Origin of the sequence: Chryseobacterium carnipullorum, assembly GCF_003815695.1 — a bacterium.
GTDB lineage: Bacteria > Bacteroidota > Bacteroidia > Flavobacteriales > Weeksellaceae > Chryseobacterium > Chryseobacterium carnipullorum.
In genome coordinates this window covers 5,096,058-5,153,728 of record NZ_CP033920.1, presented here as the reverse complement: position 1 = coordinate 5,153,728, position 57,671 = coordinate 5,096,058, and the positions used below count along the sequence as shown (strand labels likewise).

At 38.1% G+C, this 57,671-nt stretch carries 45 protein-coding genes (2 of these 45 cut by a window edge); 30 read left to right on the top strand and 15 right to left on the bottom strand.

What is annotated here, in order from left to right:
• Together EG346_RS23295 and EG346_RS23290 are read left to right on the top strand one after the other, a co-directional pair.
• Positions 1-995: the 3' portion of a THUMP domain-containing class I SAM-dependent RNA methyltransferase gene (locus tag EG346_RS23295; protein ID WP_073336773.1), read on the top strand. 169 nt of this gene lie to the left of the window's left edge; 995 of the gene's 1,164 nt are visible here — the last part of the coding sequence; its start codon lies beyond the left edge, outside the window; it ends in the stop codon at positions 993-995.
• A 66-nt stretch (positions 996-1,061) separates the two neighbouring features.
• Positions 1,062-1,466 (top strand): branched-chain amino acid ABC transporter substrate-binding protein, encoded by a 405-nt coding sequence (locus EG346_RS23290; protein ID WP_123882189.1) that lies wholly within the window; start codon positions 1,062-1,064, stop codon positions 1,464-1,466.
• Between the two features lie 104 nt (positions 1,467-1,570).
• Here EG346_RS23290 and EG346_RS23285 read toward each other — a convergent pair whose 3' ends face one another.
• Positions 1,571-2,494, bottom strand: coding sequence for a phage tail-like protein (locus tag EG346_RS23285; protein WP_073336771.1), 924 nt, complete (start codon positions 2,492-2,494; stop codon positions 1,571-1,573).
• A 202-nt stretch (positions 2,495-2,696) separates the two neighbouring features.
• On the opposite strand from EG346_RS23285, the gene EG346_RS23280 reads away from it, so the two are divergent.
• Positions 2,697-3,701, top strand: coding sequence for a glycosyltransferase family 2 protein (locus EG346_RS23280; protein WP_123882186.1), 1,005 nt, complete (start codon positions 2,697-2,699; stop codon positions 3,699-3,701).
• Between the two features lie 50 nt (positions 3,702-3,751).
• On the opposite strand, the gene EG346_RS23275 is transcribed toward EG346_RS23280, so the two are convergent.
• Positions 3,752-4,978 carry an aminotransferase class I/II-fold pyridoxal phosphate-dependent enzyme gene (locus tag EG346_RS23275; protein WP_073336767.1) on the bottom strand — a complete coding sequence of 409 codons (1,227 nt, stop codon included), beginning with the start codon at positions 4,976-4,978 and terminating at the stop codon, positions 3,752-3,754.
• Positions 4,979-5,135: 157 nt separating this feature from the next.
• Between EG346_RS23275 and EG346_RS23270 the strand changes: the two genes are divergently transcribed.
• Positions 5,136-5,594 (top strand): Lrp/AsnC family transcriptional regulator, encoded by a 459-nt coding sequence (locus tag EG346_RS23270; protein WP_073336765.1) that lies wholly within the window; start codon positions 5,136-5,138, stop codon positions 5,592-5,594.
• 2 nt (positions 5,595-5,596) lie between these two features.
• On the opposite strand, the gene EG346_RS23265 is transcribed toward EG346_RS23270, so the two are convergent.
• On the bottom strand, positions 5,597-6,628 hold the full coding sequence (locus EG346_RS23265) for a bestrophin family protein (RefSeq protein ID WP_073336763.1): 1,032 nt from the start codon (positions 6,626-6,628) through the stop codon (positions 5,597-5,599).
• A gap of 128 nt (positions 6,629-6,756) precedes the next feature.
• Complete coding sequence (locus tag EG346_RS23260; protein WP_123882183.1) at positions 6,757-8,829, bottom strand: alpha-ketoacid dehydrogenase subunit alpha/beta; 2,073 nt, start codon at positions 8,827-8,829, stop codon at positions 6,757-6,759.
• A gap of 217 nt (positions 8,830-9,046) precedes the next feature.
• Here EG346_RS23260 and dnaE point away from each other — a divergent pair, with 217 nt between their 5' ends.
• The 3 genes from dnaE to EG346_RS23245 all read left to right on the top strand — a co-directional run bounded on the left by dnaE (position 9,047) and on the right by EG346_RS23245 (position 19,237).
• Complete coding sequence (gene dnaE, locus EG346_RS23255; protein ID WP_123882180.1) at positions 9,047-13,714, top strand: DNA polymerase III subunit alpha; 4,668 nt, start codon at positions 9,047-9,049, stop codon at positions 13,712-13,714.
• Positions 13,715-14,046: 332 nt separating this feature from the next.
• Positions 14,047-17,403: an NIDO-like domain-containing protein gene (locus EG346_RS23250; RefSeq protein WP_123882177.1), complete on the top strand. Its 3,357-nt coding sequence runs from the start codon at positions 14,047-14,049 to the stop codon at positions 17,401-17,403.
• A gap of 247 nt (positions 17,404-17,650) precedes the next feature.
• Positions 17,651-19,237, top strand: a complete 1,587-nt coding sequence (locus tag EG346_RS23245; RefSeq protein WP_123882174.1) for a GEVED domain-containing protein — start codon at positions 17,651-17,653, stop codon at positions 19,235-19,237.
• A gap of 82 nt (positions 19,238-19,319) precedes the next feature.
• On the opposite strand, the gene EG346_RS24955 is transcribed toward EG346_RS23245, so the two are convergent.
• Both EG346_RS24955 and EG346_RS23240 read right to left on the bottom strand, forming a co-directional pair.
• Positions 19,320-19,478, bottom strand: coding sequence for a hypothetical protein (locus tag EG346_RS24955; RefSeq protein WP_164466279.1), 159 nt, complete (start codon positions 19,476-19,478; stop codon positions 19,320-19,322).
• 45 nt (positions 19,479-19,523) lie between these two features.
• A complete protein-coding gene (locus EG346_RS23240) occupies positions 19,524-20,351 on the bottom strand; it encodes an ion transporter (RefSeq protein WP_073336754.1) in 828 nt (275 codons plus the stop codon).
• Between the two features lie 61 nt (positions 20,352-20,412).
• Between EG346_RS23240 and EG346_RS23235 the strand changes: the two genes are divergently transcribed.
• On the top strand, positions 20,413-21,510 hold the full coding sequence (locus EG346_RS23235; protein WP_123882171.1) for a Nif3-like dinuclear metal center hexameric protein: 1,098 nt from the start codon (positions 20,413-20,415) through the stop codon (positions 21,508-21,510).
• A gap of 3 nt (positions 21,511-21,513) precedes the next feature.
• Entirely contained in the window at positions 21,514-22,290 is a 777-nt protein-coding gene (locus tag EG346_RS23230) for a zinc ribbon domain-containing protein (RefSeq protein WP_123882168.1), read from the top strand.
• Between the two features lie 198 nt (positions 22,291-22,488).
• Here EG346_RS23230 and EG346_RS23225 read toward each other — a convergent pair whose 3' ends face one another.
• Positions 22,489-24,267 carry an AMP-dependent synthetase/ligase gene (locus EG346_RS23225; RefSeq protein WP_123882165.1) on the bottom strand — a complete coding sequence of 593 codons (1,779 nt, stop codon included), beginning with the start codon at positions 24,265-24,267 and terminating at the stop codon, positions 22,489-22,491.
• Positions 24,268-24,510: 243 nt separating this feature from the next.
• Between EG346_RS23225 and EG346_RS23220 the strand changes: the two genes are divergently transcribed.
• Positions 24,511-25,650 carry an acyl-CoA dehydrogenase gene (locus EG346_RS23220; RefSeq protein WP_073336749.1) on the top strand — a complete coding sequence of 380 codons (1,140 nt, stop codon included), beginning with the start codon at positions 24,511-24,513 and terminating at the stop codon, positions 25,648-25,650.
• Between the two features lie 25 nt (positions 25,651-25,675).
• The gene (locus EG346_RS23215; RefSeq protein ID WP_073336748.1) at positions 25,676-26,041 is read left to right on the top strand and encodes a hypothetical protein; all 366 of its coding nucleotides are present in this window, start codon (positions 25,676-25,678) and stop codon (positions 26,039-26,041) included.
• A 93-nt stretch (positions 26,042-26,134) separates the two neighbouring features.
• Here EG346_RS23215 and EG346_RS24950 read toward each other — a convergent pair whose 3' ends face one another.
• Together EG346_RS24950 and EG346_RS23210 are read right to left on the bottom strand one after the other, a co-directional pair.
• Complete coding sequence (locus EG346_RS24950) at positions 26,135-26,311, bottom strand: cupin domain-containing protein (protein WP_164466277.1); 177 nt, start codon at positions 26,309-26,311, stop codon at positions 26,135-26,137.
• A gap of 217 nt (positions 26,312-26,528) precedes the next feature.
• A complete protein-coding gene (locus EG346_RS23210; protein ID WP_123882162.1) occupies positions 26,529-27,488 on the bottom strand; it encodes a DUF4349 domain-containing protein in 960 nt (319 codons plus the stop codon).
• Between the two features lie 505 nt (positions 27,489-27,993).
• Here EG346_RS23210 and EG346_RS23205 point away from each other — a divergent pair.
• Together EG346_RS23205 and EG346_RS23200 are read left to right on the top strand one after the other, a co-directional pair.
• The gene (locus tag EG346_RS23205; protein ID WP_123882159.1) at positions 27,994-28,488 is read left to right on the top strand and encodes a hypothetical protein; all 495 of its coding nucleotides are present in this window, start codon (positions 27,994-27,996) and stop codon (positions 28,486-28,488) included.
• A 17-nt stretch (positions 28,489-28,505) separates the two neighbouring features.
• Positions 28,506-30,830, top strand: a complete 2,325-nt coding sequence (locus EG346_RS23200) for a reprolysin-like metallopeptidase (RefSeq protein WP_083564104.1) — start codon at positions 28,506-28,508, stop codon at positions 30,828-30,830.
• 67 nt (positions 30,831-30,897) lie between these two features.
• Here the strand turns inward: EG346_RS23200 and EG346_RS23195 are convergent, their stop codons facing one another.
• The 3 genes from EG346_RS23195 to EG346_RS23185 form a co-directional block, all read right to left on the bottom strand.
• Positions 30,898-32,493, bottom strand: coding sequence for a peptide chain release factor 3 (locus EG346_RS23195; RefSeq protein WP_073335076.1), 1,596 nt, complete (start codon positions 32,491-32,493; stop codon positions 30,898-30,900).
• 456 nt (positions 32,494-32,949) lie between these two features.
• Positions 32,950-33,462, bottom strand: coding sequence for a hypothetical protein (locus EG346_RS23190; RefSeq protein WP_123882156.1), 513 nt, complete (start codon positions 33,460-33,462; stop codon positions 32,950-32,952).
• A 9-nt stretch (positions 33,463-33,471) separates the two neighbouring features.
• Positions 33,472-34,164, bottom strand: coding sequence for a hypothetical protein (locus tag EG346_RS23185; protein WP_123882153.1), 693 nt, complete (start codon positions 34,162-34,164; stop codon positions 33,472-33,474).
• A 108-nt stretch (positions 34,165-34,272) separates the two neighbouring features.
• On the opposite strand from EG346_RS23185, the gene EG346_RS23180 reads away from it, so the two are divergent.
• The 9 genes from EG346_RS23180 to EG346_RS23145 all read left to right on the top strand — a co-directional run bounded on the left by EG346_RS23180 (position 34,273) and on the right by EG346_RS23145 (position 47,055).
• The gene (locus tag EG346_RS23180; RefSeq protein ID WP_073335092.1) at positions 34,273-35,103 is read left to right on the top strand and encodes a CPBP family intramembrane glutamic endopeptidase; all 831 of its coding nucleotides are present in this window, start codon (positions 34,273-34,275) and stop codon (positions 35,101-35,103) included.
• Positions 35,104-35,176: 73 nt separating this feature from the next.
• The gene (gene rdgB, locus EG346_RS23175; protein ID WP_073335091.1) at positions 35,177-35,752 is read left to right on the top strand and encodes an RdgB/HAM1 family non-canonical purine NTP pyrophosphatase; all 576 of its coding nucleotides are present in this window, start codon (positions 35,177-35,179) and stop codon (positions 35,750-35,752) included.
• A 200-nt stretch (positions 35,753-35,952) separates the two neighbouring features.
• Entirely contained in the window at positions 35,953-36,867 is a 915-nt protein-coding gene (locus EG346_RS23170) for a ribonuclease Z (RefSeq protein ID WP_073335073.1), read from the top strand.
• 7 nt (positions 36,868-36,874) lie between these two features.
• Entirely contained in the window at positions 36,875-37,645 is a 771-nt protein-coding gene (locus tag EG346_RS23165) for a TIGR02757 family protein (protein ID WP_123882147.1), read from the top strand.
• Positions 37,646-37,655: 10 nt separating this feature from the next.
• The gene (locus EG346_RS23160) at positions 37,656-38,204 is read left to right on the top strand and encodes a DUF1003 domain-containing protein (protein WP_123882144.1); all 549 of its coding nucleotides are present in this window, start codon (positions 37,656-37,658) and stop codon (positions 38,202-38,204) included.
• Positions 38,205-38,436: 232 nt separating this feature from the next.
• Positions 38,437-40,800 carry a choice-of-anchor L domain-containing protein gene (locus EG346_RS23155; protein ID WP_123882141.1) on the top strand — a complete coding sequence of 788 codons (2,364 nt, stop codon included), beginning with the start codon at positions 38,437-38,439 and terminating at the stop codon, positions 40,798-40,800.
• A gap of 204 nt (positions 40,801-41,004) precedes the next feature.
• A complete protein-coding gene (locus tag EG346_RS23150; protein WP_228426381.1) occupies positions 41,005-44,565 on the top strand; it encodes a choice-of-anchor L domain-containing protein in 3,561 nt (1,186 codons plus the stop codon).
• Between the two features lie 108 nt (positions 44,566-44,673).
• Positions 44,674-45,057, top strand: a complete 384-nt coding sequence (locus EG346_RS25235) for a hypothetical protein (RefSeq protein WP_228426379.1) — start codon at positions 44,674-44,676, stop codon at positions 45,055-45,057.
• Positions 45,058-45,066: 9 nt separating this feature from the next.
• Positions 45,067-47,055 (top strand): choice-of-anchor L domain-containing protein, encoded by a 1,989-nt coding sequence (locus EG346_RS23145; protein ID WP_228426796.1) that lies wholly within the window; start codon positions 45,067-45,069, stop codon positions 47,053-47,055.
• Positions 47,056-47,122: 67 nt separating this feature from the next.
• On the opposite strand, the gene rsmA is transcribed toward EG346_RS23145, so the two are convergent.
• The gene (gene rsmA / locus EG346_RS23140) at positions 47,123-47,893 is read right to left on the bottom strand and encodes a 16S rRNA (adenine(1518)-N(6)/adenine(1519)-N(6))-dimethyltransferase RsmA (RefSeq protein ID WP_073335067.1); all 771 of its coding nucleotides are present in this window, start codon (positions 47,891-47,893) and stop codon (positions 47,123-47,125) included.
• A 91-nt stretch (positions 47,894-47,984) separates the two neighbouring features.
• Between rsmA and EG346_RS23135 the strand changes: the two genes are divergently transcribed.
• The 7 genes from EG346_RS23135 to EG346_RS23105 all read left to right on the top strand — a co-directional run bounded on the left by EG346_RS23135 (position 47,985) and on the right by EG346_RS23105 (position 53,483).
• Positions 47,985-48,884: a cell division protein FtsX gene (locus tag EG346_RS23135; RefSeq protein ID WP_123882136.1), complete on the top strand. Its 900-nt coding sequence runs from the start codon at positions 47,985-47,987 to the stop codon at positions 48,882-48,884.
• A 2-nt stretch (positions 48,885-48,886) separates the two neighbouring features.
• Positions 48,887-49,183, top strand: a complete 297-nt coding sequence (locus EG346_RS23130) for a DUF3098 domain-containing protein (RefSeq protein ID WP_123882133.1) — start codon at positions 48,887-48,889, stop codon at positions 49,181-49,183.
• A gap of 89 nt (positions 49,184-49,272) precedes the next feature.
• Entirely contained in the window at positions 49,273-50,091 is an 819-nt protein-coding gene (locus EG346_RS23125) for an undecaprenyl-diphosphate phosphatase (RefSeq protein ID WP_073335064.1), read from the top strand.
• A gap of 4 nt (positions 50,092-50,095) precedes the next feature.
• A complete protein-coding gene (locus EG346_RS23120; RefSeq protein WP_123882130.1) occupies positions 50,096-50,545 on the top strand; it encodes a hypothetical protein in 450 nt (149 codons plus the stop codon).
• On the top strand, positions 50,545-51,246 hold the full coding sequence (gene truB, locus EG346_RS23115; RefSeq protein WP_073335062.1) for a tRNA pseudouridine(55) synthase TruB: 702 nt from the start codon (positions 50,545-50,547) through the stop codon (positions 51,244-51,246). The genes EG346_RS23120 and truB overlap by 1 nt, the downstream gene beginning before the upstream one ends.
• Before the next feature lie 60 nt (positions 51,247-51,306).
• Positions 51,307-52,029: a 23S rRNA pseudouridine(2604) synthase RluF gene (gene rluF, locus EG346_RS23110; RefSeq protein WP_073335061.1), complete on the top strand. Its 723-nt coding sequence runs from the start codon at positions 51,307-51,309 to the stop codon at positions 52,027-52,029.
• A gap of 233 nt (positions 52,030-52,262) precedes the next feature.
• Positions 52,263-53,483 carry a YncE family protein gene (locus tag EG346_RS23105; RefSeq protein WP_123882127.1) on the top strand — a complete coding sequence of 407 codons (1,221 nt, stop codon included), beginning with the start codon at positions 52,263-52,265 and terminating at the stop codon, positions 53,481-53,483.
• A gap of 76 nt (positions 53,484-53,559) precedes the next feature.
• On the opposite strand, the gene EG346_RS23100 is transcribed toward EG346_RS23105, so the two are convergent.
• Together EG346_RS23100 and EG346_RS23095 are read right to left on the bottom strand one after the other, a co-directional pair.
• Entirely contained in the window at positions 53,560-54,831 is a 1,272-nt protein-coding gene (locus EG346_RS23100; RefSeq protein WP_164466366.1) for a helix-hairpin-helix domain-containing protein, read from the bottom strand.
• Between the two features lie 202 nt (positions 54,832-55,033).
• Positions 55,034-55,378 (bottom strand): MerR family transcriptional regulator, encoded by a 345-nt coding sequence (locus tag EG346_RS23095; RefSeq protein WP_073335058.1) that lies wholly within the window; start codon positions 55,376-55,378, stop codon positions 55,034-55,036.
• Positions 55,379-55,664: 286 nt separating this feature from the next.
• Between EG346_RS23095 and EG346_RS23090 the strand changes: the two genes are divergently transcribed.
• On the top strand, positions 55,665-57,671 hold the 5' portion of the coding sequence (locus EG346_RS23090; RefSeq protein WP_123882121.1) for a reprolysin-like metallopeptidase. It continues 669 nt past the right edge of the window; 2,007 of the gene's 2,676 nt are visible here — the first part of the coding sequence; the start codon lies at positions 55,665-55,667; the stop codon falls past the right edge of the window.

Sequence of the window (57,671 nt, the reverse complement as noted above, 5' to 3'; positions counted from 1 at the left end):
CAGCATTAAAAATATTAATTCCTGTTTTTGAATTTAAAGCATTTAACCAACATCAGTTTTACAACAAACTTTCTGCCATTGCATGGGAAGATTATATGAGTGTAGATCAGTCTTTCGCCATTGATTCTACTGTAAATTCTGAAACATTCAAGCATTCGCAGTTCGTAACTTTAAAGATGAAGGATGCTATTGTTGATTATTTTCAGGATAAATTTCACAGACGTCCTGATGTAGAAACGAAAAGTCCTGATATCAAATTCCATCTTCATATTGACAGAGAATTAGTGACTATTTCTTTAGATTCTTCCGGAGATCCTCTGTTTAAGAGAGGATATAGAAAAGATCAGGGTGAGGCACCTATCAATGAAGTATTGGCAAGCGGAATGCTTCAGCTGGCTGGCTGGGATGGAAAAGGAAACTTCCTTGATCCGATGTGCGGTTCAGGAACTCTTCTTATTGAGGCTGCTATGATTGCAATGGATCTTCCGGCACAGATTTTCAGAAGAAGATTTGCTTTCCAGAACTGGGCAAATTATGATGCAGATCTTTTTTCAAAAATCAAAGAAGTTAGGATAAACAGAGTAAGAGAATTTACAGGAAAGATCGTTGGGTATGATATTGACAGCGGTATGCTCTATGCTGCCAGAACGAATATCGAAGCGGCAGAAATGGAAGATGTGATCGAATTGAAAACAAAAGATTTCTTTGAATCCAAAAAAGAGCTTTTCCCGCTATTAATGGTTTTCAATCCGCCTTATGATGAGAGAATATCCATTAACGATGAGGATTTTTACAAAAAGATAGGGGATACATTCAAGACCAACTATCCTAATACATTAGCCTGGCTGATCTCCTCTGATCTGGAGGCTGTGAAGAAAATTGGGCTACGTCCTTCAAGAAAGATCAAACTTTTCAACGGAAAGCTGGAAACGAGATTTTTACAGTATGAAATGTACGAGGGCACGAAAAAGCTTCATAAAATCGAAAAAGAATAATTTTCAAATAGAAACCTTCCCGTTACGGAAGGTTTTTTTATTTTTGTTTAAACTCAAATTAAAAATATGGCCTGGGAACTTCTCGAAATTTTAGGAAATGTCTTCAATCTGCTGGATCTTCTTCCCAACGGCTCATCTTCTGCGGACCTGAACTATGGTGACAGAAAAATAAAAAAGAAAAAATCGAAATATTTTACTGAAAAGGTAAGTTTTGCTTTTTTAGCGGTCTCCTCGGTTTTGCTTTTTTTTGTGTTTAAGGACCCATTGCCTGCGGAACATTATACACAGACTTTAGGGGTAGCTTCTCTGATAGGGATAGCCATTTCAGGGGTGCTGTTCTTTCTGCTGTATATTATGGAGCTTTATTATTTTAAAAGCCTTTTCAAGCTTTTGTTTTTCAGTGGATCTGTCATCTTGTTTTTTATTTCTCTCACATTGTGCGTTTACTTTAAATCCGGCTTGTTTATCTAGGAGTAATCGTACACGTCAGTACTTTTGCTTACCATTTTAATTTAAAAATAAAAGCTCCCTTTTAAAGGAGCTTATGAACTTTTTTATATCTTATCACCACAAATCTATAATGTCGTCTTTGTAAACATCTGTACAGACATATATCCTCTTCCCCAATTGAAATTCGGATCTACCGTAGACCACATATTGAATCTTATGGTTGAAGTATCTGCAGTGGGTTCTACATAGCCATTTAAAGCATAAGTTATATTGACTGGTGACGCTGTATTGTTGATAACCGTATCACCTACAGTAGCATTTACAGAAGCCATTCTTGAACTGGCATTAGTCGAAACTGCAGGAACCGTATATTTTCTTGAACCTGCGGGAAGTTCTGTTCCATTCTTTAAAAATCTGATTCCAAAGTATCCGCCGAAATTCGTAGATACGGTTGTTGTACCCATAGGAACACTATAGGTTGTTACCAGTTTTGCCTGTGTGAAAGCGGGAATAGTTATGGTGACACTTAATCCTAAATTAATATTGTTCACCGAAGTTGTCGCTGTTACGACCTGATCGATAGGTGCGGTGGCTGTAACATCAAACACATTGTCGAGTTTCCAGGCGGTCTTGTCCCGTTGCTGATACGTAATCCACTGAGGTGCAGCAGGAGTTCCGTAGTTGGTATAGAAACCTTCTTCCATGTTGGTGGTAACATTGGTGTTATATACAATAAGACCTTTGGCCGGAGATGGAATGGTGGTGCCGTCATTAGGTGCTGTCAGAATGACGCGTGGAATAAGCATTCCTTTGTTGGTAGCATCGATCTGAAATTTGGCAGACGAATCTAAATTGATAGTTCCCAAAGCGGCAGAGCCGGTACTGGTAACAATAAAGTCATTGGCTGTTTGAGCTGCTGTGGGAGAGGCTGCATTATCTTTATTACCGTCTACGTGAAAAGCTCCGTTAGGATTATTGGTTCCTACGCCAACCTGTGCATACGAGAGAAAACTGAAGACTAATGAAATTGCTGCTAAATTTGCTTTCATAGATTGTGAATTTTTATTAAAACTATACGTGTGTTGAATGTTAATCTGTTGATTATATGTCGAAATTACCAAAATTCAGTCAATAATAAGCCCTTATTTGCGCATTTTCTTTAAACTTTTTAGACAAAGAAAATTTTCGATAATCTATCGCAAACCGTTTGCGGGTTCATCAGCGAATAAGTAATTTTGAAAAATTTTCAATTTGAAACCTACTATTTCCATCATTGTTGCTATTTTCAACCGAAAAGATGAACTTTTTGAACTGCTGAATTCGTTGACTTTTCAGACAGATAAAGAGTTTGAAGTTATTATTGTGGATGATGGTTCTCTGATTGATCTTAAGCCGACCATTCAGAATTTTGAGGAAATATTAGATATTGAATATTTCAGAAAAGACAATTCAGGACCTGGATTGAGCCGGAATTATGGTGCCAGGAGAGCCAAGAATGAATGGTTAGTTTTTGTAGACAGCGACGTGATCGTTGAAAAAGATTATATCGAGAATATCAAAAGAGATGTCGGGACCATTCCGTGTGATGCTTTCGGAGGAGCAGATAAAGCTCACAAAGGTTTTAATCTGATGCAGAAAGCCATTTCCTATTCAATGACCTCTGTTTTTACGACAGGTGGTATCAGGGGAAGTAAAAAAGCTGTATCCCGATTTCAGCCGAGAAGTTTTAATATGGGGGTCAATAAAGCTGTTTTTGAAAAGGTGGGTGGTTTTTCAGAAATGAGAATCGGAGAAGATCCGGATTTATCAATGACGCTTTGGGAAAATGGTTTTAACACTGCATTTTTTGATGATATCGCTGTGTATCATAAGAGAAGGGTAGACCTGGGGAAATTTTCTAAGCAGGTGTATCAGTTTGGATGTGCAAGACCGATTCTTAATCAGCGGCATCCCAATTATGTCAAGATCTCATTTGCATTTCCTACCCTGTTTATGTTAGGTTATATTCTTGGTTTTGCCGAATATTTTATTCTGGGAAGAGGAATTATTCTAGCTTTTTACGGATTATATACTTTTATGGTATTATTTCACGCGATGATGGTGACAAAGAATATCAGCATCGCCGGAATGGCAGTGATCTCTACCTACATTCAAATGTTTTCTTACGGGTATGGTTTTCTTAAATCATGGGTTCTTCTGAATATCTTAAGAATGAAACCTGAAGATGCCTTCCCTAAGCATTTCCATAAAAAATAGATTAAAAAATAAAAGCTGTCAGAAATTCCGGCAGCTTTTATAACAATAAATTAGGATATGTATAGAGTTTCATGGTTGAGAACGCCTGTTTTTAGCATACATTCCCGCATTTTTTCATAAGTTCTGGCGATATCATGGTCCAGACCGATTGAGAATCTGATCAATCCATCCGATATGCCCATCGCTTCACGCTCTTCTTCCGGAATCTCCGATGAAGTGGAACTTCCCGAGCATGAAAATAAAGTTTTGTAGAATCCTAAACTTACAGCCAGATACCCTAAGTTTTCACGCTGCATCATTTCCATCAGCTCATTTGCTTTGTCAGTTGTACCTGCATCTACGGTAAGAAGTCCTCCATATCCATATTCCTCATACATCATGCTTTTCATCAGTTCATGGTCCTTGTGGGATTTCAGTCCCGGATAAGAAACTTTAAGACCATCTTTTTCAAACCTTTCAGCAAGATACATCGCATTGTGGCTGTGCTGTTTCATTCGGATGTGAAGTGTTCTCAGGTTCTTTAAAATGCTTGCAGAACGGAAACTGTCCATGGTGGGACCCAGCAGCATACAAGCTCCGTTGTTGACATTCTTCGTATCATTGATGAATTCCTGAGTTCCACAATATACGCCACCTACCGTGTCACTGCTTCCGTTAATGAATTTGGTTAAACTATGAATGACGATATCGGCACCTAATAAGGTCGGTGAAACAGAAAGAGGAGAGAAAGTATTATCTACAATCAGTTTTAAATTATGTTTTTTACAGATTTCAGAAAGTTTTCTAAGGTCTGCCACTTCAAGAAGCGGATTGCTTACACTTTCGCAGTAAATAACTTTAGTATTGGGTGTTATAGCATTTTCTATAGATTCAAAATTGCTTATATCTACAAAAGTAGTGTCAATATGAAAAGGAGGAAGGAAATTTTTAAGAAACGCATAGGTTCCACCATAGATGGTTCTGCTGGAAATAATATGGTCACCACTTTTACATACCTGCATTAAAACAGAGGTAATGGCACCCATACCAGATGCGGTAACATTGGCCGCTTCAGTATTCTCCATTTTGGCCAATGCCTGAGCAAGGTAAAGATTCATCGGTGATGAATGTCTGGAATATAAATAACATCCTTCAGCATTTCCTTCAAAGGTGTCGAACATCGTTTTTGCTGAAAGGAATGTGTACGTAGAACTATCTGAAATCGATGGGTTTACTCCTCCGAATTCACCAAAATATTGCAGATCCTGGATCTCATTAGCCGCATTAAAATTTTCCATAAGCTTAGATTTTATTTATCGGCTTAAATATGATCTGTTTTCATAATTATTACAAGAGATATTTAAATTTACAGAATATAAATCTATATTTGGTTATTCTAATAGAAAATATGTTTGCTATATTTGCTTTTGTTAAACTTTTGCCAAAAAAACATCTATGAATTTTGATGAAACTGATAAAAAACTGCTCCTATTTCTGCAGGAAGACTGCAAACAAACCACTAAAGAACTGTCCTACAAGCTTGGATTGTCGGTAACTGCTGTGTATGAAAGAATAAAAAAGCTTGAAAATCTGGGGGTGATATCAAGATATGTGGCATTGCTTGACCGGCATAAGATCAATCGCGATTTTATAGTTTTATGCCATATCAAACTGACACAGCACAAAAAAGAATTTGTGTTGCAGTTTGAAAGGGAAGTCATGAGCCTGCAGGAAGTTACGGAATGCTTCCATGTAAGCGGTGATTACGACTATATTCTTAAAATTGGAGTGAAAGACATGGAGGACTACCGGAATTTTATGCTGAGTAAATTAACGGCACTTCAGCACATAGCAAGTACTCACAGCTCTTTTATGATCTCTGAAGTGAAAAATACAACGGCTATTGTCCTTTAGATTTATACTAAAACTCCGTTTTTGGATGAAATAGGATCCGGAAGATCTGTTTCTCCTCCCATTTGTAGAAGATCAATTTCTATAGCTCTGCAAATAGAAAGCATCGGGACGTCAAACATTAATCCTCCAAAAGGATTTTCTGAATAATCACCCACCAGTTCCATAATAATATAGATCCATCCGATAATGATACAGAAAGGAATGGAAGTCCAGATTCCCCAATCCCCCAATTTGGCAAATTCATTCACCAAACCCAGCGGAAGTAAAAGAATAAAAAGGATATTGAATACAAATGCTGTACTCGCAAACTGTCTTGGGGAAGGGAATTTTTTAATTCTTTCGGCTTGTCCCTGATAATTGTAGAACTCGTTTAAGGCATTTTGAAGCTGTACCTGATTAAATTCTGAAATGATCTTTTTATTTTTTAATTCATTGATCTCTTTGGCTTGCTTTGAGATCAGATAAGTGGCGAAATTTTTATATTCCGATTGCAGTTCAAGCTCTTCTTCGGAAAGGTATTTATGTAAAAAGATAGGCGTTCTTCCATAATCAGGAAAACCTGCTTTGATCAGTCTGTGACGTTTGAGGTCAATACTTTGAAACTTATCCTCTTCATTGCTGATGTGTTCCCATTCTGCAGGAACCAGAAGCTGTTCACGGAAAGCATAAAGCCATGCGATATGACGGTAAACAATTCTTTTCCTGCGATCTTCCAGTTCAAAAGCTCCCATTTCTTCCTGTTCAGTATCAAAAGCATACACCATGGAAGCAAAAGAACGGCTTGAGTTCACGATTCCACCCCATATTTTTCGGGCTTCCCATAATCTGTCATACGCCTGATTGTTTTTAAAACCCACCAAAAAAGCCTCTGCTGTACCAATCAGCGCGACAGGAACCCACGGAATGATCATCCAGTCCCAGTTAAAAAAATAAAAAAGTGTGGTAATTAAGGTACACCAGATCGAAATCCAGATTAAATGAATACCGGATAAGTTTAAAACCTGTTTGTAGTTGACGTATTTTGTGGTGATCATAATGCTGTGTGAAATTTCGTGTGCATATAAACAAAAGAAATACCAAAATGATATATTCTAATGCTTATTAAATGTAATAAAAAAAACCTCTAAAAAATTAGAGGTTTATATAATATTTTTAAAGCTGATTAATAGTTCAGCATTTCTTCAATTTTTTTGCTTAGTTTTTCAGCATTGGGAAGCATTTCTTTTTCCAGCACTAAATTAATAGGAACAGCCGGAACATCCAGAGATCCCATTGTTTCTACCGAGGCATCCAGATACCTGAAGCAGTTTTTCGAAATACGGTGTGCAAACGCCTCAGCAAATGAATTATTCAGTTGTTCTTCTGTCAGAACGATGCATTTCCCGTGTTCTTTTACCCTTTCAAAAACAAGTTCTTCATCAAGAGGAATCAGCGTTCTCAGATCGATCACTTCCACTCTTCCGTTAAAATTCTTAACTGCCTCCTTTGCCCAGTAAACTCCCATTCCGTACGTGACAACCAGTAGAGTTCTTCCTTTTTCAGTTTCATCTTGGTCAGCTTCAATGATCACCTTGCCTTTTCCAAAAGGAAGGATATAATCTTCTGCTGGTTCAATGGTTTTAGCATCTTCAGTTCCCGGAACTTTACTCCAGTATAAACCTTTGTGCTCAAGCATAATCACAGGGTTCGGATCATAATAGGCGGCCTTTAATAAACCTTTGAAATCGGCAGCGTTGCTAGGGTAAGCAATTTTAATCCCTTTAATATTGGCTAAAATACTTTCCACACTTCCACTGTGGTAAGGTCCTCCACCTCCGTAAGCACCAATTGGTACACGGATGATATTACTTACAGGAAATTTTCCCTGACTTAAATAACTTGATTTTGAGATTTCAGTGATCAGCTGGTTGATTCCAGGATAAATGTAATCGGCAAACTGAACTTCTACGATAGGTTTTAATCCTACAGCACTCATCCCGGCCGTTGACCCAATGATATAGGCCTCCTGAATAGCGGTATTGAAAACTCTCTTGCTTCCGAATTTTTTTCCTAAAGTAACCGTCTCTCTGAAAACACCTCCGATTCTTTCTCCCACATCCTGCCCGTAAAGAAGAGCTTCAGGATGCTTCCACATCAGTTCCTGAACCGCATGGATAGCAGCGTCTACCATGACAATCTTTTCACCACCTGCAGGTTCGCGTGTTCCCGTTTCTTCCGTAATCGGAGTAGGCGCAAAAACATGCTGCATCACAGTTTCTGGTTTTGGATCTTCAGCATTTTGTGCTCTTTCAAAAGCTTCTTCAGCTTCAAGGCGGGCTTTTTTAGTGATCTGTTTTAGCAGATCTTCATCCGTGCCTGATTCCAGCAATTGTTTTCTAAGGATCTCACCCGGATCTTTAGCCCTATGTTTTGTTAAATCTTCTTCGTCTCTATAGAATTCTCTTCTTACCCCTGATGTATGATGACCGATAAGGACCGTTTTAGCACAAACGACTATTGGTTTTCTTTCGTTTCTTACGAAATCTACAGCCTTTTTCATCGCCTCGAAACTTTCTACGAAATCAGTTCCGTCTACACGCATTCTGCTAAGACCTGTAAATCCTGCCACGAAATCATAAGCATCACAGGTTCTTGCTTCTTCTTTGGTTACAGAAATTCCCCATTCATTATCCTGTACAAGAAATAGAATCGGAAGCTGATGAAGAGCAGCAAACTGTAATGCCTCACTTACTTCACCTTCTGTTACAGAGTTGTCTCCAAGACTGCATACCACGACAGGATTATTTTCAAAAGTCTCTAAATTGAAATCCTGAATATATTTTATGCCCTGCGCAACCCCTGTAGTTGGGATGGTCTGCATTCCTGTAGCAGAACTCTGATGGATGATTTTAGGTTTGTTTTCATCACGGCTGGAAGGGTGAGAATAATACGATCTTCCACCTGAAAAAGGATCCTCTGCTTTTGCCAGCAGCTGAAGCATCAATTCATAAGGTTCAAAACCGATACCCAAAAGAATACTTTCGTCTCTGTAGTAAGGAGAAACCCAGTCTTCTTTTTTAAGCTGATAGGCAGTGGCCAGCTGAATGGCTTCGTGACCTCTTGAAGTACTATGAACATATTTACAGATGTTTCTGTTTTCTTCATAGATATCCGCCATCGCTTTAGCCAGCATCATGTGATTGTACGCTTTAAGCAAAATATCCTGAGAAACTTTTTCGTGAAGTGTATTTTCCATAGGAAGCAAATATACACAAAAAAACAAAATACTAACAAGCGTTAGTGTTTTATGAGAAATCTGTTTTCAGTAACGGTTATCTGTTGATAAGTACTAGTAAAATAGTTCTTTTCTTACAGAAGATTAATAAGTGTGCAGAGTTCTCCTTTATAGAGTAATAATCTGAAAAAAATGAAGTAACTTTACATTCTCTTTTTTAAAAAAGTTAGAAACTTATATGTATTTAATTTTTGACACAGAAACAACCGGTTTACCTAAAAATTTCAATGCACCCCTTTCAGACTCAGACAACTGGCCAAGAATGGTTCAGATTGCGTGGCAGGTGCACGATGATGAAGGTAATTTAATTGAAAATCAGGATTATATAATAAAGCCTGAAGGGTATGATATTCCCTTTAATGCGGCAAGAATTCACGGGATTACCACCAAAATAGCCAATGAAGAAGGACGCGATCTTCAGGAGGTTTTAGAAGAATTTTCTAAAGTTCTGGACAGGGTAAGGGTAGTTTCCGGACACAACGTAGAATTTGATTATAATATTGTTGGAGCAGAGCTTTATAGAAAAAATTTAAAAGACAATCTTCAGGATAAACCTAAAGCCGATACCATGGTTTTAGGAACGGACTACTGTAAACTTGGCGGTGGAAGAGGAGGTAGATATAAATCTCCCAAACTGGAAGAGTTGTACGAGAAGCTTTACGGTCACAAATTTGACGAAGCTCACAATGCTGCTGCCGACGTTAATGCAACTGCAAGGGTATTCTTTGAAATGATGAGGATAGGAGTTATTCCTGCCGAAGTACTGAAGATTTCCGAAGATCAGCTGGCCTATTTTAAGACCCTTTATCCTGACCCGATAAAGCCCTTTAATATTGTTATCAGAAGACAGGTTGCGGATTTTAATAACAAGAAAAAACAAGCGGATACCGGGAATATTGACGAAGTTGATATCGGAAAATATTTCAATTTTAACAGTCACAGTGTTTTTTCTACCCTGATGGCGACATCCAGCATTAATGATCTGATCAAAAAAGCTTCCGATGAAAACTTTCCTGCTGTAGGAATGGTGGATATCGGGAATATGATGGGAGCTTTTAAATTCGTTTCGGCAGTGGAATCTGCCAATTCTGACCGCTCAAAAAAGCATAAAGAGTTCCTTGCCAGAAAGCAGGAGGCTGAAGAAAACGGAACGGAGTTTACAGAAGAAGAACCTGTTTCAGAGCCTCTGATTCCGATTGTAGGCTGTGAATTTTACATATCAGAACGTTACGAGCAGAAGCAGTTTACCAAAGATGATCCGGACAGAAGAACTCAGATGGTTCTTTTGGCAAAAGATTTTAACGGATATAAAAATCTGGCAAAACTATCCAGTATAGGATTCTTAAAAGGTTTCTACTTTGGAGTACCAAGGATCAGCAGAGAGCTTATCGCTGAGTATAAAGAAGGTCTTATTGCGGTAACTTCGGGAATTCTTGGAGACATCCCGGATGCTATTCTTAATACGGGGGAGCAAAAAGGGGAAGAACTTTTTAAATGGTGGAAAGACACTTTCGGAGACGATTTTTATGTACAGCTTCAAAACCACAAGTTGCCTGAAGAAGAACACCTGAATGAAGTTTTGCTGTATCTGGCAGATAAATACAATACGAAGATTCTTGCTCAGAATGAAACTTTTTATACCCATAAAGATGACGCCAATATTCAGGATATTGTAAGTTGTATCAAAGATGGTGAAAAATTAACGACCCCTGTCGGCAAAGGTTTTGGAAAACGAAGAGGATTGACGACGGGAGAGTATTATATTAAAAACAGTGATGAGATCAAAGAAGCATTTCTGGCTTATCCGGATGCTTTCGAAGCTTATGAAGAATTTCTGGGCAAATTCAGCCCGTATACATTAAAAAGGGATGTTCTTCTTCCTAAGTTTGATATTCCGGAAGAATTCATTCATGTTGAAGATGCTGAAGATGGAGGCAAAAGAGGCGAGATGGCTTATCTTACTCATCTGACTTATGAAGGGGCCAGAAAACGATATGCAGATACAGGAATTACAGATGAAATTAAAGAACGTCTTGACTTTGAGCTTGATGTAATTGCCAATACCGGTTATCCGGGATATTTCCTTATTGTACAGGATTTCTGTAACGAAGCCCGGAATATGGGCGTTTGGGTAGGGCCTGGAAGGGGTTCCGCTGCAGGTTCTGCGGTAGCCTACTGTATTGGGATTACCAATGTTGACCCTATTAAGTATGATCTCCTTTTTGAGAGATTCCTGAATCCTGAAAGGGTTTCAATGCCCGATATTGATATTGACTTTGATGATGAAGGACGGGACAGGGTGATTAAATGGGTAATCGAAAAGTACGGACAAAGCCAGGTAGCACAGATCATTACATACTCTGTTTTAGGTGGTAAATCTGCCATTAAAGATGCAGGCCGAGTACTGGATCTTCCCATTCCTGATACCAATAATATCGCTAAACTTATTCCTCCCAGTCCGGGAATGAATATTGCCAAAGCTTTGGCTAAATACGATAAACTGAAGCCTGAAGATCAGATGCTTGTGGATGAAATGAGAATGGTGCTGAGTAACCCGGATGATCCTCGTTTCGACGTACTGGCAAGTGCCAAGAAAATGGAAGGATGTATCAGAAATACAGGAATCCATGCCTGTGGGGTAATCATTACGCCTGAGGATGTAAGTAATCTTGTTCCCATAACCATTGCAGCGAAAGATGCCGATATTCTGGTCTCACAGTTTGACAACTCGGTGGCGGAAAGTGCCGGGCTTCTGAAAATGGACTTCCTGGGTCTGCGTACCCTCACCATTATTAAAGATGCCATGAAGCTGGTCAAACAAAGACATAATATAGATCTTGATCCGGATGAAATTCCGCTGGATGATGCGAAAACCTATCAGTTATTTAAAGAGGGGCGGACGATCGGGATTTTCCAGTATGAAAGTCCGGGAATGCAGAAATACATGAGAGAGCTTAAACCTACGGTTTTTGCCGATCTTATTGCCATGAACGCACTATATCGTCCGGGACCCATCAAGTATATCCCGAACTTTATCAACAGAAAGCACGGGATTGAAGAAATTGTTTACGATTTACCGGAGACAGAAGAATACTTAAAAGAGACTTACGGGATTACCGTTTATCAGGAGCAGGTGATGCTTTTGTCCCAGAAGCTGGCCAACTTTACCAAAGGTGAAGCCGATACGCTGAGAAAGGCAATGGGTAAAAAGCAGATTGACGTTCTGAATAAAATGTATCCGAAATTCATCGAAGGAGGACGGAAAAACAATCTTAATGAAGAACGGTTAGAAAAAATATGGAACGACTGGAAAGCCTTTGCAGAATATGCCTTCAATAAATCTCACTCTACATGCTATGCGCTAATTGCTTACCACACGGCATATCTTAAAGCTAATTTTCCGGCAGAATATATGGCGAGTGTAATGAGTAATAACATTAACAATACTGATTCTATCACCCTGTTCATGGAAGATTGTAAAAGTATTGGAGTAGATGTTTTAGGACCGGATGTTAACGAATCTCAGTATAAATTCTCCGTAAACGAAAAAGGACAGATTCGTTTCGGCTTAGGAGCCATTAAAGGAATTGGTGAAGGACCAAGTGAGGCGATTACAAGAGAACGTGCTAATGGAAGATTCAAAAATATCTATGATTTCTTCGAAAGAATACTGCCTTCTCAAATGAATAAAAGAGTAGCGGAAAGTTTAGTTTTGGCTGGTGCTTTCGATGAATTAGGTTCTTATCACAGAGGTCAGTATTTTGATATTGATATGGCTGGAAAAACCAATCTTGAAAGGCTGATCAGATACGGACAGAGTTTTCAGGAAAGTAAAAACGAAATGGAGCACTCGCTCTTTGCTGATTTTGCCGATGAGGTACAGATTGAGCAACCTAAATTGCCACCTTGTCCGGAATGGCCGAATATGCATAAACTTAACAAAGAAAAAGAAATTATTGGATTCTATCTTTCTGCGCATCCGCTGGATGAATTCAAGTATCATTTTCAGTTTATGCAGGGACAATTGTCCAAGAAGTCTGTACTGGAAAAGGACGAAGAGGAAAAGCTGGTGACTGATGAAGTTCCGATTTTAGAAAAGGATTCTCAGGATGAAACGGTAGATCTTATCGAAATTGTTTCTGATGAAATGTCTGTAGGTGAAGAAGAAATCATAGAAGAGGTTACGAAAAAAGCTGAACCGAAAGGGAATTTTATGTTTTTAAATCTCGATGAGGTGGATGCTTATAAAGAGCAGGCTTTTGCCAATAAACAGGAAGAATTGTTTGAAGAAAAAAAGAAAGACTGGAAGACCCTTCAGAAAGAAAGAGAAAATGGGGGAGGCGGAAAAGAATATACCGTGGCCGGACTGATCACTGAATATAGGGTTCAGGATGGTTTCAGAAGTGGGGAGAAAGTAGCTTTCGTTACACTGGAAGATTATTCCGGGTCTTATTCTTTCAGGTTGGGAGACCGTGATTATATGCGGCTGAAAGAAAAACTGGAGGTTCAGAGATTTGTGATCTTCAAAATAAAGTTTGCACAGGTTAAGGACGGAAGAGTCTTTGTGAATGTAAATGACGTTATTGAACTTCAGGAAGCTTTTGAAAGATTCGCAAAAAGCATCTCTCTGGTGATGGATGTCATGGATGTACGCGCCGAAGATCTGGACTTTTTCCGTACTGTTCTGGATCGTAATAAAGGAAACCAAAAACTTAAATTCTTTATTAAAAATATAGAAGATGATTCTCAGATTGAAGTTCAGTCTATGAAACATTCCGTTGATCTCAACGGAGATCTCATTAAAGAAATACAACTCTTAAATAAATATGAATTCTATCTGAATTAAGAATCAGGACATACTAAAGTATAAAAGCGGCATTTTGCCGCTTTTTTTATGTAAATATTAAGTCGTTGTCAAGTGAAAAAATATTATTTTTTTTTATGTTAAATTGAAAATTAATCTATTTTTAGTGACTTTTTATTTCATATTAATGTATTGAATATTAATGCTTTATATATTTTTCTGGTATTGTTGATTTAATATTAAAATTAAACACATATTTGATTTTATGTAAACAATGGATTGTTTTGTGATTTTATTGTTAATATTTTATGATAATTTTTGATTTTCAATAGAATATTTGTTTACTTTTACCCTCTAATTTATTTTTACTACGTATGAAAAAACTTCTACTTTCGTGCTTAGTTTCCATGAGTATGGGAGCTTATGCACAGGTAGGTCCACCACAGGCTACTAATCCAAATACCAATAACGGGTATGGATTTGCGCAGAATAGTGGAACCTATACTCCGCTATCAGCTGGTCGAACTATTTGGCAATCCGGCGCAACATTAGGAACAGATGCTGTGTCTGCAGCGATTAACTTACCATCAGCTTTTAAGTATAATGGTAAATCTTATTCGAGCATTTACATTAGCAATAATGGTTTTATAACACTTGGTACACCTGCTTTGGCAGCTACCTATTCAGGCCTTTCTACGGATACCACCACTCCTTATGAAGGAGCATTTGCTGGTTTTGCAGCGAACCTTAGACATGCAAGTACGACAACGTCTGAAATTTCATATGAAACAGTAGGATCGAAATTTGTTGTTCAGTTTACAGATTTACAAGGTAATACGGCTGCTGCTGCACAGCTTATTAATTTCCAGATACAGCTTGATTTAACATCAAATACCGTTAATATTGTATATGGTAACTGTGTTTCCGGAACTGCTACTTTAACCGGTCAAGTAGGGATCAGAGGGTCTGAAAGTTCAGATATGAATAATAGAACCGGGACTGACTGGACCGCCACAGGGATCGGGACATCAACAACATCCACCTGTACTTTAGGAAGTACTAACGGAGTTACTGTTCCAGCTTCCGGTCTTACCTTTACATTTACTCCCGGAACATGGCTTTCTACAGCTCCTGCTTATGCAACATTACCTTTCACTGAAAGTTTTGGAACATGGGCAAATGGTAACTCAACGGGAGATCTGCCCAATGCAGCTAATTGGAGAACATGGCCTGCAAGAGGCGATAACTCATGGAGAGCAAGTGATATTTCTCTTTCAGGGTTTTCAAGTGCTTCAGGATGGTCTGGCACAGGGGGAAGCAATACCGTTTCAGCGCCTGCTGTAGCAACGACTGCAAGATTTCATTCATACAATACTGTGAATGCATCCGGGTATATGGATTTATATGTTAATTTATCCACTGGTGCAGGAAGCAGAATTTTAAATTTTGATTATATTAATCCAACCGGAACCGATAATCTAAAAATACAAATTTCTACTGATGGAGGAGTTACATTTAACAGTGTAGGATCCACTTACGGAGTTTCTGCTTCATGGTCTACCAAATACGTTGACTTAGGAACCACCAGTGCAACTGCTGTTGTAAGATTCCTTGCGACAGGTGATAATGGAAGTGATGATATCTATGTTGATAATGTAAATATTAATGCACTTACGTGTTTAATGCCGGATACAGTTACGGTGGGTACTTCAACAGCTACAACAGAATCTGTAAGCTGGACGATGGCAAATCCTGCCCCTGCATATGATATTTATTATAGTACAACCAATACAGCTCCTACAAGTGCAAGTACCCCTAATGTAGTGGGTGCTACAGGTACCACTGCTACATTGATAAACCTTGCACCGCTTACCACCTATTATGTGTGGGTAAGATCCCGTTGCAGCAGTTCTGATCAAGGTCTCTGGGTTGCAGGGCCATCATTTACAACGAAAACATTTTGTCCGGTAGTATCTGCTCCTGCTTCTTCAGCAGTTAATGTTCCTGTGACCCCTACGTTTACATGGGCAGCCAATGCGGACGCAACTGGTTATAGAATTACTATAGGAACTACATCCGGAGGAACAGACGTATTAAACAATGCAGATGTTGGTAATGTGACCACTTACACTTTACCTACTCCTCTAAATACCTCGACGACCTATTACTATACTGTAAATTCTTATAATGCTGGGGTAACTTCTTCATCATGTACCGTAAGAAACTTTACAACAGTATGCGGTGTGATAACACCTGGTTATACAAATAATTTTTCGAATCTCCCTGGCACATGTTGGGGACTGGCTAATGGCGGAACACCTGCAACAGGACCGGGTACAGGTACTACAAACTACTGGGTTGCCGATGGATTCTTAAACGTAGGAAGCACCGGTGCTGCTAAAATTAATCTTTATACCACAGGAAGACAAGGATGGTTGAAATCTCCGGCTTTCAATTTATCTGCTGGTGGTTATAGAGTTAAATTTGATTATGGTGTAACTACCTATAATGCGACAACTGCCAGTCCTATGGGTTCTGATGATGTGGTGCAGCTTGTTGTTTCTACAGATGGAGGAACTACATGGAGCGTGTTAAAAACTTGGGATGTCAATAACGCACCTAGCAATACTTCAAACACTTATGTTTTCGATTTAGCGAATTACTTAGGGGCTAATACTATGTTTGCTATCTATGGAAGCGATGGTACAGTTGATGATACTCCTGATTATGAATTCTTTGTTGATAATTTTGTGGTAGAATCTATTCCTGCTTGTGATGCTCCTGTAAATCCAAACATTTCACTGGTTACCGATTCTTCTGCTACAATTTCCTGGACAGCTCCGGCGACTGCTCCAGCAAATGGATATCAGTATTATTTTTCAACAACTAATACAGCTCCTACGTCAGGAACAGCTACTACAGCTACTAGCCAGATTCTGACTCCTCTGCAGCCTCTAACGACTTATTACTATTGGGTAAGATCTATGTGTGCCGGAACACAAAGTGCTTGGGTATCCGGATCTTTCACAACATTGGCTGTTCCGCCTGCAAATGATAACTGTTCTTCTGCTGTAAATCTAGTGGTTGGAGGAACATTTGCTCAAAATGTAGTAAATGGAACAACTGTAGGTTCTACTAATACTCCTGCATTAGCTGCCAGCTGTCTTTTAGCGCCAACAAATGTGGCAGGAAATGTATGGTATAAAGTAGTGGTTCCCGCTTCCGGTAATGTCACTATTGAAACAGATACTGCTACAGGTACAGCTTTAACAGATACCGTACTTTCAGTTTTTGCAGACTGTACAAGTACTACTTCTATCGCTTGTGATGATGATAATGGTAATGATAACTTCTCTAAGGTTTCTTTAACAGGACAGACACCTGGTGCAACTTTATACGCTAGTGTATGGAGATACTCAAGCTCAGGAGGAGGTACAGACGGTACGTTCCGTATTTCAGCTTACGATTCATCACTTCTAGCAACTTCAGAAGTTTCTGCAGCTAAAAATGAGATCAAAGCGTATCCAAATCCTTTTGCAGAAGTCTTGAATATCTCTGATATCTCTAAAGTAAAATCAGTATCAATTGTTGATCTTGCCGGAAGACTTGTAAAAACCATCGATAACCCTTCTTCAACTCTTCAGTTGGGAGATCTTAAACAAGGATTGTATCTGGTAACGCTTAACTTGAAAGACGGATCAAAACAAACGATCAAGGCCATTAAGAAATAAAATTTTATTGACCGTATTATTATATAGAATAGCAGCTGAAAGGCTGCTATTTTTTTTACCCACTGATGATCAGTTTTTAATAATATGAAAAATAAATGCACTTAAAAATACTTTATCACACCCATTGCAAAAAGCAATTAAACCTATTTGATATAGATAACTGGTAGAGAGCCATCTATATTTTAAATAAAAAAATAGTTATTGTGTTTTTTTTATTAAATTAGCTAATACCATAAAATAAATTTATATGAAAAAGTTTTTACTTGCGAACTTACTAATGATTGGCACATGTGCATTTGCTCAGACCTATTGTATACCGGAATTTTCCAGCGGGTGCGATGGCGGCGATATGATTGACAGTTTTACCATTCCTTCAGCTGGATTCAGTCATTTGGATACCGGATGTTCTCAGGGAGCTTACGGAGATTATACAGCGCAGACCATTAATATGAACGCAGGGGTAAATTATGCCTTTTCTGTAGTTCATGATTATTCCAATCAAAACGTACGGATCTGGATTGATTTTGATAACAACGGAACATTTGATGATGCGGCACCGGAGCTTGTTGCAACAGCAAGCAGTACAGGTCCGGATAATAATTCTATTACCAACGGCAGCATCTCTATTCCGGCTACAGTTACACCGGGAACTTACAGAATGAGAGTAGGCGACCGGTATTCCAGCCAACCGGAACCTTGTAATACAGCCGGATATGGAGAAGCGCACGATTATACAGTGATTATAGGAGCAGCTCCAAGCTGTCTGGCACCTAGTAATTTATCTTCAAGTACAGTAACTTCCAATTCAGCATCTATTTCATGGACAGCTTCTACAAGTACCGTTGGAACAGGCTATGAATATTACTATTCTACAACAAACACTGCCCCTGCAAGTACTACTGCAGCTACAGGAAGCGTAGCAGGATCCTCTACATCTGCTCAGCTTTCCACATTATCTTCCGCTACCACGTACTACGTGTGGGTAAGATCTGCCTGCAGTGCTACTGATAAAAGTGCATGGTCTTTAGGAACATCCTTTACAACAGAATGTGCCGTTGTGGTACCCACAGTAACCTATACCAATAATTTTTCAACATTTCCGGGAAATTGCTGGGAGCAGGCTTCAGGAGGTGATGCATCTACAGGACCTACCGATACTGACGAATTATGGTATAGTGGTGACTTCCTGAATTCAGGGGACAATGCTGCCAAAGTAAATCTTTACTACACCGATAATCAAGCGTGGCTGAAGACCGTACCTTTCAATCTGTCGGCAGGAGGATATAAAGTTAAATTTGATTATGGAGTTACAGAGTTTTTAGAAACCACTCCTTCGGCGATGGGATCTGACGATGTGGTTCAGTTTCTGGTTTCAGGTGACGGAGGAAGTACATGGACCGTTCTGCAGACCTGGAATGCTGCCAACGCACCGTCTAATACTTCGACGACCTATTCTTACAACTTGACTTCTTACACAGGAGCCAATACAGTCTTTGCATTTTATGCCTCTGATGGAACAGTGAACGATCCGGAAGACTATGAATTTTTCGTCGATAATTTTATCGTAGAATCTGCATCACTGGCTACATCTGAAGTTTCCAAAGCAAAAGAAGATATTAAAGCCTATCCAAACCCGTTCACTGAGGTGCTGAATATTTCAAAATCAGACCTTGTAAAATCGGTTTCAGTCTCTGATGTTTCCGGAAGATTGGTGAAAACCATTGAAAATCCATCTTCTGCGCTTCATTTAGGAGATCTGAAGCAAGGATTGTATTTTGTGACACTGAATATGAAAGATGGTTCCAAGCAAATGATCAAAGCGATCAAAAAATAAAAATAAAAAGAAAATAATCCCAATTGATAGAAAAAGACGGCAATTTTGCCGTCTTTTTTATGTTACTTATCATTCATCACGATCATTTGTTGGGTACCGGCTGTATATCTCCTGTATTCATATGTTCAAATATGGTAGGGAAAAACATGACTAGTATGAAATAAATAATGATCATTAATACGACTAAAGAGAAAAGGATAATGACCAGACTGTTGGGCTTGTTTTTCTTTTGTGGTTCCATGATTTTTGTGGTATTGGGTTAATAGATTAATATCAATACCAGATACTAAGCTAATTTCTTGCCACACTGTTTGCAGTACCTCGCATCGTCATCAATATCTTCATTGCCGCACTGGTCGCAGATCTTTTCAAGATTCTGTCTTTTGTTCCGCATTTCTGCTGTTACAATTCCTGTTGGAACGGCAATGATCGAATAACCGGCAAGCATTAAAATAACAGCAAAGAATTTACCCATCGGCGTAATAGGGGAGACATCTCCATACCCTACCGTCGTCACAGTAACTACGGCCCAGTAAATGGATTGTGGAATCGTTTCAAATCCGGGTCTTCCGCCCTCTACCATAAACATAAGGGAGCCGACGATCACTGAAAAGATGATCAGGAACAAAAGAAAAATATAGATCTTTCTGGAACTGTGTTTTAAGGCCCGAACGATGAGGTAGCCATCATTCATGAAGTCAAGGAGATTAAAAATTCTGAAAATCCTCAGCATTCTCAGCATCCTGAATATCAGGAAGTATTTTGTAACAGGAAAGAAGAAACTCAGATAAAAAGGAACAAGTGCAAGAAAATCAATGATTCCGAAAAAGCTGAAAATGTAGTTCTTTTTATTCTTTATAACACTGATTCGCATCCAGTATTCAACCGTGAAAAAAATAGAAATAATCCATTCAAGAATCAGAAAAGAGTAGTGAAACCTTTTATCAAGTTGGGGTACACTTTCCATCATGATGATGGCTGTACTGATAAGGATCAGAGATAATAATGTAATGTCAAATAACTTCCCGAGTTTAGTATCGGCACGGTAAATGACCCTGTAAAGAAACCTTTTCCAAAGCTTATCTTCAGGAACAAGATTATGTTCTCTTTCCATTTTTAATGTTTTTTAAAATTAACAAATTATCGTTATTTTCGTAGCAAACATACAGAATAAAATGACAATAAGCGAAGTAATTTCAAAAATAGAGAACCGTATTCCCCTTCAGCAGGCGGAAGATTTTGACAATGTAGGACTTCTTTGCGGAGTTCCCAGCAGAAATGTCAGCGGTATACTTGTCTGCCATGATGCGTTGGAGAATGTCGTGGAGGAGGCTATTCAGAAAAACTGTAACCTGATTGTATGTTTTCATCCTATTATTTTCTCAGGATTAAAATCTCTGACAGGAAAGAACTATGTAGAAAGAGCAGTGCTGAAAGCGATTGAAAATAAAATCGCCATTTATGCCATACACACAGCATTTGATAATGACTTATTCGGTGTTAATCACGGGATATGCAGCCATTTGGGATTAAAAGATCTCAAAATTCTTCAGCCCAAAAAAAATAATCTGAAACAATTGACCGTTTTTGTCCCTAAAGAACATTCTGACAAATTGAAAGAAGTCCTGTTCTCTGCGGGTGCCGGAAATATTGGCTTTTATGATGAGTGCAGTTTCACGCTCAACGGAAACGGGACTTTCAGACCGGTGGAAGGATCCAATCCATTTTCGGGACAACAAAACATCCGTGAAAATGCAGATGAAGACATGATCTCTGTTATTTTTGAAGGCTATAAACAGAATGCTATTATTTCAGCCATGAAGACAGCACATCCCTATGAAGAAGTAGCTCATCAGATCTATCAGCTGGATAATGAAAATCAGCACTCAGGTTTGGGAATGTATGGCGAACTTCAGGAGGAAATGGATGAAAAGGATTTTTTAAGACTTGTACAGGAAAAATTCGGGCTTGAAGTTATCAAACATTCAGATTTTACCCGTAAAAAAATCAGAAGAGTGGGGGTTCTTGGGGGATCCGGAGCGAGTGGAATAAAATCAGCTTTGTCAAAGAAATGTGACGCTTACCTTACCGGAGATATCAAATACCACGATTATTTCATGGCGGAATCCAAAATGCTGATCTGTGACATAGGTCATTATGAATCAGAACAATTTGTAACTCAACAATTATTTGAAATTTTGTCACAAAAATTTAGTACATTTGCAATTTCAAAATCTATTGAAAAAACAAACCCAGTAAATTATTTCATTTAAGATATGGCAAAAACCAACGATATTTCAGTTGAAGAAAAATTAAGAGCTTTATACGATTTACAGATCATTGATTCAAGATTGGATGAAATCCGAAATACCAGAGGAGAATTGCCAATTGAAGTTGAAGATCTTGAAATTGAGATTGAAGGACTTGAAAAAAGAGCTGAAAAATTTCATGCAGATATCAAAGATCAGGACGACCAGATCAAAACAAAGCATGAAGTGATCAACCATGCAAAAACTTTAATTGAAAAATACAAATCTCAGCAGGATACGGTAAGAAACAATAAAGAGTTTGAAGCATTAGGAAAAGAAATGGAATTCCAGGAGTTGGAAATTCAGCTTGCTGATAAAAGAATTAAAGAATTCGGAGTTAAAATTGCTCACAAAAATGAAACTTTAAGCGAACTTAATGGGAAAATCAGTGATTTAAAGAACCATTTAAAATTCAAAAAAGAAGAATTAAGCGGGCTTGTTTCTGAAACTCAAAAAGAAGAAGAATACTTAATAGAGCAGTCTAAAGAGTATGCAAGTAAAATTGACGAAAGATTACTAGCTTCATATAACAGAATCAGAAAGAGCTCTATCAACGGATTAGCTGTTGTAGGATTAGAAAGAGGGGCACCAAAAGGTTCATTCTTTACCATTCCTCCTCAAAAGCAGATGGAGATCGCACAGAGAAAGAAAATTATTATTGATGAGCACTCAGGAAAAATTCTTGTAGATGACGAATTGGTAATGGAAGAAAACGACAGAATGAAATCGGTGATTAAATTTTAATTGCGATTTTAAATCATATAAAATGTGTTTCAGAAATGAAGCACATTTTTTTTGTGATGATATCTTGTCAATGATTGGATTTTCTTTGATAACAAAATTCGTTTGTACTGTCTTGAAGTTTTGCTATTAATAAAAGTTTTAGTTCGCTATGTTTAAAATAAAAAAGCTGCTTCATTTCTGAAACAGCTCCTTGTATTTTTATTCGTGATGTTCGTACATTTTATTGTACAGATCCATAAATTTCTCTTTGACCGCTTTTCTTTTCAGTTTTAAAGTGGGAGTAAGCAATCCTGTTTCAATGGCCCAGACTTCGGGAGTGAGCTCAATTCTCTTGATCTTTTCCCAGTTTCCGAGATGTTCGTTGATGCCTTCAATCTCCTTTTCAATTCTTTCTTTTAATTCCTTACTTTTTGCAATTTCTGCCGGGGTAGAACCTATATTCAGATTATTTCTCATGGCCCAGCTTTTAGCAAATTCAAAGTCGGGTTGTACCAATGCACACGGCATTTTTTCACCATCACCTACCACCATGATCTGTTCGATAAACTTTGAAGCTTTTGCTTGGTTCTCAATCATTTGCGGAGCAATGTATTTTCCTCCTGATGTTTTGAACATTTCTTTTTTACGGTCAGTGATCTGTAAAAATCCTTCAGCATCAATATGTCCTATATCCCCTGTTTTGAAAAATCCATCATTGGTAAACGCCTCTTTGGTCATTTCTTCAGCTTTAAAATAACCTTTGAAAACAGAAGGTCCTTTCACGGTAATTTCACCATCTTCCTGGATTTTTACCTGTAGATTATCCAATGGAACACCTACTGTTCCTACCTTCATTTTGTTAAAACTATTGACTGCAATAACCGGTGAGGTTTCAGTTAATCCATATCCTTCCAGAATAGGAATTCCGGCATTCTGGAACATCATATTTAATCTTGTGGACAAAGCCGCAGAGCCGGAAACCAACGTGATAATTTCACCGCCCAAACCTTCTCTCCATTTAGAGAAAACCAGTTTGTCCGCGATGATTTCCTGCAGTCCGGACGGTTTTCCAATGACTTTCTTTTTGCTGATTAAATTTAAAGCCCAGAAGAATATTTTTGATTTCAGACCGCCGGCAGACGAACCTGTGTTGTAAATTTTATCATACACTTTTTCCACCAATCTGGGGACCACCGTCATATAATGAGGCTTCACTTCTTTTATATTTTCGCCCATTTTATCAATGCTTTCAGCGAAATAGATTGAAAATCCATTATACTGGTACAGATAGAAAAGCATTCTTTCAAAAATATGACAGATCGGAAGGAAGCTTAATGCTCTGGAATCCTTGTAATCAAGGCTTTTTTTCTTTGGAATTCTTGGAATAGCCCCCAAAACGTTGGAAACAATATTATGGTGAGTAAGCATTACTCCTTTGGGTCTTCCTGTAGTTCCGGAAGTATAAATAATAGTGGCCAGATCTTCAGAATTGATCGCATTGGAAAGATCCTCTACTTCAATTTGGGTAGAATCATCCTCTCCGAGATCCAGAATTTCTCTCCAGTTGGCAGCCCCGCTTATATTGTCGAAGGTAAAAATGCCTTGAAGGGAAGGGATATTATGTTTCACCTTCATCACCTTGGTAAGAAGTTCCTTGTCAGATACAAAACAGTACTGTATTTCGGCATTATTAAAGATAAATTCATAATCTTCAGCCGAAATACTCGGATAAACAGGAACCGAAACCACCCCTATCTGAGACAATCCAAAATCCATCACTGCCCATTCTGTACGGGAATTGGTAGTGATCAGAGCAATTTTATCTCCCGGTTTTATGCCCAGTTTCAAAAGTCCTCTGGATATTTTATTTCCCTGATTGATAAACTCTAACGTCGAAGTTTTTTTCCATTCGCCCTGATATTTGGTTACAAACATGTCCGTTTTAGGAAATTTTTCTAAAGCGTAGTGTGGAATATCGAATAATCTTTTGATTGCCATGATTTTTTAAGTAATTTTTAAAGAATTTTAAATATAAGCATTTTTTTTAATTGTTGTAATTACAAACGCCCAATTGGGAATTAATTGAATGTTTGCCATAATATCCACCGCTTTTCAGCGATTGTACTGCTAAAATTTGAAACTACCAACCGCTAACTTCTAACTTCTCATCTCTAACTTCTAATTCTATTTTCAGATTTCGTTAAAAAGTGTAAATTTACAGCTATCTAATTATTATTTTTTATGGACTTTAATTTATCGGAAGAACAGCTGATGATTCAGCAGGCTGCAAGAGATTTTGCACAAAATGAACTATTACCCGAAGTTATCGAAAGAGACCGTGACCAGAAATTCCCTACAGAACAAGTGAAGAAAATGGGTGAAATGGGACTTTTGGGAATGATGGTAGATCCTCAATACGGAGGTGCGGGTATGGACAGCGTTTCTTACGTTTTGGCCATGGAGGAGATCGCAAAAATAGATGCTTCTGCAGCTGTTGTAATGTCTGTAAACAACTCACTGGTATGTGCAGGTCTTGAAAAATTTGCTTCCGAAGAACAGAAAGTAAAATACCTTACTCCTCTTGCCAGCGGAAAGGTGATTGGAGCTTTCGCATTATCTGAGCCTGAAGCAGGTTCTGATGCTACTTCTCAGAAAACAACGGCAGAAGACAAGGGAGACTACTATCTGTTAAATGGTATTAAGAACTGGATCACCAATGGAGGAACGGCTTCTTACTATATTGTGATCGCACAGACTGATCCTGAGAAAAAACATAAAGGAATTAACGCTTTCATCGTAGAAAGAGGATGGGAAGGTTTTGAAATCGGTGTGAAAGAAGATAAATTGGGAATCAGAGGAAGTGATACCCACTCTTTGATCTTCAATAATGTAAAAGTACCGAAAGAAAACAGAATCGGAGAAGATGGTTTTGGCTTCAATTTTGCAATGGCTGTATTGAATGGAGGTAGAATCGGTATTGCTTCTCAGGCGTTAGGGATTGCTTCAGGAGCTTATGAATTAGCTTTAAAATATGCTAAAACAAGAAAAGCGTTCAAAACTGAAATTATCAATCACCAGGCTATCGCATTCAAATTAGCAGATATGGCCACTCAGATCACAGCAGCAAGAATGCTTTGCTTCAAGGCAGCTGTTGAGAAAGATGCAGGTAAAGATATCTCCGAGAGCGGTGCAATGGCAAAATTATACGCTTCTCAGGTAGCAATGGATACAACGATCGAAGCAGTACAGATCCACGGAGGATACGGGTACGTGAAAGAATACCATGTGGAAAGAATGATGAGAGATGCGAAGATCACGCAGATCTATGAAGGGACTTCTGAAATCCAGAAAATTGTGATTTCAAGAAGCATCGCAAAATAAATTAACATAAAACACACTACTTATTATGAAAAAAACTTTGTGGATCAGTCTGGGAGTAGTCCTTATTCTGGTAAGCGTATTGGTATGGTATAAATACTTTTTCGTTTTTGGAGAGGGCGTAAAGTCCGGCTACCTTAATTATGCCATAAAAAAAGGCTACGTTTTCAAAACCTATGAAGGAAAATTAATCCAGGAAGGTTTTGGAAAAGGGAAAACAGGAACCATTACAAGCTACGAGTTTGAGTTTTCTGTCAATGATCCTGAAGTTTTTAAGCAGTTGGAAACCAACAGTGGTAAAACTTTTGATCTTCATTATAAAGAATATAATGGAGCACTTCCCTGGAGAGGAAACACAAAGTTTGTTGTAGACAAAGTAGTCAATATGAAATAGAGAAAGGCTCCCAATGGGGAGCCTTTCTATTTACAAACCACTTACTTTAATAATATATGAGCGCTTTTTCAAGCGATATTATTCTTTAATCTTTTATAGAATGATCAACTGATCTGATTTCGGAAACTTGTCAATGATATCGCTGGCAACACCGAAATTACTTTTCAGAATATCTTTTGGGTTTCCACTGATCCAGCTGCTAAGATCTATTTTTAAGATAATTTTCAGCCCCATTGAAATATATCCTAACATCACCTTTTTCAAAGTCATCTTTTATAAATTAGCCTTCAGCTGGAAAATTACCCATTTCTAAATGTCCCTGGATATAATAGTGCTGTTCGTCGGCATTATTATTTTAAATTGGGACGTGCTATCCATAGATTTAGATGTTTGTCTTAACAAGATAAATATAAGAAGAAGAATTGGGTTTAATTTTTTATAGTCATTAAAAAAATATTAAAAAATCCATCTTTCGATGGATTCCGATCTATTGAGGATTGTTGTCAGTTGTTTTTTTATTTTTCTTCTTATAAAAATAATAAGCTATGCCTCCGATGAGAAGTAGGGGCCAGAGTGGGAGTATGAAAAGAAAGACAGAAGTAATGACACCCCAGCCGGATGAAATGGCTGCGAGTGATTTTCCACCGAAAGTTTTAGGTTCTTTTTCAATATCGGATTGATCGGTAAGGGTCACTGTTATAGTACATAGTGTATTATCCGTATAATGATTGCCGGAAACCTGAATGTTTTTATTGTCTACCTCCCCAATTCTGCTCAGATCATTCATTAAATCATCAAAATTCCGGATAGGAACCCTGATATCCATATAGTAGACTTTCTGGTTTGTTTCGGGATAGGCAGACTCGTGTCTTACGGGCTCTGCAGAAACATAAGAAAGCTCTTCACTTTTTACATATCCGTTGTTTTTTATCGTTTCCTCTTTTACGAGTTCTTTTACGGTTTCTGCATTGTCTGCTTTTACAGAAAGCAATCCGGTTTTTACCATTATGTTTTTAGGAGCATTCAACTCATAGCTGTCATTTTTTGATTGATTTCTATAAATGATCTTGGTTTCTTTGATCACCTTTGGAGCCGGGACGTTAACAACTACCTTTTCAGTTTTTTTATCCGCCGAATCTTTTTTCTCGATTTTTGATTCCAGTTTTGTGGATGCAATTTTATCAGATAAGGAATCTACTATTTTGGCAGTACTTTCGATCTTCTGCTGAATTTCTCCTTTGCTATCTTCAAAATCTTTTATTTTGACATGAGCCGAATCCATCATTTTGTCTGCCGTTTGATTGATAGAATTCACGGTTTCATGAACTTCGGTTGCCGCACTGTCCACAGCATGTAAAGTATCTTCAATCTGAGAATGTGCTGCTTCACTCTTTTTACACATGATAAAAGTGCTTGATAAAGCAACCATTAATACGAACTTTTTCATAACATTATTTTTTGATGAAGTAAAATTAGGAGTGGTGGCCAGAAATTAATTGTAAATAGAATGTATTATGCCAGTAAAATTTTATTCAGTTGAAAATCAATTGACTGAGCTCATTTTACAAAAGATTTACAAAACAGGATGTATAAAATTATTGATTTTTATATTCTTTTCTATAGTCATGCCTATCAGAAATAGAGAGCTCATTCAAAGTAAATATCTCATGTTACCTGAATCAACTGAGGATAAGAATATTTTTGTAAATAAACTCTGATAACTTTACAGGACCTGATGCATAATAAGTTGCTTATAGTTTCGTTTTTATAAAGGTAAATGTTTGGATAACTGCTTTTGTATGTTAATTGATCATTTATTTTAACAATTATGTAATTTTAACGACTCATTACAAGGTTTTGGGGTAGATTTGTGTTTATTGAATAATTTTTTTCGAAAAAATATTCAAAATGCTAAATATGAATATTTACATTTGCATATTAATATTTTCATAATGAAAAGAGTATTTTTGTTAATCTTTCTGTTGTTTTTGTTTGGATTTGGAGGTGGGGCAGGTTGCACAAACATTTCTGCTACAAAAAATGTCGTTAAAACAGAGTCAGGAATGAGTAGAAATAATAATGAGATAAAATTTTCGGAAGTACGAAGGCTGAATAAGAATATACTTTTAAAAGAGTATACCTTAGTACAATCTTTTGAGGAAACAGTAAAATTATACAGCGTAATGGAAGATAAAAGATTTTCCCGGTCGCAGCCAATTCCTACATTGTCTGAAAATGAATTTCTTCTTGTACTGAAACCTCAATTGAAAACAAAGGAATATGGAGATATTGAAATAGAGAAGATAGAAGAGGAGAAATCTTTTCTAAAGGTCTATTATAAAGAAATTGATAACGAAGAATATTTATTGAATAAAGAAAAGAATCCCATATTGATTCTTAAAATAGAAGGGAAAGTTCCTTCAGGTGTTAAACTAATAATCTTTTAATTTATAAAAAAAAGTAGATGAAGAAAAAATTACTGGTTTTGGGGACCTTGCTCATGTTTTCGGCAGTAGGGTTTGCTCAAAAAAATCATTGGAAAAAACCTGACTCAAAAATCAACAGTGAAATTCGTGAAACTAATGTAAGGATTACTGATTTCACTTTGTTTAAACTTAATGTCAGTGACATTCAAAATCAACTCAAAAATTTACCGGACAGTGATCTGCATTTGTCTAAAAAAGGAGTACTGATGGATTTTCCAAACCTTGAAGGAGGCTTTGATACCTACGAGGTTTTTGAATCTTCAACCATGCATCCGGACCTTCAGAACAGATATTCTGAGATCCGTTCTTTTACCGGCTTCAAAAAAGGGGACCAATCAGCCACTTTAAAGTTTACCATAGATCCTTACTTTGGATTTAACGGGATGATCAGAAATAATCAGGGAATTTATTATATCGATTCTTATACAAAAGATAATAAGATTTATAAACTGTATGATCGGAAAAATGCCTCATCTCTCAGTCAGTTTGAATGTCTTTTTAATGGAAATAATGAACTGGATGAATCCGCTTTAAGTGCCCAGAAAACAGTTATTGACGGATTAAACAGAAAGTACAGGCTTGCGATTACAACGACGACAGAATACACTGCTTATATCGCAGGTCAGGCTGGTGTGGGATCAGGAACGGATATTCAGAAAAGAGCGGCAGTTCTTGCGGCTGTTAACCTTGCTGTAACAAGATTAAATGAAGTATTTGAAAGAGATATTTCAGTAAGATTACAGCTTATTCCGAATACAGATTCTTTATTCTTCATCAGTACAGATACTTTTAATACTCTGGATGCAGGACAGATGTTAGGTGAAAATATCACGGTTACCAACACTATTATCGGTGCTGCCAATTATGATATTGGTCACTTGTTCTTTCAGGCCAATGCTGGGAACGATAATGGCTTAGCGGCTACTCCTGCCATTTGTGGAAGTAGCAAGGCGGGTGGAGTTACCGGGTCTGCAATTCCGGTGGGTGATCCTTTTGTAATAGATTATGTAGCTCATGAAATGGGACATCAGTTTGGGGCCAATCATACGCAAAATAATAACTGTAACAGAAATACGCCTACATCCATAGAGCCGGGAAGTGCCAGCTCTATTATGGGATATGCAGGTATTTGTGCTCCCAATGTACAACCCCACAGTGATGCATATTTCCATGCGGTAAGTATTGCTGAAATGTATACCAGGCTAACTTCAGGTTCTACCTCCAACTGTGGGGTTAAAACCCCGATTGCCAACACAGAGCCAATTGCCAACGCAGGACCGGACAGAAGCATCCCGAAGAGTACTCCATTTATGCTCACAGCCACTGCAACGGATGCAGATAATGATGCTCTTACTTATACCTGGGAACAAACTGATTTTGGGGTTGCGGCTATGCCACCTCAACCGGTTAATGCAGTAGGACCTCTTTTCAGGTCTGTAATGCCTACAGCATCACCTTCAAGATATTTTCCCAGACTGTCTACGATTGTTTCCGGTTATGATCCTGCCATTGTAGCTCCTGCAGATGTGAAAGCATGGGAGAAGCTCGCTTCAAGAGGAAGAGATCTTAATTTTTCAGTTCTTGTAAGAGATAATAATCCTCTGGGAGGCCAGACTGGACGTGATAATGTGAAACTTACCGTTGTAGATGGTGCAGGGCCTTTCTTGGTTACTTCACAAAATACAGCAGGAGTTGTCTGGAGTGAAGGTCAGTCCTATGCCATTACCTGGGATGTGGCCAATACAACAGCTGCCCCTGTAAGCACGCCTAATGTAACAATCCTTTTGTCAAAAGACGGCGGTCTTACTTTCCCAACCGTTTTGGTTGCAAGTACACCTAATAATGGTTCTTATAATTATACGGTTCCGGGTGGTCTGGGAACGATTTCAAACAGTGCCAGAATTATGGTGAAAGCTGTGGAGAATGTATTTTTAAATGTCAATTCACAAAACTTTACAATTAATTCTTCAGCAGTAGTAGTTCCGGGTCCAAATCCTGGAAATCCGGTAACAACCCCTACAAGAATATACCAGGGGCTGATGATCTATCCTGTGCCTTCCAATGATGGGTATGTTTACATTAAAGCCGATTTCCCTAGACAAATTCCGTTGCGTCCTTACGTTATTACTTACGAAATATTTTCAATGGACGGAAAACTGATTGTGCCTAAAAAGACCAAATATATTTTTGATCAGGATCTGCAACAGATCAATTTAAAACATTTACCTACTGAATCCTATATGATTCATGTTACCGTAGATGGAGAAAAAATTGTTAAGAAACTAATGATGATTCCTAAGTAAATCATCCCAATAGATTCAACAAAAAAACCGTTCAGATGAACGGTTTTTTTGTACTATAACGTAATGATTAATCATTATTAAATTCACTGATAAAATGCAGTTTTACATTCGGGAATTTTTCCTGGGTCATATGAATTGTGAATGATGAGTCTGCAAGGAATACAAGCTGGTTGTATTTATCTCTTGCAAGGAATCGCTGCTTCAGCCTTGCGAATTCTTTAAACTCTTCAGATTTTTCATCAGCTTCTATCCAGCATGCCTTATGCATCGAAAGGGGTTCGTAGGTACACTTTGCACCATATTCATGCTCCAGACGGTATTGGATGACCTCATACTGAAGTGCCCCCACAGTTCCGATGATTTTTCTGTTATTCATTTCCATGGTAAAGAGCTGCGCAACCCCTTCATCCATCAGCTGATCAATACCTTTTGCCAATTGCTTGGCTTTAAGCGGATCACTGTTGTTGATATAACGGAAATGCTCAGGAGAGAAACTAGGAACTCCTTTGAAGCTTAATTTCTCACCACCGGTCAATGTATCTCCGATTCTGAAACTTCCCGTATCATGAAGACCTACGATATCTCCGGGGAAACTTTCATCTACCACCTCTTTTTTATCAGCAAAGAATGCATTGGGAGAAGAGAATTTCATCTTTTTGTTTTCTCTTACCAACAGATAATTTTCATTTCTTTTGAATGTTCCTGAAACAATTTTCACGAACGCAAGCCGGTCTCTGTGTTTAGGATCCATATTCGCGTGGATCTTGAAAACGAATCCCGTAAAATTATTTTCTTCAGGTTTTACAAGACGGGTATCGCTTTCTTTAGGCTGAGGCATCGGTGCAATTTCGATGAACGCATCCAGTAACTCACGGACTCCAAAATTATTTAAAGCCGAACCAAAGAAAACGGGTTGTAGATCACCCGCCATATATTCTTCACGGCTGAATTCAGGATATACAGACTGTACAAGTTCAAGCTCATCTCTAAGATTTTGAGCCGCTTTTTCCCCGATCACCTCATCTATTGAAGGATCATTGATGTCGTCAAACTTAACGGTTTCACCTACTTTCTGCTTCTTTTCTTCCAGGAAAAGCTGAATATTGTTTTCCCAGATATTATAGATTCCCTGGAAGTCACTTCCCATACCGATAGGAATAGACAAAGGAACTACTCTTAATCCCAATTTCTGTTCTACCTCATCCAAAAGATCAAAAGCATCTTTACCTTCACGGTCAAGTTTATTGATGAAAACCAGCATAGGAATATTTCTCATTCTGCAGACCTTCACCAGTTTTTCAGTCTGTTCCTCAACCCCTTTTGCAACGTCAATTACCACGATTACAGAGTCTACAGCAGTCAAAGTTCTATAGGTATCTTCAGCAAAATCTTTGTGACCCGGTGTATCAAGGATGTTAATTTTGTGATCTTTATATTCAAAAGCCAATACAGAAGTCGCTACAGAGATTCCTCTCTGTCTTTCGATTTCCATAAAGTCGGAGGTAGCTCCTTTTTTTATTTTATTGGACTTTACCGCACCGGCTTCCTGAATCGCACCCCCGAAAAGAAGTAATTTTTCTGTAAGGGTTGTTTTTCCGGCATCCGGGTGGGAAATAATCCCGAAAGTCTTTCTTTTTTGTATTTCTTTGATTAAGTCTGACATAGTGTATTTTGAAGTTGCAAAAATCGGGATTTTTTATGAGGTTTCAAATAATTTACAGGAATAAATGGTTGAGAGTTTTGAATAAAAGCTGCAAGATTATGGATAAGGGGATTCCTCGGTAAAATGATTGGAGTTTTAAAAGAAGTACTTATCGTATGAATAAAGAAATTTTGGTAATTTAAGAATGTGGTTTAGAAACAATAAGTGTGAAGCTTATTAATACAAACGTTCATGGTCTAACCTCTAATTTCTAACCTCTAAATTCAATTTCAAAAAAAGCACCAACAGATATAATAACCCAAAAAGAACAGCCATGAAAAGAAGGGTGGCAAGCCATTCAAAGCCTTTCCGTTTTTTAACATAACTTGTTTCGTCTGTCAGATTATATTCTTCAAGGGTATATTGTTTAATGGTAATGTCCGGTCTGAATATTTGTATTCCCTGCAGAAAATGTCTTTAGAGTTCAGGCTTGTTTTTAAATTGGTAATAGCTGTAATTAAAATCAATAAAAGTTGTGTCAATTTGATTTGACTTATTCTTCCTGAAGATTCTTAATGATTTGGTAAAGGAGGGCTGTGTACTGGTGTTGTCACTGACATCAGGGAGAAAAGGATCATCAGATTTACATAAATCGGAATATAATGTGTTGTCAATGAGTTCTTTTTTATAATTGTAAGTGTGAGCTCCTTTTGCATCAACCACAATTTTTTTGAAATATTTATTCTTTGCATCAATGATATGGATGATCAGAAACAGACAACAGGAAATAAGGATAGCTTCGGCAATAAGAATAACAAAAAAATGACCGCGATCAGACGAAAAATCATTGAAGCCATGATCAAAAAGTTTATAAAAAAGCAAAACGATTACAGCGATTATGATGGTGATCGTCAGCCATACCAAACCAAGCGCAACATAAGTTAGAGGCCAGTTGATCTCCGATTCCATTATTTTAAATTTCTCCTTCATATCTGTTATTTAACCAAAAGAAAATACCAACCAAACAATAAGCCCGCAGAGAAGGAGCGCGGCTAAAAGGATGATTAAAAATAAATATTTTCCCCCTTTTTTATTCACTTGCCAGGTTTCAGGATCAATAAAATAATTATTAAAAACCTGTGGGGCGATTTTCAGGTCCGGTCGGAAAACACTGATTCCTCTCAAAAGATGGGCATATAATGTATAACGGTCTTTGACCACATGCAACGGAAGATTCATTTCGATACGCAAAGGTTTCGCGGCTTCTTTTTCAGATTCGGTAAAGACTTCAAGCAGAGGCATAATTCCGCTGCTTCCGGTACTTACTGATAAAACATCATACTCTTTGCCGGAAAAAACAAGATCACTGTAAAGAATTTGATGGACAACTTCACGTTTTGAATTACAATACAGGATTCCGGTTTCATCAACGATGATTGTGCTTGCGATAAGATTCCTTTTGAGTATATATTCTTTTACTGTAGGAATCAGAATACCCAATCCTACGGGAAAACAGATTAATGCAGGAAAAAGCATGACTTCAATACCTCTCTTGTAAATTCCATAAGCAGGAAGAGCAATAAGAAAGGCAAAGCCTAAAAGTAACATACCGTAAACCAATGTCTGAAGCATGAATGTAGGAAACAGACTGATTTTAGATTCTATCCTCGGAAAAGGCTTTTCGGGGTTCATTTTTTAATGTGATTGGGATGAGTAGGCGAAAATAAGTATTTCCTTTTTTAGTTGCTTAAGGCTTTCAAAAAAATTATCTTTGTTTTTACAAAATTTTACAGAAAAAGCATGGAAAATAGCAGATATCCGAAGTTTACTTTCACATGGATCGGAGGTCTTGTCTTGTTGGCGGGATTATTCATAGGAACAATGGCTGTATCTTTTTTCGGCAGTTTCTGGAAAATAGCTTTCAGAGAAAATCTCGAACTGAAAGACTGGTTTTTAATGTTGACCAATGCAGCCGGATTTTTGACTGCGATCGCCTTTTTTGATTTTTTTATCGTGAGGCCTTCAACAGGAAAAAAACTGAATTTTAATTTTTCTCCAACGAATTTTTATACCTATCTCCTTATCTTTCCTATGATGATCGGGATGATGTTTATTTCAGAATTCATCACCTCTCTTATTCCCATCACAGGACCATTCTGGGGGAAATACTATGAATATTTCTCACAGCTGATGGAGCAGCTGACCTTTGAACCAGTCATTATGATCATCATGACCGTGATCATGGCGCCTATTTTCGAGGAAATTATTTTCAGAGGAATTATTCAGAAAGGACTGGTGAATAAAGGCGTAGATCCCCGAAGAGCGATTTTGTATGCATCCATCATCTTCGGACTGGTTCATGGAAATCCATGGCAGTTTGTAGGCGCGGTATTGCTGGGTTGCGTGCTGGGACTAGTGTATCAGAAAACAAAGTCTCTGTTGCTGCCGATGTTGCTTCACGGATTTAACAACCTGTGTTCTTCAATGCTCGTCACTTATACGAAAAGCGAAAGTTTCGCAGACGCTTTCAAAATTTCCGAATGGATTATTCTGGTAATAGGAATTGTACTTTTTTCTTTATTCTATTATTTGTTTATGAAAAAGTATAAAGTACATTATTCTGAAATTTAGGACAAAGAAGAAATAAAATTAACCGTAATATGAGGTACGGACAAAAATGAATTGAGCAAAAATAAATATAAATATGGAATTATTAGTTGCCACTCACAACATACACAAGAAAGAAGAGATCCAGCAGATCCTTGGAAATGATTTTACAGTAAAAAGCCTCACAGATTATAATATTCATGAAGAAATTGTAGAGGATGGTGATTCTTTTAATGCCAATGCTCTGATCAAAGCGAAATATTGCTTTGAGAAAACGGGAATTCCAAGTTTGGGAGATGACAGCGGCCTTGCTGTAGAAGCTTTGGATGGCAGACCCGGAATTTTTTCGGCACGTTATGCAGGAGATCATGATTTTGCGAAAAACATGGAAAAGGTTTTAGGTGAATTGGAAGGGGAAGACAACAGAAAAGCTTATTTCATTACAGTTTTATGTTATTATGACGAAAATGGAGCCCGATATTTCGAAGGAAGAGTTCATGGAAATATATTAACAGAAAATAAGGGACATAAAGGTTTTGGCTATGATCCTATATTCGTTCCTCAAGGGTATGACAGAACTTTCGCAGAAATGAATCCGGATGATAAAAACAAAATAAGTCACCGCAAGCAGGCGTTGGATCTGTTTCTGGACTTCCTGAAAGTAAAAGATTAATCAATCGAACGCAAAACCGTAGATTTTTATCCAACTTAAGCTATTCTTTGCAGTTTTATACGCGCTTTAATGCTTTCAGTATTCAAACTCTTCTACAGCTTATGTATTTTTAGAAATCCTATGCTTTTCAGTATTTAAAATTAAATCTAAAATATATGTTTAGATTTTCTGTCGTACATTTGTTATAATAAACTATTGATTTGAGTACTTATTTAACGATATTAGGCTTTAATTCAGCTATTCCGACAATTAATTCTTCGCCCACGGCCCAGTTGCTGGAAATAGAAGAAAGACACTTTCTGATCGACTGTGGAGAAGGAACACAGGTACAGCTGAGAAAAGCAAAAGCAAGATTTTCAAAGATCAATCATATCTTTATTTCTCATCTTCACGGGGATCATTGTTTTGGTCTTCCGGGGCTTATTGCCTCTTTCCGTCTTCTTGGAAGAGATATCCCCCTGCACGTTTACGGTCCCAAGGGAATCAAAAAAATGCTGGAAACCATTTTTCAGATCACAGAAACACACCGCGGCTTTGAAGTGGTTTATCATGAGCTGGATAAGGATTATTCTGAAAAGATCTATGAAGACAGCAGGGTAGAGGTGTATACCATTCCATTGGATCACAGAATATACTGTAACGGTTATCTTTTTAAAGAAAAACCAAAAGACAGGCATCTGAATATGAAGGAAATTGCCAAATACAGTGAAATAGAATCCTGTGATTACCACAATATAAAAGCAGGAAAAGATTTCGTATTAAGCGATGGTTATGTTCTTAAAAATGACGTGCTGACTCTCGATCCGACACCTCCTGTTTCATATGCTTTCTGCAGTGATACCCGCTACCTCGAAAGTGTACTTCCGATCATTAAAAATGTAACGGTTCTTTATCATGAATCAACATTTCTGCATGACCTGAAAGAGATGGCCGATTATACAGGGCATTCAACGGCTTTGGAAGCTGCAACAATTGCCCAGAAAGCTGGAGTAGGAAAACTGATCCTCGGGCATTTTTCCAACAGGTACGCAGACCTTACCGTATTCACCGATGAAGCGCGAAATGTTTTTCCCAATAGCTACCTCCCAAAAGCTCTTGAAAGCGTAAAAATTTAAAACCTGTATGCTTAATTTTGAAGAATTAAAAAGCTTTTTGAACGAAAAAGCAGATCAATACAACAGTCCCGATTTCATTGAAGATGATCCCATACAGATTCCACACCGATTTACTTTAAAACAGGATATAGAAATTGCCGGTTTTCTGGCCGCTACGATTTCATGGGGAAACCGAAAATCAATTATTAAATCTGCGGATAAAATGCTTGAGGTCATGGGGAATTCACCTTATGATTTTGTGTTAAACCATTCAGAAAAAGATTTGGAAATCCTTCAGAACAAAAGTATCCACAGAACTTTTAACGGGGAGGATTTTGCTTATTTCATCAGACAATTCAGTAAGATCTATAAAGACAATGAAAGTCTTGAAAATTTATTTATCGTCAATCACCCGGAGACCAATTTTCTTCATGCTATTGAAAGATTCAGAAAAAGCTTTCTCGAAACAGAAAAACACAGAAGTCATAAACACGTCAGCTCACCTTACAAAAACTCGTCTTCCAAAAGAATTATTATGTTTCTCCGCTGGATGGTCCGAAAAGATAAACATGGCGTAGATTTTGGTATTTGGGAAAACATAGATCAGAAACACCTGTCGATTCCTTTGGATGTACATACGGGAAATATTTCAAGGAAGCTTGGTCTGGTGTCCAGAACCCAGAACGACTGGAAAACAGTGGAAGAACTGGATGCAGCCATCAGACAATTTGATGAGACCGATCCTGCCAAGTATGATTTTGCCCTATTTGGACTTGGAGTGACGAAAGAACTTTTATAACATAGGAAGGATGAAAAAAGAAACAGAAAAAAAAGAAGTGTTAGAAAAAATAGCGAATGGGATTACCTGGTGGGTAGGTTCTATACCCTCACTCATCGTTCATACTTTATTCTTTATCACTTCATTTCTCTTGCCGATGCTCAATCTTGTTGAGTTCGACAAAATGCTTTTGATCCTTACCACCGTGGTCTCCCTGGAAGCAATATATCTCGCCATTTTTATTCAGATGTCTGTTAATAAAAGCCATGAGAAAATTGAAGATATCCAGGAAGATATTGAGGAAATTAGTGAAGATATTGAAGATATTCAGGAAGATATTGAAGAGATCAGTGAAGACATTGAGGAGATCAGCGAAGATATTGAAGAGATCAATGAAGATATTGAAGATATCCAGGAGGATATAGAGGAGATCAATGAGGATGAAGATGATGAAGATCACAACGAAAGAGCCAAAAATGTTATACTTAAAAGCAATGTGAATTCCAATAAGAATGAAATCAAAGCTTTAAAGGATGTCATCAGCCAGCTTCAAAATGAAATTGATCAGTTGAAGAAATAGCAAGCAATAAAATAAGATATTAGGATAGTGAAAATATAAAAAAGCAGACCGGTTCATGTACAGTCTGCTTTTTTTAGGGTATTTTTTAGTTAAAATTGAACTCTACCATTTTTGTGGATTATATAAATATAAAATGTATTTATTGTGAATGTGTGTGGTGAATTATTTGAAAATGCTTAATTAGAATGGTTTTTAATGATATTTTTGCTACATTTGAACAAACAATAATAAAATGTTCAATTATAGACTGAATAATTACTTTTTAATTACAATGTTTCTACTGGCTTCTGTTTCTGCTTTTTCACAGAGAATGGAAAGAAAATCAAAGCCTGAAAAGTTTAGTGCGCAGAGTAAAAAGGCAGGTGCATTTATAGATGTCAATGTGCCCACTTATGTACCATCAAGCTATACTATAGAACAGCTTGTAAAAAATGTACTGATCTCGGGTGGATCTGTCTGCGCGGCTCCTAATGTCAGCAATGTGACCATATCTCCGAATCAACTGCCAACAGATACAGATAGAGCCTGGGGGTATTTTCATAAAGGAACTACCAATTTTCCTTTTAATGACGGATTGCTTCTTGTGACCGGTAAGGCCAGAAGAGCAGGAAATGCTTTAGAGGGACCGGCTGCATTAGGAGATGTTGTCCCCGGAGCCGGAATGAATGATCCGGATCTGGTAGCAGCGATCAACCCTCCGGGTAATCTGAAAGACGTGGTCTCCTTAGAGTTCGATTTCGTCCCGAACAGCAACCAGGTTAAATTTAATTACTTATTTGCTTCAGAAGAATACACAAGTGGGTATCCATGTGGTGATTTTGCGGACGGTTTTGCGCTCCTTCTTAAAAAAGTTGGTGATCCAACTTATACCAATTTAGCAATTCTACCCAACGGAGATGGACCGGTAAGTGTTCTTAATATTGTACCTCCCGGCGTAGGATGTGATGGAGAAACGATTAATGAACAGTACTTCGGAGGACTGAATACTTTGAATGTCGAAACTAATTTTATAGGAAGAACCATTCCTCTTAAAGCCACTGCCACTGTAATTCCCGGCCAGACCTATCATTTTAAAATGGTTCTGGCAGATGCAATTGATAATGGCTATGATTCTGCGGTATTTCTGCAGGGAGGATCTTTTGATATCGGGATGACGATCGTCGACGGCAACGGAAATCCTCTAGGAGACACTTTGAATATGTGTGATAACACCCCACAGACTTTAAAAGCTCAGGTGTCTGCCGTTCCTGGAATGACCTATAAATGGTATAAAGATGGGGTACTTATTCCTTTTGCAACCAATGCAGTGTATGTAGCCAATTCACCGGGAGTATATGAAGTGAAAACTTTTGTAGGTGGGACAGAATGTCAGAAAGCCACCATTACCATTATAGGCGGAACTTCTCCTGCTGCTCAAAATGCAACGCTGAAGCTCTGTGCAACTCCAACGCTCAGTACTTTTAATTTAGACTCTGCAAAGCCACAGATCAGCACAACACCAGGAGCTGTATTCCGATTTTATGCTACTCAGGCTGATGCACAGGCACAGAATAACAGTTTCATTACCAATACCACAAATTATAATGGTACAGACGGACAAGTGATCTACGTATTGGTTTCAAACGGAGCTTTCTGTAGCAAGATCGTCACATTAACCTTAAGAAGAGAAGAGACTCCTGTCGCTACGCTTAACGCACCGAGATTGAGAATCTGTGAAGGAGAATCTCTCATTATAACGGCTTCCGGCGGAGTAACCTATCAGTGGGGAGATACATCCAGTACAGGAGGAGTAAGAACAGTAAGTCCAACTCAGACGACTACCTATACCGTATATGCTATTGGTGCACAGGGATGTAAATCTCTGCAATCGGCAACCATTACCATTGATGTAGTGCCGGCTATTGTATCTTCTCTGAAAGGAGGACAAATTTGTGAAGGGGATATGATTCTTTTAGATGCAGGATCAGGACCTGGATATATTTATGAATGGAATACAGGTGAAACGACTCAGGCTATTACTGTGGGAACTCCGGGAGAATATACCGTCAAAATCAGCAATGGCGTTTGTTCAAAAGAGTTTAAAACCCAGGTGATCCGTGCAGTAGTTCCCCAAATCATAAAAGTGGATTATAATGTTAATGGAACGATGGTTCTCACGGCAAGCAATCCCAGCAACGGTACACTGGAATATTCAGTAGACAATGGTTATACATGGCAGGCTTCCAATGTATTCTCCAATGTTCCTAAAAATACGGTGATATCCATCCGTGTTAAAGTGAAGAATACCAGTTGTGAAGGATTCTTAGAATACTTTACGTTCGTGATGAAGAATGTGATCACGCCAAACGGAGACAACGTTAATGATATCATTGATTTTAGTGGAGTAAGCAGCTATAAAGACTTTAAAGGTTTTGTTTTCGACCGTTACGGAAGAGAAGTGTTCAAGGCTGGTAAAACCAGACCATATTGGGATGGATTTTTCCAGGGGAAACGTTTACCTACTGCCTCTTACTGGTATCAGGTGACCTATCAGGATCCTGCAAGTAAAGAGACCGCCGTGAAAACCGGATGGATTCTTCTTAAAAATTTAGAATAATTATATAAATGATATGCAGAAGGGCTGGCGTAATGGCCGGCCTTTTTTATTATTTTTAAATAAAGTGAATTTATATTGCAGAATAAATAAACTTGTATGAATGATAATGTAAATTGTGTTAAATTAAGTTTCAATCAAAAAAAATAGTATTTTTGTTTAAAATACTATAAAATGTTAAATAGGAGGATTGGAAATTTATTTTTGATGTTATTTTTTGCATTCATCGGCAGTTTTGTTTTTGCTCAAAGCATAGACAGAGCCACGATTCCTGCGAAAAAAGCTAACGCAAATTCTATGAAAGCAGGTCTTTTCATAGATGTAAATACCCCCAATTATCCCGAATCTAACTACAGCGTTACGCAATTGGTCAAAGATGTGCTCATATCCGGAGGAGCCTGCTCTACATCGAATGTAACCAATGTCAACGTTTCCCCTAATTTAGCCGTCAATGATGCCGGAAGAAGCTGGGGTTTTTTTAATAAAGGAACTACTGGTTTTCCATTCGAAAAAGGAATCGTTCTTTCAACGGGCTATGCTGCAAAAGCAGGAAATAACTATCAAGGACTTTTAAATGATGGTTTGAATACCCCGGGAGATGTAGATCTGGCCACTGCTTTAGGTATCAATGATTTGGAATTGAGAGATGCAACCTATATTGAATTTGATTTTGTACCAGCTTCTACAGAAGTTTCATTCAGATACTTATTTGCCTCCAAAGAATATGCACCGGGATTCCAGTTTGCCTGTACCAAATCAGACGGATTTGCATTGCTGTTAAAAAAGGCAAGTGATCCTACTTACACCAATCTCGCAGTGCTTCCCGGAAATGCAGGACCTGTAAGTGTGACCAATATCCACCCGGCAATTCCCGGAGGTTGTGGCGCGGTAAACCCAACTTATTTCGCAGGAATAAATAATCCGTTGGTTGAAACTAATTTTGATGGCCGAACGGTACCTTTAACAGCAAAAGCTACTGTAATTCCAGGTCAGACCTATCACTTCAAAATGGTTTTAGCTGACTTCAGCGATAGAAATTACGACTCAGCCGTATTTCTGGAAGCAGGTTCATTTGATATCGGAGTGAAAATTTTAGATCCTGCCGGAGTGCAGCTTCCTTCATCGATTAATATGTGCGACAATGCTCCTCAAACCTTTACCGCTTCAGTACAGGTTCCTAATGTTACATATCAATGGTTTTTAAATAACAATCCTATTCAAGGCCAGACCGGACCAAGCTACACAGCTACACAGCCCGGAGTATACAGTGTTCAGGTATTCATTCAGGGAAATACATGTCCGGGAACGGGAACCATTACCGTAGTGGGAGGAACTTCTCCTACCGTCCAGAATGCAACCCTTACAGCTTGCTATTCTGCGGGAAATGCTACTTTTAATCTCCCTTCAGCGCAGGCTTCTATAAGTACAACTCCAGGGGCAACATTTGCGTATTATCTTACCCAGGCAGATGCCCTTGCAGGAAATACCAACACCATTCCCAGCCCTGCGACCTACTCAAGTCCGGGAGGGCAGACCATATATGTTCTTGTCAAAAATGGCTTCTGTTCCAAAGTTGCTCAGTTACAGCTGGTAAAAGCTCCTCAAATGACTGCTTCGATTTTGCCTCCGCCGGTATTAACCTGCGTAAGCTCACAGGCAACATTAAATGCGTCAGCTTCAGTTTATCCTGCAGGATCTGTTTTTAGCTGGACCACCACAGGAGGGAATATCGTTTCAGGTGCAAATTCATTAAATCCGGTGATCAATGCTCCGGGAACTTATACCTTAACCATATCAAATACCTATCAGCCGGGAAGTGTAATCTGTACTGCTGTTGCTAACGTAACGGTTACAGGAGACAGTGCTCCCCCTGTTACAGGACTTACAGCCAGTAAAATACAGATTTGTAACGGTGAATCGGTTGTTTTAACGGCATCAGGAGGTGCTACCTACAACTGGACAGCCCTTCCTGGAACAGGAAATACACAGACAGTATCACCTACTACAACCACTACCTATACCGTAACTGCTGTAGGAGCTAACGGATGTGTATCACAGAATCCGGCAACGATAACTATTGAAGTTTCGCAGCCCATCACAGTACAGAATGCGATATTGCATAAATGCTATGCTCCGGGATTGACCTATGATCTTACAACTGCCCAAAGTCAGATCACTTCTGCCGGGCCTGGTGTTACCTTTACGTACTATATTCTTCAGGCTGATGCGCTTGCAGAAAATAATAATTTTATCGTAACCCCTACGTCATATGCTCCACCCGCCAATCAGACCATCTATGTTTTGGTGAAAAACGGAGGATGTCACTATGTGGTTTCACTTCAATTGCTGAGAACAGCTGAAACAACGCTTACCATAGCTGCACCGCAGCAAATTACCTGTACAGCACCTCAAACTACATTAAATGCATGCGCTTCCGTAGTACCTGCTGGATCCACCATTGCCTGGACAGCAGCAGGAGGGGGGAATATCGTATCAGGGGCCAATACACTGAATCCTGTCGTTAACGCAGGAGGAGTTTATACCCTTACAGTTTCCAATGTATCGCAGCCAGGAAATTTAACATGTACCTACACCGCTACCGTTACAGTAACTCAAAATACAGCACTGCCAACTGCGACCCTGGTATCATCACAACCTAGAATATGTTTAGGGGAATCAGTAACATTAACAGCTTCAGGAGGGGTAACCTATAACTGGACAGGACTTGCCGGAAATGGTGATACCCAGATCGTTTCTCCAACGACAAACACAGTATACACGGTATATGCAGTAGGTGCCAACGGATGTATTTCTGCAACACCTGCCACCGTTACTGTTTTGGTGGGACCACCTACCGCGGGAATAGCGGCATCAAAAACAAAAATATGTGCAGGAGAATCCGTTACTCTTACGGCTACCGGAGGATTTACCTATAATTGGGTAGGTCTTCCTGGAAATGGAAATACACAGGTAGTTTCTCCTACCGTTACAACAGAATACTCTGTATTTGCATTGGGAGGGAATGGCTGTAGCTCTCTGCAGGCTGCAAAAGTAACCATCGAGGTGGTACCAGCCATTGTATCTACACTACAGGATGTATATGTATGTGCAGGTGATAAAGGTATTCTAGATGCAGGTGCGGGCCCGAGTTATACCTACCTATGGAGTACGGGGGCAACGACACAGACGATATCGACGAGTGTTCTTGGAACCTATACCGTGACCATCAGCAATGGGGTTTGTTCTAAGGTTTTCACCGCAAAATTATTGAATCCTGATCTGCCTCAGTTTACGAATGTAGTATATGATAATCATGTGCTTACCCTCACGACGAGTAATCCTACAGGAGGTGTTTTGGAATACTCTATAGACGGTGGTGTCGTTTGGCAGAGTTCTAATATGTTTTATAATGTTTTAAATAATACGAACTACCATTTGATGGTAAGGGTAAAAGATGCAAACTGCAGTACATCATTAGATTACTTTACATTTGTTATCAGCAACGCCATCACACCTAATATGGATGGAGTCAATGATACAGTAGATTTCTCAGGACTTAGAGGATATAATAATTTTGCAGCATCAGTCTTTGACCGGTACGGAGCAGAGCTCTTCAGAGCAACCAAAACAGACGCTGTCTGGAGAGGATCTTTAAAGGGGATGAATCTGCCTACAGGCACCTACTGGTATAAAGTACAGTGGGAAAACCCGGCCAGTAAAAAACTGGAGCAACGTTCAGGCTGGATATTGCTAAAAAATAGGAACTAACAAACAAACCTTCCATATTTGGAAGGTTTGTTTTTTTTATCTTAAAAAAAAATTAAAAAATGAAGGATTTATTTGAAAATAAATTAAATTTGTTAAAACAAAAGTATTATGCGAAGAAATCTCTTATTTTTTTTATTTTTCTTAGTCATCTCGACGTTTTCATATTCTCAAACTGACGGGCCTAGAAAGCCTCCCAAAAATAAACCCTCAGGGTCAGCTGTTCAAAAAGTAGGTAATTTTATTGATGTCAATACACCGGGCTATACGCAATCTTCATATTCTATAACGCAGCTGGTGAAAGATGTACTCATCTCATCAGGAACAAATACTTGTGTGACTCCTACTGTATCCAATGTAAAGATAACACCCAATCACGCTGTTACAGATGCTGACAGGTCCTGGGGATACTTTAATCAGGGAACCACCAATTTTCCTTTCAAAGATGGTATTGTACTTTCTACCGGAAAAGCCAGAAGAGCGGGAAACAGCTAGGAAGGCAACCTGAGTGATAACAATGGAGGAGGAACAGATTCTGATCTTGCACAGGCAATAGGAGCAACCGGAACATTAACGGATGCCGTTCTTTTGGAATTTGATTTTGTCCCTACCACTTCCCAAATTAAATTTAACTATCTGTTGGCATCAGAAGAATATTATGGGTCATATCCTTGCTCATATGCAGATGCCTTCGCCATTCTCCTCAGACCCACTTCAGGAGGACCTTACCAGAATATGGCGGTATTGCCATCGGGAGCAGGACCTGTAAGTATCACGAATATTCACCCCGCTATTTCAGGGTTTCCAGGATGTGCTGCTATTAACGAACAATATTTTGGCGGTTATAATACAAACCATGCCAGTCAGATCAATTTTGAAGGAAGAACAATTCCCCTTACTGCAACCGCAACCGTAGTGGCAGGTCAGGAATATCATTTTAAAATGGTGGTAGCTGATTATTCTCCAGGTAGCTTCGAAGACCACGCCTATGATTCTGCGGTATTTTTGGAAGGAGGATCGTTTAATATAGGGGTGGAACTTTTAGGGCCTAATGGGATTAAATTACCCTCTGATATTAATGTATGTGATAACGTACCCCAGGTGATCACCGCATCAGTAAGTGATCCTAATTTATTATACCAATGGTTCCTCAATGGAACGCCAATTTCAGGGGCAACCACTAATAGCATTACAGCCGTACAGCCAGGAATATATACTATTGAAGTAAGTGTTCCCGGAAATCCTTGTCCGGGAAAAGCAACCATAGAAATTCATGGGGGAACTACTCCTCAGGCACAGAATGCAACATTGCTTCTTTGTACTACACCAGACATTACCACTTATGATCTGACCAATGCTATGTCGTCTATAAGCCCTACACCCGGAGCTGTATTCAGATTCTATGTCAATCAGGCCGATGCAGTGGCTCAAAACGGGAACTATATTCAGAATGTTTTAAATTATAACGGGACAGATGGCCAGATTCTATACACCGTGGTTTCCAATGGAGGCTTCTGTAGCAAAATGATAGAATTAAAACTTCTGAAAGAAGCAACTCCTGTAGCAGGTATAAAATCTTCAAGGATAAAAATTTGTCCGGGAGAAACCTTGACTCTTACTGCTGAAGGAGGGGTAACTTACCAGTGGGTAAACTTCCCGGGTACAGGCAATACGCAGACAGTGACCCTTCATCAGACCACCACATTCACGGTGTATGCGGTAGGAGCGAAAGGATGCCGTTCATTAAACCCTGCGACCATCAAAGTAGAGGTAACCCCGGAAATCACGTCCCCTTTAAAAGACGTGGAAATGTGTCTGGGGGACCGTATTACACTTGATGCAGGGGCAGGTCCCAATTATAAATATTTATGGAGCACGGGCGCTACAACACAGACTATAACTGCAGACAGCTGGGGCGTTTACACTGTGGAAATAGATAATGGGTTCTGTAAAAAGATCTTTACTGCGAAAGTTGGAGGAGCAGCAACCCCTTATGTGATCGGCATCAATTATGAAAGTGCAAAAAAAACAGTCACGATCATTGCCGAGAATCCTCCGATGAACAATACCCCAAGTACGTTAGAGTATTCAATAGATAATGGAATCACATGGCAACTGTCCAATGTCTTTACAAGTCTTTTAGATAATACCAATTATACGGTATTGATAAGAAGGGTAGGAACCCATTGCGTAGGAACATTTGACTTCTATACACTGCAGATCAATAATATCATTACCCCTAATGATGACGGTATTAATGATGTTCTGGATCTTAAAGCACTTGCAGAATTCAAAAACTTCACAGGATCTGTTTATGACAGATATGGAGTGGAAATGTTCAGATTCTCTAAAGAAAAACCGGTATGGGATGGAACAGTAGGAGGTAAAAGACTCTCTACCGCTACCTATTGGTATAAATTTAATTTTGAATATCCTAAATCAAAAGTTCAAATGAACTGGTCCGGATGGATCATGCTGAAGAACAGGGAATAAAAATAAAGCATACACAAAAAAGCCTTTCAAGAAAATTTGAAAGGCTTTTTTATTTTTAAGATTGTTTCTATTGGTTTTGTTTCCAGAGATTGGCAAAGCCGATAAAATCGAGAACACTAAGCTCTTCCGCTCTTTTGTCTAAAAATTCATGAGTCTTTAAAGCTTCAGGAATGTTGAGTACTTTCAGTGAGTTTGAAAGTTTCTTTCTCCTCTGATTGAACCCTGCTTTCACAATCTGTTTAAAAAGCACTTCATTTCCGGCTAGACCTTCCTTTGGGTTTCTGGTCAGTCTGATCACTCCGGATTTTACTTTTGGAGGCGGATTGAAAACGTTTTCATGAACAGTGAACAGATAGGTCACATCATAATACGCCTGAATCAAAACTGATAGAATACCGTAATCTTTAGTTCTCGGTACGGCAGCTGTTCTCTCGGCAACTTCCTTTTGAAACATTCCGACCATTTCAGGGACCTGCTGATAATAATCAACAATCTTAAACAGAATCTGGGAAGAAATATTGTACGGGAAATTACCAATAATGGCGATCTCCTCTCCATTGATAAAGTTAAAGTCCTGTTTCAGAAAATCTCCCACAAAGGCATTTTCGATGATCTTTGAATAATTCTTTTTCAGGTATTCAATAGATTCGGTATCGATCTCTGCAAGGTAGATAGTCTGATCCTTGTCGAGAAGATATTTGGTAAGGACCCCCATTCCGGGACCTACTTCCATGACATTTTTATAGTCTTCATAGCTAAGACCTTCCACGATTTTTCTCGCGATATTTTCATCTGTCAGGAAGTGCTGTCCAAGATGCTTTTTTGCTTTTACACTCAACGTTTTTTATGATTTTATTAACAATGATTTTCTTTATTTCGTCCCAAATTTCGGAAGTTTTTTTCTAATTTAGCCAAAAATTTTAATATTAATGGCTAAATCTGTAGATGAGTTTAATAAGAAAAGGCTTCGGTCCAGCAATATTACTGTAGTAATAAGTATCGCATTAGTGTTATTTTTGTTAGGATTAATGGGGCTTATTTTAATCAATGCCCAAAAGTATTCTGACTATATCAAAGAGCAATTGGTAGTCAATGCGTATTTTGATGAAAACTATGATGCAAAAGATTCTGTAAAAATTGCAAAACTAGAGGAAGAAACTTTTAAAAAGGTACAGACGTTAGCTCCTGTAAAAAAAGCGACCTATATCACGAGAGACATGGCTGCGAAAGAAGCCAAGAAAACGATGGGGATAGACAGTGATGCGCTTTTTGAAGAAAACATTTTCCCTTCATCGATCGAAGTGGCATTAAAACCTGAGTACGTAGACCCTGCAAAGATTGACGGAGCCATTAAGATTATAAAATCGGTTCCTGGTATTGTAGATGTCAAAAATGACAGTACTTTGATGGTGGATGTTTACAACAACCTGAGCAGAATTTTGAAATGGATCCTCGGATTCTCTATTCTCTTTCTGATCTTGGCGGTGGTACTGATCAACAACTCCATCAGACTGAAAATCTTCTCCAAAAGATTTAGCATCAAAACGATGCAGCTGGTAGGAGCAAAAAGAAGGTTTATCCTTAAACCATTCATCGTAGAGGCGATCATCCTGGGTGCTATCGGATCTGCGATTGGCCTGATGGCGCTGGGTGGAGTATGGTATTATTTTACAAGCCAGATTGGTTCAGCTTTCGTACAGGACAATAACCAGTATTTCTGGCTGATTGTTTTAGTACTTGGAGTCGGAGTCTTTATTTCTGTCTTAAGTACTATTTTCGCTACATGGAGATTCTTAAAATCAAACGTTGACGATCTATATTATTCTTAATAATGAGCAAAAAAACAAATAAATTGGCCGCTTCAGAATTTGGCAAAGAAACCGAAGTAGTACAGGAAAATACCTTTTATTTCGGACAGCAGAACTTCAGGTGGATGCTGATAGGTCTGGCGTTTATCGTCGTAGGATTTCTACTGATGATGGGTCCGGATGCGAATACAGTAGACGGTAAATTTGATCCCAATGTATGGAATGACGATATTTTTTCCATTCGCAGGATCAGAATTGCACCACTGTTTATAGTGATAGGCTTTGTGATAGAAGTGTATGCTATTTTAAAAAGAAAATAAATTTAAACCTTATTTAAAGATTAAGAGATTGAGAGATTTAGGATATTCTAAATGTCAAAGTCTCTTAATCTTTTAATTTTAACAATATTATGGATCTAATTAAAGCGATCATTATTGCTATTATTGAAGGACTTACAGAGTATCTTCCTATTTCTTCTACCGCTCACATGGGATTTGCCGCCAACCTTATGGGGCTTCAGGAGGATGAATTTCTAAAAATGTTTCAGGTATCTATCCAGTTCGGTGCTATTTTATCCGTTGTGGTGGCTTATTGGAAAAAGTTCTTTGACCTCAAAAATATCCGGTTTTATTATAAACTTGCTTTTGCGGTAATTCCTGCATTGGTTTTAGGGTATCTTTTTGATGATAAAATTGAAGCTATTCTTGGAAACCAGATTGCGATCTCTTCTGTATTGGTACTGGGAGGTGTGGTATTGCTTTTCGCAGACAAATGGTTTAAAAATCCCAGAATCGATGATGAAAAAGGAGTTTCCATAAAAAGCGCTGTTACCATAGGCTTCTGGCAATGTCTGGCGATGATGCCGGGAACCAGCCGTAGTGCAGCCTCTATTATTGGAGGAATGTCACAGGGTCTTACCAGAAAAGCTGCTGCAGAGTTTTCATTCTTTCTTGCAGTTCCTACCATGCTGGCTGTTACCGTATATTCTGTTTTCCTTAAAACATGGGGAAAAGAAACCGCACATCCTCAGAAAGGCTATGAAATGATTATGGCATCGAATGATCATATTATGATCTTTATCATCGGAAATATTGTTGCCTTTATTGTCGCATTGATTGCCATCAAGGCATTCATCGGAGTTTTGAATAAGTATGGCTTCAAACCTTGGGGCTGGTACCGTATCTTTGTTGGGATTGCATTACTCATCTATTTCTATTTTTTTAAATAAGCGTATGAAAACTAATATTTTAAAGATACTGGCTTTTTCAGGAGTCATCGTTTCTTGCTCACCGGCACATACGCTGTTGGTAAAAAATAATAGTGGAGAAAGGATCGAGTTTTTTGTTGAGCTCAAAGAGAAATACCCAACCGAAGATTTATTGATCTGTAAAGAACTGGTACCGGACGAAAAACTGGAACACAAATCTTTTATTGAATACAGAAAGGAAGGAAAATGTTACAGCCAGAAAGTGACAGCAGTAAGTAAAACCAGCTATAAATTTAATTTGCCTGAAGAATATACTGTAAATATTGTTCCGAATAACTCTGTATACCCATTTAAAAACATCTATTATTTCATCGGAGATAAAAAATGTTTTGTCAATGTTGAAAACGGCCCGGAATGCAGGCAGAAGGTTAATAAGCTGCCAAGCTTAGTAAGTATCACCGAAATTTTAAAATAATGACAGCTGAAGAACTGCAATCAGGATATGTGTTTTTATTGGATAAACCATTGGACTGGACCTCTTTTCAGGCTGTCAATAAAATGAAATATAAACTCAAAAGAGAGTTTAATCTTCCTAAAAAATTTAAAATTGGACATGCCGGAACTTTAGACCCCAGAGCAACAGGGCTTCTTATTGTTTGCTGTGGAAAATTTACCAAGAAAATCCCCGAAATTCAGGATGCTCCCAAAGAATACTGGACCGAGATTAAAATAGGAGTCCAGACAGAATCCTATGATACGGAAAAACCTGAAATCCTTCAGACGGATATTACCCATATTTCAGAAGACAAGATTCATGAAGTTTTGGAGAAGTTTGTTGGAGAAATAGAGCAGAAACCTCCAGTATATTCAGCGATTAAAATAGACGGACAGAGGGCGTATAATCTGGCGAGAGCAGGAGAAGAAGTAGAAATGAAATCCAGAAAAACTACGATTTTCTATATTAAAGATATTACAATTGATCTTCCACTGGTAAGCTTTACCGTGGGGTGTTCGAAAGGGACTTACATCAGAAGCTTAGCTCATGATATTGGTCAGGAACTTGGAGTTGGCGCTTATCTGACACAGCTGAGACGTACAAAAATTGGGGAGTATACAATTGAAAATGCTACGACTGACTTTCTGGAGAATGAATACAGATTTGAAAGTTTACAATAAAGAAAAGTATTTTTACTCACAACAGGCAATAAAAAATTATACAGGTTACGGAGAAGACTAATGGAAAAAACGCGTATTAATAAATATTTATCAGAAGTAGGGTACTGTTCGAGAAGAGCAGCAGATAAACTTCTGGAAGAAGGAAGAATAACAATTAACGGGAAGATCCCAGAAATGGGGACAAAAGTTTCAGATGAAGATGTTGTAGAGGTAGATGGGAAACCTATCCGTGAGCCGCAGGATAAGCCTGTTTATATCGCTTTTAATAAGCCTGTGGGGATTGTCTGTACTACAGATACCAAACGCGAAAAAAACAATATCGTTGACTATATCAACTACCCGAAAAGAATTTTTCCAATAGGCAGACTCGATAAACCCAGTGAAGGATTGATTCTGTTGACCAGCGATGGTGATATTGTCAACAAAATTCTCCGGGCAAGAAACAACCACGAAAAAGAATATATCGTCCGCGTAGACAAGCCACTTTCACCCAGATTTCTTGAAAAGATGAGAAATGGGGTCCCGATTCTGGATACAGTCACCAAAAAGTGCGAAGTAGAAAGAATCGATGATATGACCTTCCGTATTGTCCTTACTCAGGGACTGAACAGGCAGATCCGTAGAATGTGTGAATATCTTGGCTACGAAGTAAAAAAACTGAAACGTATCCGTATCATGAACATTAAACTGGATCTTCCGGTGGGGAAATGGCGTGACCTTACAGAGGCGGAATTTACTACGCTTAACAGCTTGCTTTCTGATTCTATCAAAACAATCGATTAAGATTATATCATTAATAATAAAAAATTAAGCAGGAAATATTTTCCTGCTTAATTTTTTATATCTATTATATTGTTAAATAAGTGAGAACTTCTATTTCCGAGTAATCTATCTGAAGAAAAATAAAAAATACTTAAAATGTTACCATTTAGTAATATTCACACATTGGTGTTATATTATTGGTTTGTTAGTTAAAATATATTATATTTATATAGTAACTACTAAAACTAAAAACCATGAAATTAAAATTTAACTTACTTTCTGTTATTATTTTAATGACATTTTCTAATTGTCAAAATGATAACCATAATCCGGATCTTCCGCACGATTCTTCATTTTACATTGATTATAGAAGCTTGAAAGGATTATCAGATGGAATAGCTGTAATTGAACTTGATCCTGAAGCCCCAAATTTTGGGCATATTAGTAGCAAACTTGAATTAGGTATTGGTGTCCTGCCTCATCATCTTTATTATAATCAGAATGCGGACAAATTATTTACCACTGCTTTAGGGGGGAATTATCTCTACCAGATAAAAACGGAAAAAGACAAAAACGGACAGCCAAAATTAGTTAGTGCAACACCTATTGATACAGGGGAGAATACAGTAGGGGAAAATTTGTTTTTTACCAACGATGGAAGATATTTTATGACTTTTATGGGAGGGGCAGGAGGACCAAAAGATGGTAGCATAGGTGTTTTTAATGCAAATAACAACCAGCTTATTAAAACTATTAAAGCGCCGGTTCAAACCAATCCAAATCAATTTATTATGTATCCGCACGGTATTTCTGTTAATGAGGAGAAAGGAATAATGATGGTGACCTCAACCATTCACCCGGATCTTACTACTGGAATGGGAAATACTTGTACTTTATTAGATCTAAATACCTATGAATTAAAAGAAACTTACCTGGTCGCAGACTCACAAACGGATATGTCCAGTCCTGTTGAGGTCCTATTGCTGCGTGGAAAATTTCCACAGTATGCCCTTGCAACGACAATGCTAGGTGGCGATATCTGGATTGCTCCATACAATGCTATAACCAAGAAGTATGATACTTTTAGTAAAATATTTGATGGAAGTACACAAGGATTAGGCTGGGCGCTCGAAATGTACATCGATGATAACAGCAAGCTTTACGTAAGTTTTGCTGATCCCGGAAAAGTTTTGGTCTTTGATATAAGTAATCTTCCCCAGCTAAAGCTCTTAAAAACCCTTACGGCAGATAAAGGAGCACATCATATGGTTTTCTTTAAAACTAAAAAAGGAAAAGAAGTTGTAGCAGTACAAAATAACCTTTTAGATATTCCAAACTTAAATTCCGGGACTATTAGTGTTATTGAAATCCAGACCGGGAAAACATTAGGTACCATTGATTTACGAACCAAATATGGAATACTACCTGAATCTATTGAAGGAACCAATGGTCCCAGCAATTATATGCATCACTAAAACTTAAAATAGTACGCAGAGTAGAAACGATCCAAAATAGCCCCTATTATTTTGGGGAGTTTTTATATGGTTCCAGTTATTTTAAATATAATTTCATTCTTTCTTCATACTCAGGCTTTAATTTTAAAAGCTTCAGAATTTTTCTATCATCCGTGTAGGTAGTCCGGTAGAATATGATCTTATCCGCAGAATATTTGAAGTAGGGATGGTCTTTCAGCCATTCTTCAGGAGCTTCTGTTAAAGTATATTTAGGAACATTTGAAATATCTAGTGGAGCAATAGAAATTAATTTTTGAACCAAATTTTTATCAATATTGTAGGTATCTAAAATTTGTTGTTTATTGACAAAACCTCTCAGTTTTTTTCTGAATCCGATCATCGATCCGGCACTTTTTTCATCTAAACCAAATTCCAGCAACTGCTTGAATGTGATGATATTTAAATCAACTTTTGAAAAATCGGTTTCCTGTTTTTGGATAGGGTTTGTATTCGTATTGAGTTTAATATAAGGACTTAGTTCCTCGAATTTTTCCTTAGAAATAACAAAACACTTCTTTATATCTTCAAGTGATTTAAAACTTCCTCTGAGATTTCTGTCACGGTAATTAACAATCGTATTCGCCTGCTTTTCTGAAAATCCTAAAGCTTGCCAATCTTCTGAATTCAAAGAATTAGGATCAAAATTACGGTAGTGAATTTTTGACTGTACAGTATAATTTTTACCATGACTTTTAAAACCCTCAGGAGTTTTTGCCGGAAGGATTAAATAAGATTCAAGCTTAGTATAGCTTGCTGGAGAAATAATAAAACATTCTTTGAATTTTTCTTTACTGATGAAACTTCCACCCAAATAGTTTTTATACTTTAAAATAGCTTCAGCCTGTTTTTCACTGAAACCCATTCTGATCCATTCAGCAGCAGAAAGTCTATCCGGATTGAATCTTCCGGAAATACGGATCTCTTTCTTTTCATATTTATCAAATTTTTCAAAATGGTGGTCTTTACCGGCTTCGGGAAGCATAATATAGGATTCCAGTTCACTGAATTTTTCAGCAGAAATAGCATAGCATTTTTTTAGCTGATCTTTTGATCTAAACTGACCTCCTACCATTTTTTTATAATTGAGAATGGTAGAAACCTGTTTTTCGGAAAATCCTAAATGCTCCCATTGCATGGCATCGAGATCATTCGGATTAAAGTCCGTTAGATTCCATGACGTGGAGCGGGTGGTAATAAATTTTACTTCAGGAAAACTATCTTTTTCCCTACCTGTGTAATTTTGAAAGGCCAAAAGCACGATCAGAAGCATTCCCATAAATGCCAGTTTCTGGTAATATTTTTTTCTCATCATACAGTAAACTTATAAATAAAAATAAACCGAAGCAATGGTGAAAAGCAGAAGGAATTGTTTTGTACAACAAATTCTTTCAAATGATTTTTAAATTACATTTGAATACTTTTTTTTAAGAATTATTTGAAGGAATACAGGCCAAGGATTTGAGCCAAAACAAAAGCATCACTTAAAGATGCTTTTTATGATTGGGTACTATTTATTCTGAATCTTTATCTGCTAGAGAAGCTTTCAGTTTCTGAAGTTCAGCTTTTATAAATTCAAGACGGTCAATAATGGTAACGGTTTCTGAAATTTTACTGTTGGTGGTCAAAGCAATTCTTGCTCCATCAAGGGTATATCCTTTTTCTTTTACCAAATGGTAAATCATTTGCAGGTTCTTGATGTCTTCAGGAGTAAAGTAGCGGTTACCCTTTTTGTTCTTTTTAGGCTTGATGATAGGGAACTCTTGCTCCCAGTAACGTATTAATGAGGTGTTTACATCAAAAGCTTTGGCAACTTCTCCTATTGAATAATACAGTTTATCAGCTAAGTTTATCTTCATTCTATGAATCCTAAAAGCCAAAGATAAAAATTTTTTAAATTCTAACACAAATATGCGCTGGTAATTAGTCCTGAATAAAATTCTTTTTTAAAATTAAAATAGATGAAGTTGAATAATTGAAGTATTAAATACTTTAATTATATACATATGATGTATTTTTTTTATGAAATTTAAATATGTAGTGAATGCCCGCAATTTATTTCGATAGGTGGTGGGTAATTGCCATAAAATGAGTGTTTTGTGTGGTTGTTTTTTATTAATTTAGCAAAGATCAAAATACTTTTTTATGAAAAATTATTTCTTTCTTTCCATGCTGCTGATTCCTTTTTTAGGATATTCGCAATGGACCAAAACAACAGTGAGGTCGCAAAAAGTAAAGCCGTCTCAGGAAAAGCTGGAGTATGCAGCTCTTTATTCATTGGATGCAGCTCAACTTAAACTTACACTGAAAAATGCACCTGAGCGTTTTTCAGGATCAAAAGGAGTGATCATTTCTCTTCCAACAGCCGGAGGTAAAATTGAGAAGTTTCAGGTTTGGGAATCTTCCAATATGGATCCGGCCCTTCAGGAAAAATACCCGGACATCAAATCATATGTAGGCACAGGAGTCAATGATCCTTCTGTTTATTTAAGATTCAGTATGTCACCTATAGGATTTTCATCCATGATCACCAGATCTGGTATTTCCGAATTCATTGAGCCTTACACCGAAGACAGAGCAGTCTATGCTGTTTTCGATTCCAATGCGAGGAGAGGTCACGACAAAGAATCTTTTGAATGTGCTACACCAGAAAAGGTAGTAGCGAAAGATTCTGAAAAAAAAAATAGTGCTGTAAATAAAAAATTAGCAGGTTTTAATGTGTTCAGACTTGCTATAACATGTACTGGCGAATATGCACAATACCACCTCACGGCCACCGGAACTCCTGCCACGGCCACAGAAGCTCAAAAAAAAGCAGTAGTCCTTGCAGCTATGAATGCCTCCGTAACCCGTATGAACAGTGTTTTTGAAAAAGATCTTTCACTACATTTCAATCTGGTAGCCAATAATGACGCGATTATCTATGTAGATCCCGCAACAGATCCCTATGCTGCTTCAGGTGAGCAAAATCCACAGGCTCAAACAACAATAACCAGTATTATCGGTTCTGAGAATTATGATATGGGCCATATTTTTGATAAAGAAGACGGAAATGGATATGCACCCGGGGATATTTGTGATAACGGTACAAAAGCTCAGGGATGGACAGCCAGCAATTTTCCTGAAGGAGATACTTTCGATATTGATTATGTAGCTCATGAAATGGGACATCAATTGGGCGCAAACCATACATTTAGTTATAATACAGCGTCAGGTAATATCGCATCACTAGTGGAACCCGGCAGTGGATCCACAATTATGGCTTATACAGGAATAACGGTTAATTATGATGTTCAATTCAATTCTGACGATTATTTTCACGGCTTCAGCGTTGACGAAATTAGAACCAGAATAAACAGCGTCACATGCGGGACCAATACTCCTTTTGCCAATCCAGCACCCAATGTAAATGCTGGCACAGACTACATTATTCCTAAATCTACAGCATTTGTATTAAAAGGGACTTCTACAGATTCTAATACTGCTTCTTACACCTATACGTGGGAGGAAATGGATTCAGGTTCTGCTCAGACAGGCGCTAATTCAATCCCTTATCTGAACAAGCCTACCGGTCCTATATTCAGATCTTTGAATCCGGTAAATACTCCTGTGAGATATTTTCCTGATTTTAATAAAGTGTTAGCTGGTGTACTTACTACACGTTGGGAGACTGTTTCAGGTGTTGGAAGAAATCTAAATTTTATGCTGACCGCTAGAAACAATAATATTACAGCACCACAGACCGGTAAAGATGCAATGGCTATAACGGTAAATTCAGCATCAGGTCCGTTTAAAGTTACTGCACCAACTTTTGGACAGGCAGCAGTTTCAGGAGCAGCACTAAATGTAACATGGGATGTTGCCAATACAAATCAGGCGCCTGTGAGTACTGCCAATGTAAATATTAAATTATCTACAGACGGAGGACAGACCTTTACAACGGTGGCAGCTAATACTCCCAATGACGGTAGCGAGCAGATTACCATTCCTTCCGGATCTACTGCTGCCAATGCCTATATTCTTGTGGAGGCCGTTGGGAATATCTATTATACAGTGAGTCCAAGCTTTGTCATTGATTATACCGTAGCAGGAGAAACCTGTACAACTTACAATTATCAAGGTCCGGCAGTCGCTATTAAAGACGGTCCGGGC

Bases quoted from the DNA above. Each gene is read 5' to 3' on its own strand.
- EG346_RS23290 (WP_123882189.1), top strand. From the start codon at position 1,062: ATGGCCTGGGAACTTCTCGAAATTTTAGGAAATGTCTTCAATCTGCTG.
- EG346_RS23285 (WP_073336771.1), bottom strand. From the start codon at position 2,494: ATGAAAGCAAATTTAGCAGCAATTTCATTAGTCTTCAGTTTTCTCTCG.
- EG346_RS23275 (WP_073336767.1), bottom strand. From the start codon at position 4,978: ATGGAAAATTTTAATGCGGCTAATGAGATCCAGGATCTGCAATATTTT.
- EG346_RS23270 (WP_073336765.1), top strand. From the start codon at position 5,136: ATGAATTTTGATGAAACTGATAAAAAACTGCTCCTATTTCTGCAGGAA.
- EG346_RS23265 (WP_073336763.1), bottom strand. From the start codon at position 6,628: ATGATCACCACAAAATACGTCAACTACAAACAGGTTTTAAACTTATCC.
- EG346_RS23260 (WP_123882183.1), bottom strand. From the start codon at position 8,829: ATGGAAAATACACTTCACGAAAAAGTTTCTCAGGATATTTTGCTTAAA.
- dnaE (WP_123882180.1), top strand. From the start codon at position 9,047: ATGTATTTAATTTTTGACACAGAAACAACCGGTTTACCTAAAAATTTC.
- EG346_RS23250 (WP_123882177.1), top strand. From the start codon at position 14,047: ATGAAAAAACTTCTACTTTCGTGCTTAGTTTCCATGAGTATGGGAGCT.
- EG346_RS23245 (WP_123882174.1), top strand. From the start codon at position 17,651: ATGAAAAAGTTTTTACTTGCGAACTTACTAATGATTGGCACATGTGCA.
- EG346_RS24955 (WP_164466279.1), bottom strand. From the start codon at position 19,478: ATGGAACCACAAAAGAAAAACAAGCCCAACAGTCTGGTCATTATCCTT.
- EG346_RS23240 (WP_073336754.1), bottom strand. From the start codon at position 20,351: ATGGAAAGAGAACATAATCTTGTTCCTGAAGATAAGCTTTGGAAAAGG.
- EG346_RS23235 (WP_123882171.1), top strand. From the start codon at position 20,413: ATGACAATAAGCGAAGTAATTTCAAAAATAGAGAACCGTATTCCCCTT.
- EG346_RS23230 (WP_123882168.1), top strand. From the start codon at position 21,514: ATGGCAAAAACCAACGATATTTCAGTTGAAGAAAAATTAAGAGCTTTA.
- EG346_RS23225 (WP_123882165.1), bottom strand. From the start codon at position 24,267: ATGGCAATCAAAAGATTATTCGATATTCCACACTACGCTTTAGAAAAA.
- EG346_RS23220 (WP_073336749.1), top strand. From the start codon at position 24,511: ATGGACTTTAATTTATCGGAAGAACAGCTGATGATTCAGCAGGCTGCA.
- EG346_RS23215 (WP_073336748.1), top strand. From the start codon at position 25,676: ATGAAAAAAACTTTGTGGATCAGTCTGGGAGTAGTCCTTATTCTGGTA.
- EG346_RS24950 (WP_164466277.1), bottom strand. From the start codon at position 26,311: ATGACTTTGAAAAAGGTGATGTTAGGATATATTTCAATGGGGCTGAAA.
- EG346_RS23210 (WP_123882162.1), bottom strand. From the start codon at position 27,488: ATGAAAAAGTTCGTATTAATGGTTGCTTTATCAAGCACTTTTATCATG.
- EG346_RS23205 (WP_123882159.1), top strand. From the start codon at position 27,994: ATGAAAAGAGTATTTTTGTTAATCTTTCTGTTGTTTTTGTTTGGATTT.
- EG346_RS23200 (WP_083564104.1), top strand. From the start codon at position 28,506: ATGAAGAAAAAATTACTGGTTTTGGGGACCTTGCTCATGTTTTCGGCA.
- EG346_RS23195 (WP_073335076.1), bottom strand. From the start codon at position 32,493: ATGTCAGACTTAATCAAAGAAATACAAAAAAGAAAGACTTTCGGGATT.
- EG346_RS23190 (WP_123882156.1), bottom strand. From the start codon at position 33,462: ATGAAGGAGAAATTTAAAATAATGGAATCGGAGATCAACTGGCCTCTA.
- EG346_RS23185 (WP_123882153.1), bottom strand. From the start codon at position 34,164: ATGAACCCCGAAAAGCCTTTTCCGAGGATAGAATCTAAAATCAGTCTG.
- EG346_RS23180 (WP_073335092.1), top strand. From the start codon at position 34,273: ATGGAAAATAGCAGATATCCGAAGTTTACTTTCACATGGATCGGAGGT.
- rdgB (WP_073335091.1), top strand. From the start codon at position 35,177: ATGGAATTATTAGTTGCCACTCACAACATACACAAGAAAGAAGAGATC.
- EG346_RS23165 (WP_123882147.1), top strand. From the start codon at position 36,875: ATGCTTAATTTTGAAGAATTAAAAAGCTTTTTGAACGAAAAAGCAGAT.
- EG346_RS23160 (WP_123882144.1), top strand. From the start codon at position 37,656: ATGAAAAAAGAAACAGAAAAAAAAGAAGTGTTAGAAAAAATAGCGAAT.
- EG346_RS23155 (WP_123882141.1), top strand. From the start codon at position 38,437: ATGTTCAATTATAGACTGAATAATTACTTTTTAATTACAATGTTTCTA.
- EG346_RS23150 (WP_228426381.1), top strand. From the start codon at position 41,005: ATGTTATTTTTTGCATTCATCGGCAGTTTTGTTTTTGCTCAAAGCATA.
- EG346_RS25235 (WP_228426379.1), top strand. From the start codon at position 44,674: ATGCGAAGAAATCTCTTATTTTTTTTATTTTTCTTAGTCATCTCGACG.
- EG346_RS23135 (WP_123882136.1), top strand. From the start codon at position 47,985: ATGGCTAAATCTGTAGATGAGTTTAATAAGAAAAGGCTTCGGTCCAGC.
- EG346_RS23130 (WP_123882133.1), top strand. From the start codon at position 48,887: ATGAGCAAAAAAACAAATAAATTGGCCGCTTCAGAATTTGGCAAAGAA.
- EG346_RS23125 (WP_073335064.1), top strand. From the start codon at position 49,273: ATGGATCTAATTAAAGCGATCATTATTGCTATTATTGAAGGACTTACA.
- EG346_RS23120 (WP_123882130.1), top strand. From the start codon at position 50,096: ATGAAAACTAATATTTTAAAGATACTGGCTTTTTCAGGAGTCATCGTT.
- truB (WP_073335062.1), top strand. From the start codon at position 50,545: ATGACAGCTGAAGAACTGCAATCAGGATATGTGTTTTTATTGGATAAA.
- rluF (WP_073335061.1), top strand. From the start codon at position 51,307: ATGGAAAAAACGCGTATTAATAAATATTTATCAGAAGTAGGGTACTGT.
- EG346_RS23105 (WP_123882127.1), top strand. From the start codon at position 52,263: ATGAAATTAAAATTTAACTTACTTTCTGTTATTATTTTAATGACATTT.
- EG346_RS23100 (WP_164466366.1), bottom strand. From the start codon at position 54,831: ATGAGAAAAAAATATTACCAGAAACTGGCATTTATGGGAATGCTTCTG.
- EG346_RS23095 (WP_073335058.1), bottom strand. From the start codon at position 55,378: ATGAAGATAAACTTAGCTGATAAACTGTATTATTCAATAGGAGAAGTT.